58 protein-coding genes and 1 pseudogene (2 of these 59 cut by a window edge) are annotated in these 55790 nt (G+C 66.0%); 23 read left to right on the top strand and 36 right to left on the bottom strand.

Annotated elements, in window-relative coordinates; all coding sequences use genetic code 11:
- The 3 genes in view from EV645_RS19395 to EV645_RS19385 are tightly spaced (at most 42 nt apart) and all read right to left on the bottom strand, a layout consistent with a single transcriptional unit that may run on beyond the window.
- Window positions 1-1311, bottom strand: the 5' portion of a protein-coding gene (locus tag EV645_RS19395; protein WP_130445281.1) for an alpha/beta fold hydrolase. Its footprint begins 48 nt before the window's first position; the window shows 1311 of its 1359 coding nt (coding positions 1-1311); its start codon is at window positions 1309-1311; the stop codon falls past the left edge of the window.
- Window positions 1312-1998: a DUF4389 domain-containing protein gene (locus tag EV645_RS19390; protein ID WP_242000516.1), complete on the bottom strand. Its 687-nt coding sequence runs from the start codon at window positions 1996-1998 to the stop codon at window positions 1312-1314.
- 42 nt (window positions 1999-2040) lie between these two features.
- Complete coding sequence (locus EV645_RS19385) at window positions 2041-2727, bottom strand: DUF4386 domain-containing protein (protein WP_198681708.1); 687 nt, start codon at window positions 2725-2727, stop codon at window positions 2041-2043.
- A gap of 629 nt (window positions 2728-3356) precedes the next feature.
- Here EV645_RS19385 and EV645_RS19380 point away from each other — a divergent pair.
- A complete protein-coding gene (locus EV645_RS19380) occupies window positions 3357-3584 on the top strand; it encodes a DUF302 domain-containing protein (protein ID WP_130445280.1) in 228 nt (75 codons plus the stop codon).
- A gap of 107 nt (window positions 3585-3691) precedes the next feature.
- Here EV645_RS19380 and EV645_RS19375 read toward each other — a convergent pair whose 3' ends face one another.
- From EV645_RS19375 to EV645_RS19350, 6 genes are all read right to left on the bottom strand, one after another.
- Entirely contained in the window at window positions 3692-5038 is a 1347-nt protein-coding gene (locus tag EV645_RS19375) for a phosphomannomutase/phosphoglucomutase (RefSeq protein WP_130445279.1), read from the bottom strand.
- 5 nt (window positions 5039-5043) lie between these two features.
- A complete protein-coding gene (locus EV645_RS19370; protein WP_242000515.1) occupies window positions 5044-6150 on the bottom strand; it encodes a glycoside hydrolase family 130 protein in 1107 nt (368 codons plus the stop codon).
- A 27-nt stretch (window positions 6151-6177) separates the two neighbouring features.
- Complete coding sequence (locus EV645_RS19365) at window positions 6178-7014, bottom strand: carbohydrate ABC transporter permease (protein ID WP_130445278.1); 837 nt, start codon at window positions 7012-7014, stop codon at window positions 6178-6180.
- Window positions 7011-7964: a carbohydrate ABC transporter permease gene (locus EV645_RS19360; RefSeq protein ID WP_242000514.1), complete on the bottom strand. Its 954-nt coding sequence runs from the start codon at window positions 7962-7964 to the stop codon at window positions 7011-7013. The genes EV645_RS19365 and EV645_RS19360 overlap by 4 nt, the downstream gene beginning before the upstream one ends.
- On the bottom strand, window positions 7961-9244 hold the full coding sequence (locus EV645_RS19355; protein WP_130445277.1) for an extracellular solute-binding protein: 1284 nt from the start codon (window positions 9242-9244) through the stop codon (window positions 7961-7963). The genes EV645_RS19360 and EV645_RS19355 overlap by 4 nt, the downstream gene beginning before the upstream one ends.
- A 71-nt stretch (window positions 9245-9315) precedes the next feature.
- The gene (locus EV645_RS19350) at window positions 9316-9876 is read right to left on the bottom strand and encodes a COG4315 family predicted lipoprotein (RefSeq protein ID WP_130445276.1); all 561 of its coding nucleotides are present in this window, start codon (window positions 9874-9876) and stop codon (window positions 9316-9318) included.
- Window positions 9877-10146: 270 nt separating this feature from the next.
- Here EV645_RS19350 and EV645_RS19345 point away from each other — a divergent pair, with 270 nt between their 5' ends.
- The 3 genes from EV645_RS19345 (at window position 10147) to EV645_RS19335 (ending at window position 11221) form a co-directional block, all read left to right on the top strand.
- Window positions 10147-10626 carry an Ohr family peroxiredoxin gene (locus EV645_RS19345; protein WP_130445275.1) on the top strand — a complete coding sequence of 160 codons (480 nt, stop codon included), beginning with the start codon at window positions 10147-10149 and terminating at the stop codon, window positions 10624-10626.
- 148 nt (window positions 10627-10774) lie between these two features.
- Window positions 10775-10963, top strand: coding sequence for a hypothetical protein (locus EV645_RS19340; protein WP_130445274.1), 189 nt, complete (start codon window positions 10775-10777; stop codon window positions 10961-10963).
- A 75-nt stretch (window positions 10964-11038) separates the two neighbouring features.
- Entirely contained in the window at window positions 11039-11221 is a 183-nt protein-coding gene (locus EV645_RS19335) for a hypothetical protein (protein ID WP_130445273.1), read from the top strand.
- 64 nt (window positions 11222-11285) lie between these two features.
- On the opposite strand, the gene EV645_RS19330 is transcribed toward EV645_RS19335, so the two are convergent.
- Complete coding sequence (locus EV645_RS19330) at window positions 11286-11561, bottom strand: hypothetical protein (protein WP_130445272.1); 276 nt, start codon at window positions 11559-11561, stop codon at window positions 11286-11288.
- A 38-nt stretch (window positions 11562-11599) separates the two neighbouring features.
- Window positions 11600-12148, bottom strand: coding sequence for a COG4315 family predicted lipoprotein (locus EV645_RS19325; RefSeq protein ID WP_130445271.1), 549 nt, complete (start codon window positions 12146-12148; stop codon window positions 11600-11602).
- Window positions 12149-12398: 250 nt separating this feature from the next.
- Here EV645_RS19325 and EV645_RS19320 point away from each other — a divergent pair, with 250 nt between their 5' ends.
- Window positions 12399-13250, top strand: a complete 852-nt coding sequence (locus EV645_RS19320; RefSeq protein WP_130445270.1) for an alpha/beta hydrolase — start codon at window positions 12399-12401, stop codon at window positions 13248-13250.
- A 36-nt stretch (window positions 13251-13286) separates the two neighbouring features.
- A complete protein-coding gene (locus EV645_RS19315) occupies window positions 13287-14261 on the top strand; it encodes a ring-cleaving dioxygenase (protein ID WP_130445269.1) in 975 nt (324 codons plus the stop codon).
- 300 nt (window positions 14262-14561) lie between these two features.
- Here EV645_RS19315 and EV645_RS19305 read toward each other — a convergent pair whose 3' ends face one another.
- Both EV645_RS19305 and EV645_RS19300 read right to left on the bottom strand, forming a co-directional pair.
- Entirely contained in the window at window positions 14562-15311 is a 750-nt protein-coding gene (locus EV645_RS19305; protein ID WP_130445268.1) for an SDR family oxidoreductase, read from the bottom strand.
- Window positions 15312-15458: 147 nt separating this feature from the next.
- Window positions 15459-18206 (bottom strand): AAA family ATPase, encoded by a 2748-nt coding sequence (locus tag EV645_RS19300; RefSeq protein ID WP_130445267.1) that lies wholly within the window; start codon window positions 18204-18206, stop codon window positions 15459-15461.
- 197 nt (window positions 18207-18403) lie between these two features.
- On the opposite strand from EV645_RS19300, the gene EV645_RS19295 reads away from it, so the two are divergent.
- Entirely contained in the window at window positions 18404-19705 is a 1302-nt protein-coding gene (locus tag EV645_RS19295) for an NAD(P)/FAD-dependent oxidoreductase (protein ID WP_130445266.1), read from the top strand.
- Window positions 19706-19774: 69 nt separating this feature from the next.
- Here EV645_RS19295 and EV645_RS19290 read toward each other — a convergent pair whose 3' ends face one another.
- Window positions 19775-22720: a helix-turn-helix transcriptional regulator gene (locus EV645_RS19290; protein WP_130445478.1), complete on the bottom strand. Its 2946-nt coding sequence runs from the start codon at window positions 22718-22720 to the stop codon at window positions 19775-19777.
- Window positions 22720-22917, bottom strand: a complete 198-nt coding sequence (locus EV645_RS19285) for a hypothetical protein (protein ID WP_130445265.1) — start codon at window positions 22915-22917, stop codon at window positions 22720-22722. The genes EV645_RS19290 and EV645_RS19285 overlap by 1 nt, the downstream gene beginning before the upstream one ends.
- 727 nt (window positions 22918-23644) lie before the next feature.
- Here EV645_RS19285 and EV645_RS19280 point away from each other — a divergent pair.
- The gene (locus tag EV645_RS19280; protein WP_130445264.1) at window positions 23645-23959 is read left to right on the top strand and encodes a MerR family transcriptional regulator; all 315 of its coding nucleotides are present in this window, start codon (window positions 23645-23647) and stop codon (window positions 23957-23959) included.
- Between the two features lie 287 nt (window positions 23960-24246).
- On the opposite strand, the gene EV645_RS19275 is transcribed toward EV645_RS19280, so the two are convergent.
- On the bottom strand, window positions 24247-25071 hold the full coding sequence (locus EV645_RS19275; protein ID WP_130445263.1) for an alpha/beta fold hydrolase: 825 nt from the start codon (window positions 25069-25071) through the stop codon (window positions 24247-24249).
- A gap of 594 nt (window positions 25072-25665) precedes the next feature.
- On the opposite strand from EV645_RS19275, the pseudogene EV645_RS43295 reads away from it, so the two are divergent.
- Together EV645_RS43295 and EV645_RS42805 are read left to right on the top strand one after the other, a co-directional pair.
- A pseudogene (locus EV645_RS43295) lies at window positions 25666-25767 on the top strand (type IV toxin-antitoxin system AbiEi family antitoxin domain-containing protein); the annotation flags it as partial.
- A 128-nt stretch (window positions 25768-25895) separates the two neighbouring features.
- Window positions 25896-26282, top strand: coding sequence for a hypothetical protein (locus tag EV645_RS42805; protein ID WP_242000531.1), 387 nt, complete (start codon window positions 25896-25898; stop codon window positions 26280-26282).
- A gap of 513 nt (window positions 26283-26795) precedes the next feature.
- On the opposite strand, the gene ygiD is transcribed toward EV645_RS42805, so the two are convergent.
- The 5 genes from ygiD to EV645_RS19245 all read right to left on the bottom strand — a co-directional run bounded on the left by ygiD (window position 26796) and on the right by EV645_RS19245 (window position 30226).
- Window positions 26796-27701, bottom strand: a complete 906-nt coding sequence (gene ygiD, locus EV645_RS19265; RefSeq protein WP_242000513.1) for a 4,5-DOPA-extradiol-dioxygenase — start codon at window positions 27699-27701, stop codon at window positions 26796-26798.
- Between the two features lie 465 nt (window positions 27702-28166).
- Window positions 28167-28868, bottom strand: coding sequence for a restriction endonuclease (locus EV645_RS19260; RefSeq protein ID WP_157997107.1), 702 nt, complete (start codon window positions 28866-28868; stop codon window positions 28167-28169).
- Between the two features lie 94 nt (window positions 28869-28962).
- Window positions 28963-29472, bottom strand: coding sequence for a TraR/DksA family transcriptional regulator (locus tag EV645_RS19255; RefSeq protein WP_242000530.1), 510 nt, complete (start codon window positions 29470-29472; stop codon window positions 28963-28965).
- A 28-nt stretch (window positions 29473-29500) separates the two neighbouring features.
- A complete protein-coding gene (locus EV645_RS19250; protein WP_130445260.1) occupies window positions 29501-29968 on the bottom strand; it encodes a universal stress protein in 468 nt (155 codons plus the stop codon).
- Window positions 29969-30031: 63 nt separating this feature from the next.
- Window positions 30032-30226 (bottom strand): hypothetical protein, encoded by a 195-nt coding sequence (locus EV645_RS19245; protein WP_130445259.1) that lies wholly within the window; start codon window positions 30224-30226, stop codon window positions 30032-30034.
- Window positions 30227-30321: 95 nt separating this feature from the next.
- Between EV645_RS19245 and EV645_RS19240 the strand changes: the two genes are divergently transcribed.
- Complete coding sequence (locus EV645_RS19240) at window positions 30322-30909, top strand: TetR/AcrR family transcriptional regulator (protein ID WP_130445258.1); 588 nt, start codon at window positions 30322-30324, stop codon at window positions 30907-30909.
- A 13-nt stretch (window positions 30910-30922) separates the two neighbouring features.
- Here the strand turns inward: EV645_RS19240 and EV645_RS19235 are convergent, their stop codons facing one another.
- The 4 genes from EV645_RS19235 to EV645_RS19220 form a co-directional block, all read right to left on the bottom strand.
- The gene (locus tag EV645_RS19235; RefSeq protein ID WP_130445257.1) at window positions 30923-31615 is read right to left on the bottom strand and encodes a hypothetical protein; all 693 of its coding nucleotides are present in this window, start codon (window positions 31613-31615) and stop codon (window positions 30923-30925) included.
- 231 nt (window positions 31616-31846) lie between these two features.
- Entirely contained in the window at window positions 31847-32995 is a 1149-nt protein-coding gene (tal, locus tag EV645_RS19230) for a transaldolase (RefSeq protein WP_130445256.1), read from the bottom strand.
- 40 nt (window positions 32996-33035) lie between these two features.
- A complete protein-coding gene (locus tag EV645_RS19225; protein ID WP_130445255.1) occupies window positions 33036-33788 on the bottom strand; it encodes a hypothetical protein in 753 nt (250 codons plus the stop codon).
- Window positions 33789-33980: 192 nt separating this feature from the next.
- Complete coding sequence (locus tag EV645_RS19220) at window positions 33981-35222, bottom strand: PucR family transcriptional regulator (protein WP_130445254.1); 1242 nt, start codon at window positions 35220-35222, stop codon at window positions 33981-33983.
- Between the two features lie 177 nt (window positions 35223-35399).
- On the opposite strand from EV645_RS19220, the gene EV645_RS19215 reads away from it, so the two are divergent.
- From EV645_RS19215 to EV645_RS19200, 4 genes are all read left to right on the top strand, one after another.
- A complete protein-coding gene (locus EV645_RS19215; RefSeq protein ID WP_130445253.1) occupies window positions 35400-36392 on the top strand; it encodes a universal stress protein in 993 nt (330 codons plus the stop codon).
- Entirely contained in the window at window positions 36389-39121 is a 2733-nt protein-coding gene (gene aceE / locus EV645_RS19210) for a pyruvate dehydrogenase (acetyl-transferring), homodimeric type (protein ID WP_130445252.1), read from the top strand. Before EV645_RS19215 ends, aceE begins: the two co-directional genes overlap by 4 nt.
- A 28-nt stretch (window positions 39122-39149) precedes the next feature.
- The gene (locus EV645_RS19205; protein WP_130445251.1) at window positions 39150-40547 is read left to right on the top strand and encodes an NAD-dependent epimerase/dehydratase family protein; all 1398 of its coding nucleotides are present in this window, start codon (window positions 39150-39152) and stop codon (window positions 40545-40547) included.
- A gap of 91 nt (window positions 40548-40638) precedes the next feature.
- Window positions 40639-40797, top strand: coding sequence for a DUF488 family protein, N3 subclade (locus tag EV645_RS19200; protein ID WP_198681705.1), 159 nt, complete (start codon window positions 40639-40641; stop codon window positions 40795-40797).
- 93 nt (window positions 40798-40890) lie between these two features.
- Here EV645_RS19200 and EV645_RS19195 read toward each other — a convergent pair whose 3' ends face one another.
- Both EV645_RS19195 and EV645_RS42800 read right to left on the bottom strand, forming a co-directional pair.
- A complete protein-coding gene (locus tag EV645_RS19195) occupies window positions 40891-41298 on the bottom strand; it encodes a hypothetical protein (protein WP_130445250.1) in 408 nt (135 codons plus the stop codon).
- Entirely contained in the window at window positions 41291-42016 is a 726-nt protein-coding gene (locus EV645_RS42800; RefSeq protein WP_242000512.1) for a DUF2249 domain-containing protein, read from the bottom strand. Before EV645_RS42800 ends, EV645_RS19195 begins: the two co-directional genes overlap by 8 nt.
- 87 nt (window positions 42017-42103) lie before the next feature.
- Between EV645_RS42800 and fdxA the strand changes: the two genes are divergently transcribed.
- From fdxA to EV645_RS19175, 3 genes are all read left to right on the top strand, one after another.
- On the top strand, window positions 42104-42430 hold the full coding sequence (gene fdxA, locus EV645_RS19185) for a ferredoxin (protein WP_130445249.1): 327 nt from the start codon (window positions 42104-42106) through the stop codon (window positions 42428-42430).
- Between the two features lie 5 nt (window positions 42431-42435).
- Complete coding sequence (locus EV645_RS19180) at window positions 42436-43143, top strand: helix-turn-helix transcriptional regulator (protein ID WP_130445248.1); 708 nt, start codon at window positions 42436-42438, stop codon at window positions 43141-43143.
- A 62-nt stretch (window positions 43144-43205) separates the two neighbouring features.
- Complete coding sequence (locus tag EV645_RS19175; protein ID WP_198681704.1) at window positions 43206-43511, top strand: cupin domain-containing protein; 306 nt, start codon at window positions 43206-43208, stop codon at window positions 43509-43511.
- 129 nt (window positions 43512-43640) lie between these two features.
- Here EV645_RS19175 and ctaD read toward each other — a convergent pair whose 3' ends face one another.
- The 4 genes from ctaD to EV645_RS19155 form a co-directional block, all read right to left on the bottom strand.
- Complete coding sequence (gene ctaD / locus EV645_RS19170; RefSeq protein ID WP_242000511.1) at window positions 43641-45305, bottom strand: aa3-type cytochrome oxidase subunit I; 1665 nt, start codon at window positions 45303-45305, stop codon at window positions 43641-43643.
- Between the two features lie 113 nt (window positions 45306-45418).
- Window positions 45419-45898 carry a TraR/DksA family transcriptional regulator gene (locus EV645_RS19165; RefSeq protein ID WP_157997106.1) on the bottom strand — a complete coding sequence of 160 codons (480 nt, stop codon included), beginning with the start codon at window positions 45896-45898 and terminating at the stop codon, window positions 45419-45421.
- Window positions 45899-46141: 243 nt separating this feature from the next.
- A complete protein-coding gene (locus tag EV645_RS19160) occupies window positions 46142-46804 on the bottom strand; it encodes a response regulator (RefSeq protein ID WP_198681703.1) in 663 nt (220 codons plus the stop codon).
- Window positions 46805-46806: 2 nt separating this feature from the next.
- Window positions 46807-47763: a sensor histidine kinase gene (locus tag EV645_RS19155; RefSeq protein WP_130445243.1), complete on the bottom strand. Its 957-nt coding sequence runs from the start codon at window positions 47761-47763 to the stop codon at window positions 46807-46809.
- 380 nt (window positions 47764-48143) lie between these two features.
- Between EV645_RS19155 and EV645_RS19150 the strand changes: the two genes are divergently transcribed.
- From EV645_RS19150 to EV645_RS19140, 3 genes are all read left to right on the top strand, one after another.
- Window positions 48144-48458 carry a TraR/DksA family transcriptional regulator gene (locus EV645_RS19150; RefSeq protein WP_130445242.1) on the top strand — a complete coding sequence of 105 codons (315 nt, stop codon included), beginning with the start codon at window positions 48144-48146 and terminating at the stop codon, window positions 48456-48458.
- Between the two features lie 59 nt (window positions 48459-48517).
- Entirely contained in the window at window positions 48518-48889 is a 372-nt protein-coding gene (locus tag EV645_RS19145) for a TraR/DksA family transcriptional regulator (RefSeq protein ID WP_130445241.1), read from the top strand.
- A gap of 86 nt (window positions 48890-48975) precedes the next feature.
- Window positions 48976-49683: a rod shape-determining protein gene (locus EV645_RS19140; RefSeq protein WP_157997105.1), complete on the top strand. Its 708-nt coding sequence runs from the start codon at window positions 48976-48978 to the stop codon at window positions 49681-49683.
- Between the two features lie 430 nt (window positions 49684-50113).
- Here the strand turns inward: EV645_RS19140 and EV645_RS19135 are convergent, their stop codons facing one another.
- From EV645_RS19135 to EV645_RS19115, 4 genes are all read right to left on the bottom strand, one after another.
- Entirely contained in the window at window positions 50114-51034 is a 921-nt protein-coding gene (locus EV645_RS19135; RefSeq protein WP_242000510.1) for a slipin family protein, read from the bottom strand.
- A gap of 349 nt (window positions 51035-51383) precedes the next feature.
- Window positions 51384-51569, bottom strand: coding sequence for a hypothetical protein (locus EV645_RS19130; RefSeq protein WP_198681702.1), 186 nt, complete (start codon window positions 51567-51569; stop codon window positions 51384-51386).
- 158 nt (window positions 51570-51727) lie between these two features.
- On the bottom strand, window positions 51728-51856 hold the full coding sequence (locus EV645_RS43185) for a hypothetical protein (protein ID WP_277877055.1): 129 nt from the start codon (window positions 51854-51856) through the stop codon (window positions 51728-51730).
- A 588-nt stretch (window positions 51857-52444) separates the two neighbouring features.
- Window positions 52445-52981: a CGNR zinc finger domain-containing protein gene (locus EV645_RS19115; protein ID WP_130445239.1), complete on the bottom strand. Its 537-nt coding sequence runs from the start codon at window positions 52979-52981 to the stop codon at window positions 52445-52447.
- Between the two features lie 134 nt (window positions 52982-53115).
- Between EV645_RS19115 and EV645_RS19110 the strand changes: the two genes are divergently transcribed.
- A complete protein-coding gene (locus EV645_RS19110; RefSeq protein ID WP_130445238.1) occupies window positions 53116-54000 on the top strand; it encodes an alpha/beta fold hydrolase in 885 nt (294 codons plus the stop codon).
- Window positions 54001-54070: 70 nt separating this feature from the next.
- Here the strand turns inward: EV645_RS19110 and EV645_RS19105 are convergent, their stop codons facing one another.
- Window positions 54071-54433: a MerR family transcriptional regulator gene (locus EV645_RS19105; protein WP_130445237.1), complete on the bottom strand. Its 363-nt coding sequence runs from the start codon at window positions 54431-54433 to the stop codon at window positions 54071-54073.
- A gap of 92 nt (window positions 54434-54525) precedes the next feature.
- Between EV645_RS19105 and EV645_RS19100 the strand changes: the two genes are divergently transcribed.
- Window positions 54526-55790: the 5' portion of a pyridoxamine 5'-phosphate oxidase family protein gene (locus tag EV645_RS19100; protein ID WP_130445236.1), read on the top strand. 655 nt of this gene lie beyond the right edge of the window; only the first 1265 of its 1920 coding nucleotides appear in the window; it begins with the start codon at window positions 54526-54528; the stop codon falls past the right edge of the window.

The raw sequence follows: 55790 nt of genomic DNA, 5'->3' as shown, positions 1-55790 counted from the left end.
GATCGCTCGAGTGGTGGCGACCGCATGTTGTTCCTCGCCGACGAGCGCCTCGTGGGTCGCGCCGTCGACGACGCGCTGCGCGCTGTTGGTCGACAACGTGGCCATGTTTTTCTGCTTCGCCTGCCAGGCGGCATCGTTTCCGCTGCCCGCGGTCAGGACGATCAAAGGCTTGCCGGCGAAGTCCTTGAAGGAGGCGGCTTGCTCCATCGACGCGTTCGCCTGCACGTACTCATCGATCGTGCTGCGGAGGTTGCTTGCCGTCGCCCCGGTAGCGCGTACCTCGTCCCGGGACCGTGGCGGCAGACTGCCGAAGGAGATCTGGTTGTAGAGGCGCACCAGGCCGAGTCGGGCCGAGGCCGAAACCAGTGCGGAGACACGGCCGACGGGGTCGTAGGGGCCTGGATCGCCGCGTGATGCTGACGGCGAATTCGCTGCTGTGGAGTCCACCAGGACCATTCCGGCGACCTCGTCCGGGTAGCGGGCGGCGAAGGTACGTACGTACAAGCCGCCGAAGGAATGGCCCGCCAGTACATAGGGGCCGGGCACGTTTCCGCGGTGCAGCAAGGTGTGCAGATCGGTCGCTATCTGCGTACCGTCCTGCGGGGTGTCGGCCGGCTCGCTCCACCCGCGGCCTGCACGGTCGTAGACGCAGACTCGCGTCGTACCTGCAACGGCCGGCGTGATCCAGCCGAGGTTCGAAGACATCTCGCCGCCGCCGGGTTCGAGCACGACAGTGGGACTGCCTGAGCCGGTGCAGTTCAGATGCAGGCTGTGCCCGCCGACATCGATCAGTTGGCCAGGCATCGCGTAGGTCTTGGCGTCCGTGGCTTCCCGCACGGTCTCGTACCCGCCGCCGATCGAGGCAAGAGCCAAGATCCCAATCACTGGGTACAGCAGCCACCGTCCACCTCGGCTGCGAAGGTCTCGATGGACGCAGACGGTCATCCAGATCGCCAACACCAGCAGGACCGGCGGCCACACCCACTTGAGCACGTCGTCCACCGCGGAGCCGAACACCACCAGGAGAAGGCCGCTGATCCCCATGAAAAGCGCAGGAACCACTGCCCAGCGCTGCGGCTGATCAGTAAACCGCTGCGAGAGCCCGGCCAACAGAGCCCAGCCGAGCGCAAATCCACACAGAACTGCGCCGACGATCTCACTGTCTTTTGCCGGGACGAACGGCGCCGCAACGAACAGCAATGCAGCGACCAGTCCGGCGATCAGTGAACCGGTCACGACCAAACCAATCCGTCCTTTCCTCCCCGTGTCAGGGCGGAAGGGACGTTCAGTCGCGGCCGGCGTGATGCTCATTTAGGCGACAGAGTCCGGAGTTGCCGGTGACGGAGGCGGTACGGCGAGGACCGGATCGCTACCGCCTTGGTCGAGGCGGAAGGGCGGGTACACGTCAGTCATCAGGGACACATAGCCCGCGACCCGGAGAGCCCACCGGTTCATTCCCAGAATCAGGTCGTACAGCGGCCGAGGATAGGCGCCGGTGAACGCGAGGATGATGGCGGCGATGATGACCAGGATCCCAACCAGGCCGCCACTGCCGGCGACGTTCCATTGCCAGTTGTCGGACCGGTTAGCAGCCCACGCTCCGCCGCCGACGAAGATGCCGACGATGATGTAGTGCGGGATCGCGAGCAGCCACCATTTGACCAGGACCAGGCCTCGGGACAGGCGCTCGGGGTAGTCGACCGACAGGTGCGCGGGATAGTCCTCGACATCGGCCAGGGTGAAGGGCGGGTACTGGTCGGTGCCGAGTGCGCCGTACGCGTAGTACGTCACTCGCCAGGACCACCGCATCACGCCGACGTTGTAGTTGAAGATGCCGCGCGGATAGCGCCCGGTGAAAAGGATCGCGAAGAACGCGACCACCGAGGCGACCATGAACCCGATCCACAGGAACGCCAGTACGACGTAGTGCGGGATCACGAGGATCCACTTGACCAGCCAGAGCCACCGCGACGATCTCGGATCCGTCGCTGCGTTCACGTGCACGGGGTACACCACAGATGTTGTCACCAGAACCAACTCTCAAAGTGCTTGTAGCGGCGTGTGTCCTTCGAACTCGGGAGACCTGGCCGCTGTGATCGTTGACGGCTTGAAGCCCTTGACGATGAGCCAGACGGCGAAGCTGACCTCCCACGCGAACACCGGGAGCGCCAGAACTGTGTGGACGCTCTGGCCGTAGACGCCGAACAGCATCGCGGTCGCCGACAAGGTGACCAGCGTGCCTCCGCTCATCCCCAGTACGGCGATGGCCCGCGGCACCAACCCTGATCGGTACACCAGGTAGGCCAGCAGAAAGCTGTTGAATCCCAGGACCCAACTCGGTCCGAGCAGGAACGTCCAGTCGTGAATCGCCACCAGAGACCGCTCGATGGCGGCGACCGCGGGATTGCCGCCATCCACGGTACCGGCGAGATCCTGCCTGAGCGTCACGGCAACAAGGACGCTGACAGCGCCGACAACGATGATCGCGGATTCCAGGACTCGGCCACAGACATAGCCGAGCGCGATGCTGTGGTTCTGCCTCTTGACCACGGGATAAAGCGTGACCGCGCTGCCGATGCAAGCGACAACGAGCAGCAACTCGAGAAATCCTCCGAGTAGCACTCTGTTGTCTGCATTGGCACTGGAGATGTAGTTGCCGTCACGCAGAACGGGTTGATAAAGCAGCAGTGCCGGGATCGAGGTGATCTCGGTGGCCAGATAGAACACGCCCGCGACAATCGCGGTACGTCTCAGTGCGCTCGAATACGCCATGCGAGTGCGCCCCCTGCAGCGGCCCCCCGGTCGCCTATAGGTGTCTCCGACGAATACGCCTGAGACCACCACCCGCACACGCCCTATTGCTGGTCACCATCCTCTGCAGCACGGCCCCTGTCAACCGTGGCCGAGGAGCCGGACACCGGTCACTGTCTCGTGACCCGCAAGGCTGCGAATCACCGCGCGTCCGTCCTTCGGCGAGGCCATCAGGAATGCGTAGACAGTGTTGTCCCGGCTGGTGAAGCGGACGTCCGAGCCTGTCCACCCCACCCGGTCTTCGGTGAATCCGTCGATGACGACACTGGACGGGCCTTCGCCGAAGACCCGGAACGGTCGCGTGCCTGGATGCCTTGCAAGCGCCGAACCGCAACGCAAGGACAGGCAGCGAGGGGGTCGAGGTTGATGACGTGGTCGTCCTGGCCACGCCGTACGACGCCGCACTGGGGGTCTTCCTCCAGATGGCGCTTCAGGAGAACCTCCGCAACTCTCAGCCGTACTCCTGATCAGATCATCAGTCAGATGTTTCTCGCGCCGCCTGAGGTGCGAGAAGATCCGAAGGAGTGACGTCAAGGAGGAGCGCGATGATGCCCGATTCAGCCAACTCCGGGAGCGGACCGTTGCCGGGCGGGGTGGTCAGCAAGGTGGCTGCTGGAACTGTGGCGGAGGCGACTACGCGGTTCCGCCGGCTGCTCGCGGCCAAGGGGGTCACGGTATTCGCCGTCATCGACCAGGCGGGCGCGGCTCGCACGGCCGGTCTCGACCTGCTAGCCGCGATCCACCCACTCACCGACGTCCTGACCGCACCGTGACAGACGCCCATCACTCAGCCGACGAGGCCGTGCCTCCCAGTCGGTGTGCCCACATCGGTTCTCGACTACATGACACCGCCACAGGCGCTGGACCGCCTCAGCGGGCTTCACGGGTCAAGCTGGGCCAGGACATCCTGGCGGAGCCGGACCATGCTGTGCTGGTCGGAGGCTTCGACGTTGAGGCGGAGCAATGGTTCAGTGTTGGAAGGTCGCAGATTGAACCATGCTCCATCGGGCAGAGTGATGGTCAGACCATCCAGACGGTCCGCGGTGGCCCCGTCGGACGTGAAGTGCGATTCGACTCGGTCCAGGACGGCGGGGATATCTGCGATCGTGCGGTTGACCTCGCCGCTGGCCACGTATCTCGAGAATTGGGCTGCCAGCGCTGACAATGGCCGGCCTGTCTGCCCAAGAGCGGCCAGCACGTGCAGCGCGGCCAGCATGCCGGTGTCAGCACGCCAGAACTGACGGAAGTAGTAGTGGCCGGAGTGTTCCCCGCCGAACACTGCGTCGTAGTCGGCCATGACCTGTTTGATGAACGAGTGTCCGACGCGGGTGCGGATGGGTTTGCCGCCGTGCTCGGTGACCTGCTCGGCGACAGCTTTGCTGGTGACGACGTTGTAGACGATCGCCGAGCCGGGATGCCGGGTCAGTTCACGGGTGGCAATCAGGCTGATGATGTTGTTCGGGGATACGGCATCGCCGTTCTCATCGACGAAGAAGCAGCGATCGGCGTCGCCGTCGAAGGCGAGGCCGATGTCTGCTTGGTGCAGGCGGACCGCAGCGCGCAGGTCGACCAGGTTGGCCGGGTCCAGCGGGTTGGCCGCGTGGTTGGGAAAGGTGCCGTCGAGCTCGAAGTACAGCGGCACGATCTCGAAGGAGGCGTAGTCGAGCACGACGGGCGCGGTACGTCCGGCCATGCCGTTGCCGGCGTCGACCACGATCTTCAACCGCCGGCCGCCGGCGAGGTCGACCAGTCCGTGGAGGTACTCGGAGTACGAGGGCAGCAGATCCTCGGACTGCAAGGTTCCGGCCGGACCGTCGTAGTTCGGCAGCCCGGTCTCCAGCAGGGTCCTGATTTCGGCGAGGCCGGTGTCCTGCCCGACCGGTGCGGCTCCGGCGCGGCAGAGTTTGATGCCGTTGTAAGCAGGCGGATTGTGGCTGGCAGTGATCATCGCGCCAGGCACATTGCGGATGCCCGAGGCGAAGTAGAGCAGGTCGGTGGAGGTTAGTCCGATCGCGAGCACATCGGTCCCGCGGCTGTTAACCCCGGCGGCGAATCCAGCGGCCAGCTCAGGCGACGATATGCGCATGTCGTGTCCGACTGCGACCAGTTCCGTACCGATCTGGTGCGCGAAGGCGGCGCCGATCTGGAAGGCCAGTTCGGCGTCCAGTTGGTCCGGGACGGTGCCGCGGATGTCATAGGCCTTGATCAGGGCATCGAGGTCTCGCATCACTCCTACTTTCTTGGCTCGTCGGTGATGTACTGCACGCCCCGAGATTCGGTGTCGCGCGACCGCTCCAGGCGCGCGACGCCGACCTTGGCGTCGGCCATTCCGTAGAAGACGTAGTGGACGCCGTCGACTTGCTCGATGGCTGTCGGGAAGACCACGTTGTCGACGGTTCCGATCCGTTCGTCTTCGGTCTCCGGAGCGAGGATCGGTTGGGAGGTACGCGCCAGTACCCGGGTGACGTCCGCGGGATCGAGCAGCATCGCTCCGGCCGCGTAGGTGACCTTCTGGGTCGTCGGATCGAAGCCCTCGGGTTGTTCGCCGGTAACGCCGTGGTGGATGACGAGCCATCCTTCGGGCACCCGCAGCGGCGCCGGCCCGGCTCCGATCTTCAACTCCTCGAACGGGTACTCCGGCATCGCGACCAGCCGGTGATGCCGCAGGTGGACGAGGTTCCGCAGGTCGGCCTCGACGGCTGCCACGGGCACGAACGAGACCCAGATCCCCGGCCGGTCGTCCTTCACTCCGGCCGGCAGGTGCACACCCTCGCCGTCGCGGAACCAGCCAAGGTCCCACATCGGCCGGTGCAACATCGCGTACGCCGGTTCGCCCTCCGGGCCGGGAACGGGTTGGGGGAAGAACACCGTGTCCTTGTTCGGGAAGAGGTTCAGGTCGGTGTCAAGGTCAGCCTGGTACTCGAAGTGCAATGGGCCGAGTCGTGTCCAGTTCCGCAGGTCCACCGACACAGCGAGCGCAGGTCTCGGCCCGAGCGGACCATAGGCAACGTACGTCATCACGTGTTTGCCGAGCGAGGGGATCCAGGTCACGCGCGGATCCTCGACACCCGCGTTGTTCAGGCCGCGCTCCCAGCCCTCGTCCGGCGCGAGTACTGTCCCTTCGCGCAGTACCCCGGTCGGTACGCCGTCGGTCAGCTCGATCTTCGCCAGCCCGACGCGCGATACGTTGCCGGCAGCAACTAGTCGCGGGAGCAGGTACAGGGTTTCGGCCGGCGTGTGGCCGGTGGCGGGGTTCAGCACCCCGCCGACCTCTAGTTCGTTGCCGGGCTCCGGCGTCATCAGGACGCCGACGCGGGTCAGGGTGTAGGGAACGGTCACAGTGAAGGCCTTTCGAAGCGAGGCGGCTCATCCCTTGATCCCGGAGTCGAGGCTCGTGGAGATGAAGCGGCGCTGGAAGATGATGAACAGCGTCACCGCGGGAACGGCCAGCACGCAGGCGCCGGCCAGTAGGGCGCCGAATGGGTTGGCCGCGCGCGCAGACACGGTGGTGAGGTAGTTCGACAGCGACACCGCCAACGGTTGGAGGTTCTGTTGCTTGGTGATCAGGAACGGCCAGAGGAACTCGTTCCAGGGACCGATGAAGGTCAGCAGTACGCCGGTGAGAAGTGCGGGTCTCACCAGCGGCACGGCTATCCGCCACAGAATGTTCAGCTCCGTCGCACCGTCGACCCTGGCAGCGTCGAACAGCTCCTGCGGCAACTGCAGGAAGTACTGGCGGAAGACGAACACCGCGATCGAGTTGATCGCGAACGGCGCGATCATGCCGAGATAGGAGTCCGCGAGCCCGTAACTGCGCACGATCATCACGTACAGCGGGATGGTCAGCAGCTGGAACGGGATCACCTGGATCAGCAGCATCAGCCCGAACACGGCACTCCGGCCGCGGAACTGCAGCCGGGCCAGTGCGTAGCCCGCCAGCACACCGAAGAGCAGTGTGCCGAGGATGACCCCGCCGGTGAAGATGCCCGAGTTCAGCAATGATCTGCCGAGGTTGATTGCCGCGTCGATCTCGAGGTAATTGTGGCCGGTCAGGTTGCCCGGGGAGGGGAAGGCGCCCTTGACGGACGGGTCCGGCTCGGTCTGGAGGCTGCCGATCAGCATGTAGTAAAAGGGGAACAGGAAGACGAAGGCTCCGGCCAGCAAGGCGATGAAGCGCCCCTGATTCGGTAGCAGTTTTCTCATTGCTCCTCCTTGCCGACGAAGCGGCGTTCGACCACGGCCAGGAGCAGAACGCCGATCACCAGCAGGACGCCGATGGCCGAGCCGACGTCGGGTTTGCCCTGCTCGATGCCGCGCTGGTACATGATCAGCACCGGCGAGGCCGACGCTCCATCGGGGCCGCCGCCGCCGGTCAGCAGGTAGGGCTCGGTGAACAGGTTCGCGCCGGTCACGGTGGCTACCAGTACGACCAGCGTTGTGGCCGGCCGTACCCCGGGCACGGTGACGTTCAAGAACGAATTCAGCCGTCCGGCGCCGTCGACGGCCGCCGCCTCGTAGAGGTCCTTCGACACGTTCTGCAGCGCCGCCAGGTACAGCAGGATGAAGAAGCCGAGCTGCTTCCAGGTCACGTAGAGCGCGACTGTCGGCATCGCCAACTTCGAGTTCACCAACCAAGACGGGTCGGGCGCGAGCGGTCCGAGGACGGAGTTGACCAGCCCGTTGGAATTGAACAGGAACAGCCAGACCCCGACCACGGCGACACTCGCTGCCACGTAGGGTACGTAGTAGCTGACCCGGAAGAACGTCCGCCATCGGATGGCGGCGTTCAGGGCATTCGCCAGTCCGAGCGACAGAACCACGGTCAGCGGCACGTTGATGAGCAGGAAGATGCCCACGTTCACGAACGACCGCTGGACGGCGGGGTCCGTCAGCACCGTCACGTAGTTGGCGAACCCGACGAACGGCCGGTCGACAGTCGCGCCCGGCGCCGTGAAGAAGTAGTCGTGGAAGGACATGTAGACGGCGAATCCGAGCGGGTAGGCGAAGATGGCGGCGAGGAACACGACGTACGGCGTGACGAAGGCGGTGCCGATCGGTTGCTTGCCGAGCACGGCGCTCAGCGCTCCTGGCCCACGAGCCGTCAGCCGGGCATTCCTGGCCGGCTTCGGCACCGTGGGCGGCCGGCGGTTCATGACTGGGAAGCGAGTTGATCGACCTTCTGGACGGCCCCGTCGAGGGCCGCGCCGGGATCCTCCCGGCCGAAGATCACGGACTTGGAGTAGGCGTCGCGGAATGTCTGCCAGATGGTGATCGAGTTCGGCACGTTCGGCACCTCGACCGTGCGCGCCGCCTGGTCCGCGAACACCTTGTAGTCGGGGTTCTTGCTGAAGTAGTCCGCATACACGGACGCGACGTCCTTCCGCAGCGGCATCTGGCCGGTCGTCTGCAGGAACTTGCCATCCTGCGCCTGGCTGGTCGCGAACTTCATCACGTCCCACGCCGTCCCGCGGTTCTTGCACGCGGAGTACATCGCAACGTTCTTCGCATCGCTGAAGGTGTGGATCTCGTTCGCCGGCTTGCCCGACGACGTCGGCACCGGTACGACGCCCCAGTCGACCCTGCCCTTGTACACCGCAATGGCCCACGGACCGACGATCGCCATCGCCGCCGTCCCGTCGGCGAACGCATCGCCGGTGTACCTCTCCTGACCGGCCAGCCGCTCGGCGTACATGCTCCGCCAGAAGGTCGCGACTCGCTTACCCTCATCGGAGGCGAACGTCGACTTGCCGTCCTCGACCAGTTGCTTGCCGCCGCTCTCGGCCGCGTACAGCGGGTAGAAGTCGAACCAGGACTGATAGAACTCGTTGCTCGGCGCCGGGTAGATAGCGACCTTCGCGGCGTTCGCGGCGACCACCTTGCGCGACGTGGCGAGGAACTCGTCGTACGTCGTCAGGGGTGGCTTCACGGTGTCGATACCGGCCTTCGCGAACTCCTTCTTGTTGTAGAAGATCATCACCGGGTTCGACTTCCAGGGCAGCTGGTAGTACTTCCCGTCGGCCGACTTGTACTGCTTGGCGATGGCCCCCGAGCGGTCCTCGACGTACGACGTACCGTCGCTGAACGAGTCGAGCGGCACCAGACCGCCCTGCTTCTGGAACTGCGAGACCGAGGCCGGCGAGGTGTTGAAGATCAGGCACGGCGCGTTCCCCGCGGTGATCGCGGCACCGATGACCTCCTCGGAGCTCTTCCCGGTCGGGATCTCCTGCGCGGTGATCTTCTGGTCCGCGTGCTGAGCGTTCCAGGCCGCGACCATCTGCTTGCCCCAGGCCACCTCTTCAGCATTGTTGGACAGCCAGACCGCGATCTCGCCACGCGTTTCGGTCGTTGCTCCCACACTGCCGCCGTCCCCGCAAGCGGCGGACACCCCTGTGATGGCGACAGCCAGTGCGGCAGTGGTGAGCGCGCCTTTCATGTGCGATCCAGGTGGACAACGTGCTGGAGTGGACGTGCTGTGGTAGTCATGACAAGGCCTTTCAGTCCGTCTCAGTACCCGGGTAGGGCGGGATTCTGTGCTGCCGTGCCGACCGGGCTCGGATTCGCCAGGGGCGCGCCGGCCGGAGACACGACAGTCCACACACCGCCGTTGAGATTGATGCCCTGACCGTTGGTCTGGCCCGGCGTGGCGTCGCCGACGAAGGTGTAGAGGGGGTGACCCGCGACGGTCAACTGATGGTGGCCGTCGTCGCGGGTGGTCGTACCGACGATGCCGGTAACGCCGGGCAGGGCCGCCGGCAGCGAGTCCGGAGCCGGAACGTACGGCCAGTTGGCCACGCAGGCATCGGTGCAGGTCGACTTGTTGTTCAGGTCGTTGGCGAACTGGTACAGCGTGCGGCCCTGGCCATCAACCAGGATGGTGCCCAGACCGGTGGCCTGCGCGCTGACCGCGACGCCGGTCGCCGACGGCAGCGGCATGGATCCCGCGGAGTCGCCGGGAGCGCTGCCGCAGGCGGCCGCGGTCAGTGTGAAGGCGGCCGCCGCGAAGGAAGTGGCTGCGATCTTCCTGCGCCGGCGGTCATTGGTCTGGGACTTCCGATCGGTGATCATGCATCGCTCCTGCGCTTGAGCTGTTGCGCTGACCGATCCACAATCGCCCGCAATCGCCCGCAATCGCCCCCGGTAGTCCCCGGGTTGGATCCCGGGTGTGCCCGACCACACCCCGGCAGTTGGCGAACCCCTGGTCGATCCTCTGCTCGCTCGTTGCTACCGGGAGCTCCACCCCGGGCATCGCCCCGGGGACTCACCGGGGCGACGGGCCGCTCGATCGGCAACGGTTGCTGCACGAGTCATCGCCTGTACGCAGAGGAAGGTCATGAAATGTCAGTCACACCGTTGAGAAAGATCCTCTACACCGCCGAGGCAGTCACCGAAGGCGGTCGGTCCGGGCACGGTCGCACCTCTGACGGCCGGCTGGATGTCGAGCTTTCGGTGCCCGAGGACATCGGAGGCAAGGGCGGCCCAGGCACGAATCCCGAGCAGTTGTTCGCGATCGCCTACGCGGCCTGCTTCCAATCGACCATGCTGGCGGTCGCACAGGGACGCAAGCTCGATGCCGGCGACTCCCGATTCACGTCCCGGGTCGGCCTGGGCCCGACTGGACATGGCGGCTTCGGCCTTCGGGTCGCCCTCGATCTGCACGCACCGCATCTTGCGGCCCCGGCGGCCGCACACCTGATGGCCGCGGCGGACCAGCGATGCCCCTATTCCAATGCCACCCGTGGCAACATTCAGGTCATCCTCACCGTCGACGGGACGCCGATCGAGGAGATCGTCGAGAACGACCAGGGCGTTGCCTGACTGTGATGCCCAGGCAGGTGTGCGATCGCGTACGGCCCCCGTCGCGGAAGCCCGGTGACCGTGCCTCCCGGATGCGCTGCATCACCCGCGCTCCTGCCTTCCTCAACAAGTAGCGCCCACCCCGAACCCTTGTGAAAGCGAGGCAATCATGGCGATCTACACCAAACCTGAGGCCCTCGGAATCATTCGCCGTGCATTCGGACCCGACGTTGCCGAGGCATTGGCCGGCGGCTTGCCCGATCGGATCGACCTGGACGATCCCGCGGATGCCGCGCTGCTGTTCCGGCTGGGTCTGAGCAGGGACCGCCTCCTCAATGCGCTCGGTGCCGAGTCGTGAGGGGGCAGTGTGGCCTGGGCGGTGTCCCTCCTCGGACACTCGACGCGGACAGCCCCGTCATCCTGGGAGTCGACAGTGGGGCGACGATTCATCCAGCAGGGGGTAGAACACGATCATGAGGACCGAGACGTCGCCGGAGTAACCCGCCTCAGCTACTACTCCCCCGAAACCATCATCGACCGCCACCACCTCGACCCCGCCACCACTGGCGGCCTATCGGCCATCAACACCCTCACCGACGCCGTCACCAACCCCTGAGAAGAGCCCGCCCGAACCACCCCACTCCCCGCGAGTCGACTGAGCTCTGAGGTAGTCCCGGGCTTCAAAGCTGGTCAGGCGTGCGATCCACGGTGAGGATGCTGGTGGTGCGCAACTGGGCTCCACCCAGCAGAGAGCAATGAGCGCAGAGATACAGGTCGCAGTGCCGGCGGGTGAACTCGCTGATCGGCGGGAACACCCATTTGACCTGAGCCCGCGCACTCGGACCGCAGCGAGCGCAGGTTTCGCCGGCATCGAACCTGCTGTCCTCTGCGTTCAACGGAATTGTCCGCCGGTCTGAAATGAGCACGGTTCTCGGGATCTGTGCTTCGGTGGTCATGGCAAGGACTTTCTGTTCGTGGTAAGCGGTGGAGGTCCTCAGTAGCCGGAGGCGAGGGGTTTCTGTGTCGAAGGACCAGGCGGGTTTGGGGCCGTGACAGGTGCGCCGCCCGGGGACACGACGGTCCATACGCCGCCGTTGAGGTTGACGCCCTGACCATTGGTCTGACCGGGCGTCGAGTCGCCGACGAAGGTGTACAGGGGGTGACCCGCGACGGTGAGCTGGCGAGCGCCACCATCGCGCGTGGTCGCGCCGAGCTTGCCGGTCACGCCGGGCAGCGACGTCGGCAGAGAGGCGGGCGCGGGTACGTACGGCCAGTTGGCCGCGCACGCTGCGGCGCACGTCGACTTGCCATCCTTGTCGTTGGCGAACTCGTACATCGTGCGCCCTTCGCCGTTCACGAGAATGGTGCCCAGTGCGCCGGCTTGCGCCCTCGCCGTGTCTCCGGTGGCCGGCGGCGACGCCGATCCGGTCGAGCTGGTTGCGTCACTGCCACAGCCGGCCGCAGCCAAGGTGAGGGTGACGGCCACGAGGCACATCCCAGCGACCTGGAGGTGGGTCGTATCTGACTTCCGGTTGGTGCTCATTGTTCGATTGCTCCTTGGCGTGCTGGCTCGTTGTGTTTCCTGACGGATCCACAGTCGCGCCGATGGCGTGCATTCGACCCCGGCGGCCCCCGGGTTCGATCCCGGGTCCCCTGACCAGGGCACCTGCACGCGACGCCCTCATCGGGCCGACTGGGGAAGCACCCCGGGGCCTCACGGGGTCGATGAAGGGGCCTGCAGTGCGACAGTGACCTTGTCCGCAGAGCAATCACCCATCTCGGGAGGCTCCGACATGTCATGGCGAGCGGGACTCGGGACGACCGACGACGAGCACGACATCGTGGTCGAACGTGACCTCGTATACGCAACCGTCGATGGTGCCGAGCTGCGCCTCGACATCTACCGTTCCGCCGGACCGGACGCGCCGGTCGTCGTGTACGCACACGGCGGCGGATGGATCCGCGGCAACAAAGTTGAGGACGGCGCCAAGCGCCTCGGCCCCCTCACGGCGTACGGCGTGACCGTTGTCTCGGTCGACTACCGGCTGGCACCGCACGCTGTGTTTCCCCAGCAGCTACACGATCTCAAGGGAGCTGTGCGATGGCTGCGCGCCCACGAGTCCCGCCTCGGGCTCCCCACTCGGCGACTCGGCATCTGGGGCAGTTCGGCGGGAGCGTACCTGGGCTCCCTGCTGGCTTTGTCCGAAGGCGACACGGCGCTGGAGGGTGCGGTCGGCGGCAACCTCGACCAGTCCAGTGCTGTGCAGGCAGTAGTCCACTGGTTCGGCCCGGCAGATCTCGAGTCGTCGGCGGCGCGCAGCGAGCTCGAGGCAAGACTTGTGCCGTTCCGGTTCGAGGCGGAGCTGCTGGGCATTTCTGATCCGGCAGAGCTGGCCGAGCGGGCCCGCGGATTCAGTCTGCTTTCGCGGGTATCGCCGCAGGCACCACCGTTTCTGATCGCCCACGGTGATCGCGACCGGATAGTTCTCTCCTCGGAGGGTCTCTCCCTCCACCAGGCACTCGCTCATGCCGGCGCACGAAGCCGGTTCGAGCTCCTGGCCAACGCAGGGCACGAGGACGCGGAGTTCGACAGCGCGCCCACACTGGCCAGCACGGCGGCTTGGCTGCGGACGATGCTGATGTGACACCCCCCGACCGGCACGGAAAGAAAGGACAGCGAGATGGCTCACACGGTCGCACCACACGGGCTTCATCACGTCACTGCGATTGCGGAGGATCCGCAACGCAACGTCGACTTCTACACGACAGTGCTGGGGCTGCGCCTGGTCAAGCGGACGGTCAACTTCGACGCTCCGGACACTTACCACCTGTACTACGGTGATGAATCGGGCCGGCCGTCCACTCTCCTGACGTTCTTTCCCTGGCCAGGAGTCCACGCAGGCAGACAAGGAGTCGGCATGACCACGGCCACCGCCTTCAGCGTCCCGCCGGAGTCGCTCGGCTGGTGGCAGACACGCCTCAAGGCACTCGGTGTCGACGCGGACGATCCCGTTGCGCGCTCCGACGAAGAGGTACTGCGGTTGCGGGATCCCGACGGATTGGTGATCGAGTTGGTCGCCTCCGGCGATGATTCCCGCTCGGGGTGGGACGGCGCTGCCGCAGTGCCGTCCGACAACGCGATCCGGGGCCTGTTCTCGGTGACGATGACGGAGCTGTTGCTCGAGCCCACCGCCGAGATGCTCGGCGGCATGCTCGGGATGCAGTACGGCCACAACACCTCCGACCGGACCCGGTTCGTGATGTCGCGAGAAGAATCCGGAACCGCGGTGGATGTCCTTCCCAGCAAGGCCTCCCGGGGACTGCAGGCGGCCGGGACAGTCCACCACATCGCCTTCAGGGCCCCTGACGGAGAGACCCAGGCCAGGTGGCGCCTCGAGCTGATCGAGGCGGGTATCCAGGTCACCGAAATCCTCGATCGGCAGTACTTCACCTCGATCTACTTCCGCGAACCCGGCGGCGTCCTGCTGGAGATCGCGACCGACCAGCCCGGATTCACCGTGGACGAACCGCTGCTGGAGCTCGGCCAGCATCTCAAACTTCCGCCGTGGCTGGAGCCGAACCGCGAGCAGATCCAGGCTTCCCTGCCGACGCTGCGAGTACCACTGCCGCCGCAACCGGAAGACGTCCACCGATGAACGCCGAGCTTCAGCGCGCGCAGGTCTGGCTACCGGACTCAGGCGCTCCACCTCTTCTGCTGTTGCACGGCACCGGTGGCTGGCGCCCGACGCGCTCGCCGCGATGGCGCCGTTTCAGAGCCTCGAAGCCCCTCGCCTGCAGGCTCACTGCACGCGAGGGGCGAGCAGATCGGCGAGGCCGATTCGCTGGTAGAACTCTTCCCGGACCTGGTCGCCCAGCTCGTTCCGCTCGAGGCGCCGGTCACGATGATGTGCTTGGACATGGCTGATCTCCTGGTGGTGATTGGGAAGGCCGGAGCCTCACACGACGCCGCCGTTGACGTAAACGACCTGCCCGTTGACCCATCGGGCGGGTCCGGCGATGAAGGAGACGGCCTCGGCGATGTCGCTCGGTACGCCGAGCCGCTGCAGCGGAGCGAGGTTTGCCAATGTGTCGATGGTGGCCTGGTCCTTGCCGTCGAGGAACAGTGCGGTCGCCGTCGGGCCGGGCGCTACGGCGTTCACCGTGACATCGCGGCCGCGGAGTTCCTTGGCCAGGATCAGGGTCATCGCGTCCACAGCGCCCTTGGTGGCCGCGTAGCCGGTGTAGCCCTCGAAAGCGAGCTTGACGACCGAAGACGAGAAGTTGACGATCGCCCCGCCCCGCCGGATGCGGCGGGCGGCCTGCTGGTTGACGAGGAACGTGCCGCGAATGTTGATGCGATGCATCCGGTCCAGGTCCTCGAGATTGAACTCGGTCAGCCGCGACAGCAGCATGATGCCGGCGGTGTGCACCACCACGTCGACACCGCCGTACAACTGCTCCGCGGTGTCGAACAGCTCAGCGACCTGCAGCTCGTCGGCGACGTCGGCTCCGTAGCTGCTTGCGGTCCCGCCGGCGTCCGAGATCGACTTGACGATCTCGTCGGCCGTGACCTGATTGCCCGCGTAGTGCACCAGCACGCTCATCCCGTCGGCGGCCAACCGGTGTGAGACCTCGCGGCCGATGCCGCCCGACCCGCCGGTGACGACCGCGACCCGGGGAAGATTGCTGGGGTCTGGATTGGCCATGTCGATTCTCCTCCGCTCAGGATGCCGCGGTATTCCGCGGCCGTTCGCATGGCATCACCATGGCGCCACGTCAGTGCCCCTGGCCCCCGTGGACACCCTGGGTTTCCACCCGGGGTTCGGCAGCGGGCCTGACTGCCCAGGACCTCGTTACCGGAGGCCCCCGGACCAGCGGCTGAGCTCGTGGCGGGACCTGATGCCGAGCTTGGCGAAGACGTTTCCCAGGTGGTACTCGACAGTGCGCGGACTCAAGAAGAGCCGGGTGCTGATCTCGGGATTGGAAAGCCCGTCGCGAGCCAACCGAGTGACCTGAGTCTCCCGCTCCGTGAGCTGACTGCTGGTGGACACCGTCCGCTTACGCGCCTTCTCCCCCGTGGACACCAGTTCATGGCGCGCCCGCTCGGCGAACGCCTCTGCGCCCATCGAGCTGAACATCTCGTGCGCCATGCGCAGCTGGTCTCGCGCGTCCACGCGGCGACCCCGTCGGCGCAGCCACTCCCCGTACAGCAACGTGGCCCGCGCCAGCTCTCCACGCACCCGCGTACGTCGCAGCCGCGCGATCGCCTCCTGATACAGCTTCTCGGCGCCTTCGCCCTCGGTCAGCAGAGCGCGGCACCGCGCCTCCAACCCCAGCGCCCACTCGGTGCGACTGGCCCCCGTCATCGTGGCGATCCAGTCGAAGGCCTCGGCGGCGGTCTCATGCCTGCCGCTGCGCACGGCTGCCTCGATCAGCTCGGTCACGGCCCAGTTCGCCACTCCGGGGTACCGAAGACCGGGGTACTCCTGGTGACGGAGTGCCTCCTCGGCGGCGGTCGCCGCCTCGGGGTAGTTGCCGAGCCCGTTGCACAGGACCGCGTTCGTCCAGTGCGCGACGGCTATCCCGATGCCTTCGCCTCGGCGAGTCACTTCTCTGATCGTGGTCTCGATCAGGGCCGACGCCTCGTCCTGCCGTCCGGACAACGCGGCCAGGGCCATGGCGCTGTACGGCGCCAGGCTGCTGCCCGTGGCCTCGGTCACCGCATGTCCCTCGTCGACCAGTGACGTCGCCGCGGCCAGGTCGCCAGCGAAGAGCAGCATGTACGCGCGCGTGCTGAGGGCCAGGGGGAGCTCACTCAACGCGCCGCCCGCACGCGCGAGCTCGACGTACCGAGCCGAGAGCGTGTGCCACGCCTCGTCGTCCCACAGATGCAACGCGGCCTCGGTCCCCAGCCACAGCCATCGCAGTTCCTCGTCGGGAGACATATCGGTGCCGAAAACAGCCAGAGCCTGCCGCAGCATCGGCGCTGCGGCCGCATATCCGTCGTTGAAGTTGGCTGCCAGGCCGTCCAGCAGGAGGTCGGGGGCCCGCAAGCGGTGCAGCGGTTGCGGCGCCGTACCGGCAGCGCGGGCCACATCCATGGTGCCGCCTCCTGGACTGGCCAGCGCGCCCACGAACATCGCGGCGGTCAGCCCGTCCAAGTACGTCGCCCGGCACAGCTCGATGTCGATCGGCTCGAGGCGTTTGGCAGCCTTCAACAGCAGCGGGGGCGCGTCCTTTCCCCGACTCGTGACGAACGCGAGCTGGGCCCGCATGAGGTCGACGCGCGCCTGCTCGAGTTCACTCAACGGGCCGGATTCGGCCATGGCGAGCAGGTCGACTGCCGCCTGGAACGCGCCCGCCTGGAGCTTGGCCTGTGCAGCGTCCAGCGCCCGGGCAGAACGGTGCGCAGGGTCGACCGTCAGCCGCGCGGCGCGCTCGAGGAACGCGGCGGCCGCCGCAAGCCCACCCCGCGCGCCGGCCCGGCCGGCCGACCGCTCCAACTCGGCGGCCACGTTTTCGTCCGGGCCGCTCGCGGCGTGGGCCAAGTGCCACACCCGGCGATCGGCGTCGCCGGCCGGGTCCGTGACTTCGGCCAGCGCACGATGTGTCTTCCGGCGTTCCTCCGGGGTCGCCTCTGCGTAGATGGCCGAGCGCACCAGCGGATGGCGGAACGTGATCCGCTCCCCCGTTCGCAGCAGGCCTGCGAACTCGGGCAGGTCCATCGTGTCGGCGGCGATACCGAGCCGCTGAGCTGCCCGGAGTACCAGCGCAGGTTGCCCCATCGGCTCGATGGCGGCGACGAGGAGCAACCGGCGCAGATCAGGCGACAGCGGCGTGAGTCGGCGCCGGAAGCTGTCTTCGATCCGTCCCGTCAGGCTCTTGGCGTCCAGCAAGCCGAAACCACCAGCCAGTTGGGCGTAGCTCACCTCCTGTGGCAGCTCGATCAAAGCAAGCGGGTTTCCGCGCGTCTCGGCGACGATCCGGTCGCGAACCTGCTCGTCCAATGATCCGGGAATCACCACCGCGAGCAGCTCTCGCGCATCGTCTGGAAGCAGCCCGTCCAGCACCAACTGCGGCAGCCCGGCGAACACCTGCTCATCCACCGGGTCACGCGACGCGAACACCAGCCCGACCGACTCGGCCACCAAGCGACGACCCACGAACGTAAGAGACTCAGCCGAGATCCTGTCCAGCCACTGCGCGTCATCGACCACACAGATCAACGGACGCTCCGCCGCCGCGGCAGCCAGCAGACTCAACACGGCCAAACCCACCAGAAAGCGGTCCGGCGCGGGGCCTGTCCGGAGACCGAACGCCGTGCCAAGCGCGTCGTGTTGTGGCACCGGAATCCGATCGAGGCGATCCAGCAAAGGCGCGCACAGCTGATGCAGTCCGGCGAACGCCAGCTCAGACTCGGCCTGCACCCCGGCCACCCGCACCACCCGGCACCCCGATGCCTCGGCCACCAGATACTCCAGCAACGCCGACTTGCCGATCCCGACATCTCCCCGGATCAGCACCGACCGGCTGGTGCCGTTTCGCACGGTGTCCAGCAGTTCGTCGAGGTGACGGCACTCGGTGCGCCGATCAACCAACATCTTTGAAACGTAGCCCTCTTCGATTCCGCGGCCAAGAGCGCCTGACCCGACAGCCCCGGTGAATCGGCCCCGTGCCTCCCGGATGCGATGCACCGCTGCCGGCCTGCAGGCTGATCCGGAGGCGGAAGACTCCGCCGTACCGTTCGAGAGGAGGACGGGGAACCGGGTTCCTCCCGTTCCGGCGCCCCTGACCATCAATGAGCGTTCCACGCGTAGTGATCGTGGGTGCCGGGTTCGCGGGGTACCACGCCGCCAGAGGTCTGCAGAAGCACGCTCCCGACGCCGAGATCGTGCTGATCAATCCGACCGACTACTTTCTCTATGTTCCGTTGCTGCCCGAGGTGGCGGCAGGGATCCTCGAACCGCGCCGTATCTGCGTGTCCCTGCCCGACCGGCTGCCGAAGGTGAAACTGCTGCTGGGGACCGCCACGCACATCGACATCGACGGTCACCGGGTCGAATGGGCCGACCCCGAGGGGCGGCTCAGCGTAACGGACTTCGATCGTCTCGTACTCGCCGCGGGCAGCGTGAACAAGCTGCTCCCGATCCCGGGGGTGGCCGAGTACGCCCACGGGTTCCGTAGCATCTCCGAGGCGTTGTTCCTGCGCGATCACATCACCCGCCAACTGGAGCTCGCGGCCGTCACCAACGACCGCGACGAGCGTGACGCAAGGTGCACGTTCGTCGTGATCGGCGCCGGCTATACCGGCACCGAGGTCGTCGCGCAGGGCCAACTGTTGACCACACGCCTGGTTCGTCAGCTTCCTGCCCTGCGCAACCAGCCGGTGCGCTGGCTGGTTGCCGACCTCGCCGATCGGCTCCTTCCGGGACTCAGCCCGCGCATGTCGAAGACCGCCGAGCGGGTCCTGCGCAAGCGTGGTGTCGAAGTACGTCTCGGGCAATCCGTCGGCTACGCAGGGCCCGAATGCTTGCAGATGACCACTGGTGAACAGATCACGACCCGATCTCTGATCTGGTGCGTCGGCGTACGCCCGGACCCACTCGTCGACGCGCTGTCATTGCCCACCGATCATGGCCGGCTCCAGGTCCACGAGACACTCCTGGTGCGCGGCCGCGCGCACGTCTTCGCCGTCGGGGACTGCGCGGCGGTGCCCGATGTCACGCGTCCGGGGTCGATCACGGGTATGACCGCGCAGCACGCCCAGCGGCAGGGCAAACTGGTGGCCCGCAACGTCGCGGCCTCGCTGCGAGGGGAGGACCTGCAGACCTACAAGCATCACGACCTCGGCTTCCTGGTTGATCTCGGTGGCCGCCAGGCGGCCGCGAACCCGCTGCACATCCCGCTCTCCGGCCTGGCCGCCAAGACAGTCACCCGCGGGTACCACCTCTACTCCCTGCCGGGCAACCGCACTCGTACCTCAACAGATTGGGCTGTCAATACGATCATGCCGCCGCGAGCAGTACAGCTCGGCCTGATCGACGCACGTCGAGTGCGGCTCGACTGCACCAGCCCGTCCATCATGAGCCAGGAGGTCTGACGTGCCGGGGCCGATCGAAAGTACGACGCGCCGGCCGCACCCGCGCTGACACGAGGATCTCGTCGATCGCTATCGGACGCCGCTGGGTAGACGGTCGAGCTCGTGGCGGGAAGTGATGCCGAGCTTTGCGAAGACGTTGCCCAGGTGGTACTCGACGGTGCGGGGGCTCAGGAACAGGCGGGCGCCGATTTCAGGATTGGACAGCCCGTCGCGGGCCAGGCGGGCGACCTGTGCTTCGCGCGCGGTCAGCTGGCCGGCGGCAGGGAGGACGCGCCTGCGCAACTTCTCGCCGACGGCGGTGAGCTCATGACGGGCGCGCTCGGCGAAAGCCTCGGCTCCCATCTCGGTGAACATCTCGTGCGCCGCCCGCAACTGTTCACGCGCGTCCTGGCGGCGGCCCCGGCGGCGCAGCCACTCGCCGTACAGGAGGCCGGCCCGGGCCAGCTCGGCACGCACCCGCGTGTGGCCGAGCCGCTCGATCGCCTCGCGGTAGAACGGTTCCGCGCTGTCGTCATCACTGATCAACGCACGGGACCGAGCTTCCAGTCCGTGTGCCCACTCCGTGCCACTTGCACTCGTCATCTGCGAGAGGCGTGCGAACGCGTCGGCAGCTACTTTGTCGTGGCCGGTGCGGACCGCTGCCTCGATCAACTCGGTCAGTCCCCAGTTGGACGCGGCCAGTTCCTGTGGCGACTCGCTGGCAAGCCGGGCTTCGGCCATCGCGCCTTCGAACTGCCTCAAGCCGTTGAGGAGCAGGGCGCGGGCTGCCTGCGCCACCGTCTGGCCGATTCCTTCACCGCGAGCAGCCGCCTCGGCAGCCCAGGCCCCGATCAGCGCGAGTGCCTCTTCGCGGCCCTGCCAGGCCGCCAGCCAGAGCGCGCCGTAGGGCATCGAGCCGGCTCCGATCGTCTCGGTCACGACACTCGCTTCGTCTGTCAGCGCCACCGCTGTCCCGGAGTGACCTGCGAACAGCTCGAGAACGATGCGCGAGTTGAGCGCGAGGACGAGCTCACCAAGCGCTCCGGCCCCCCTGGCCAGCCGGACATGGCGACCGCCGAGGACGTCCCAACTCTCGTCGTCCCACAGGTCCGCCGCGATCGCATCGGCGAGCCAGGACCATCGCAGCCCGTCCTCCAGCGTGAGGTCGCTACTACGGAATGCACGCAGCGCTCGCTTCGACAGCGGGACTGCGGCGGTGTAACCGTCGCTGAAGCGGGTGACGAGCGCATCAAAGAGCAGGTCACCATGGTCCGGCTCGCGTGAACGCGGGGTCCGCCGCGCGGCCTGGGCCACCTCGGCTACGCCGACACCCGTGCGAACGGCAAGGCGCCCGGCGAACATCGCGGCGGAGAGCGCGTCCAGGTAGGTGTCCCGAGCCAGCTTGGTGTCCAGCGATTCCAGCCGGTGTGCGGCACTCAGGAGGAGTCCGGGAGCCTCATGGCCACGGCTCGAGGCGAAGACGGCTTCTGCTCGCAGCAGGTCGATGTGTGCGCGCTGGAGGTCGTCGGGGTCTCCCTCCTCGGCGATCGAGAGCATCGTGTGCGTCGAGTCCGGTGCGCCGATCTGGAGTTCGAATCGCGCGGCGGCGAGGGCGCGCCATACCTGCTGTGTGCGGCCCGGGGTCAGTTGTGTCGCTCGTTCGAGAAAGGCAGCGGCTGCAGCCAGACCCCCGCGGGCCTGTGCCCGTTCGGCGGAGTGTTCGAGTTCGGCGGCCAGGCCTTCGTCGGGTTCCTGCGTTGCATGCGCAAGATGCCAGATCCGACGGTCAGCGTCGCGCACCGGATCGGTGGCTTCGGCCAACGCACGGTGTGCCTCCCTGCGCTGTTCCGGCGGGGCCGCTCGGTAGACAGCCGACCGCGCGAGTGGATGGCAGAAGATCACCCGCGTGCCCCACTCGAGCAGCCCATCGAATCCGGTCAGGTCATGCCCGTCCACCTTGACACCGAGCCAGGATGCCGCGCGATAGAGCAGCGCCGGCTCGCCGGTAGGGTCGACGGCCGCCAGCAGCAGCAACCGGCGGGTATCGGACGGCAGTACGTCGAGTCGGCGCTGGAAGCTCGACTCGATCCGGTCCGACAGGTCCTGCGGTTCCGGCAGGCGAAATCCACCCGCTAGCTCGGCGTAGGTCAGTCCTCGGGGCAGCTCCAGCAGTGCGAGTGGATTCCCGCGTGTCTCGGCGACGATGCGGTCCCGCACCCCCTCATCCAGCGGTCCGGGAATCGCCGCCGCCAGGAGGTCCTTGGCATCCTCCGGCAGCAGACCGGGCAGGACCAGTTGCGGCAGCCCCGCGAACGACTGCACGTCGGCAGAGTCCCGCAGCGCGAACACCAGCAGAACAGACTCCGCCATCAACCTGCGACCCACGAACGCAAGACTCTCGCTCGACGTGCGATCCAGCCATTGTGCGTCGTCGACCGCGCAGACGAGCGGGCGCTCGGCCGCCGCAGCGGCCATCAAGCTCAAGAGGGCCAGGCCGACCAGGAAGCGATCGGGCGCCGGCCCGGACCCCAGGCCGAAGGCAGTGCGGAGGGCATCACGCTGCGGCGCCGGGATCCGGTCCAGCCGGTCCAGTAGCGGCGAACACAGTTGATGCAACCCGGCATAGGCCAGCTCCACCTCAGCCTGTACCCCGGCCACCCGCACCACCGAGCAGCCGGAAGCCTCGGCCTCCAGATACGTGAGCAACGCCGACTTGCCGATCCCCGCCTCACCGGAAATCACCAAGGCCCGGCTATCACCGTGACGGACGGCATCGACCAGCCGCTGTAGCTGCCGGCATTCAGACTGACGCCCCCGCAAGATGGGCACGGCCTCAGTCTTGCCGGGAACAACGCAGCGGGCAATCAGATCCCGGGAGGAAAACCACGAATCACTCCCGGGACACAGGACGCCTAACCACTCGGCGAGAGGCACCAAGCACGGCGCTCGACAACGCCCGTAGGAAAGATCCTCGACACCGTCTCCAAGCTCCGCGTCACCGACATCCGCCACGGCCTGGACTGGGTCGGTCTGCATCACACCGGCACCGTCTCACCGGAGATCCGTCCCCTGTGGCGGACGAAGGCGGCCCGGCTCGCCGGCACATTCGCAGCCAGCAGGCCGTGCCGACGATGACGCTGCAGTAGTACACGCAGTAGGCCGATGAGTACTGATACCGCCAGGTGTTCGCGAACGACCTCGCAGATCAGTCGCACGACCTCCGAAGCGCTCACCAGCCGGCTGCGTCAGTCGGGGGTCGCCGGATCCTGCGCCGTACCCGAGGTCATTCGAAGCTCATCCAGGACACGCCCGATATCTGTGGTGGCGGGATTAGACATCGTCATGCGGGTTGTGTAGTGTTCTTCGTGTCGACAGAGAAGAACAGCGAAGCTGACGTGGACAGCTACCGTTCTGTCCAAGAGTGTGGTTGTGAAGTGAAGTAGGTACGACGGCGGACTCCGCCGGGCCGATCTGTGAAAGGGCTCGGGTCTCCCGCCAGGATCCGGTCAGAGTCACTGGAGCCAGTGGTCGGAAAGGGTTCCGGGCTTGACGGATGGAAGTAGCAGTTGCAGTGCGCAGTTGCAGTCAGCGGTTGAAGTCGCAGTTTCGTAGTCGCAGTAGGTAGTGCGCAGTTCCGTAGTTGCAGTTCGTAGCTGAGGTAGCAGTAGGTAGTTGTTGTTCGAGAGAGAAGGGAAGGGATTACACCGTCGGATCGCCCGCCAGTGCCAGTACTTCGCCGGGCGGGTGCCGTAGCTCCATCAGATGGGAAGGTGGTCTTCGGTTACGCATTCAGCGATCCCCGCAGTGGCAGCCTTCACGTGGCGCGCTGCGGACATGCAAGACCGGCCTCACGGCCGGTAGATGGTGACAATCCAACAACCCCTGGGCCCCGGTGCTTTCCGCACCGGGGCCCATCGGCATGGAGGTTCGATGACCCCAGACCTGCACACGGAGACCCCGATGAGTTCAACCCCGGCCGGACCGGCCAACTTCGACGATGACGACTACCCCGCTTACACGATGGGCCGGGCCGCGGAAATGCTCGGCACGACGCCAGGGTTCCTGCGGAGCCTGGACGAAGCGAAACTGATCAACCCACAACGCTCCGATGGCGGACACCGCCGCTACTCCCGCTACCAGCTCCGCATCGCCGCCCGCGCCCGAGAACTCGTCGACCAAGGCACCGCCCTCGAGGCCGCCTGCCGGATCATCATCTTGGAAGACCAACTCGCCGAAGCCCTCCGCATCAACGAGCAGAAGCGGGAACAGGGCTAGCGACCGACGACAGCCACGCACCTGCCGACCGACCTCGGCCACGCCCCCCGACGGCGAGGACGTGACGCTCAGCCGTGGCGGCGGCCAGCAGGCCCAACACCGCCAGACCCACCAAGAACCTGTCCGGCGCAGGGCCTGCCTCCAAGCCGAGGGCCGTGCCGAGCGACTCTCGCTGTGGCGCGGAGAGGCGATCGAGCTCGTCCAGCAGCGGCCAAGACAGCTGGTGTAGGCCAGCGAACGGTCCAGCGGGGCGGAGAGGCTCGGACCTGAGGTGCAGGGTCGGACTTCTAAGACTGCAGGAACTCCAGCAGGTCGGCGTTGATGACGTCGGCCTGAGTGGTCGGCATGCCGTGCGGGTAGTCCTTGTAGGTCTTGAGGACCCCGTTCTTCAGCAACTCGGCCGACTTCGGCCCGGCCGCGACGTACGGAACGATCTGGTCGTCCTCGCTGTGCATCACCAGGACCGGGATGGTGATCTGCTGCAGATCCGCGGTGAAGTCGGTCTGGGAGAACGCGACGATGCCGTCGTAGTGGGCCTTCGCGCCGCCCATCATGCCCTGGCGCCACCAGTTCGCGATGATCGCCTCGGAGGACTCCACACCGGGCCGGTTGAAGCCGTAGAACGGCCCCTCCGGGAGCGCGCGGTAGAACTGCGAGCGGTTCGCGGCCAGCTGCGCCATCAGGTCGTCGAAGACCTCCTTCGGCAGACCCTCCGGGTTGGCATCGGTCTTCAGCATCAGCGGCGGTACGGCGCTGATGAGAGCGGCCTTGGCGGCCCGGTCCTCGCCGTGCCGGCCCAGGTAGTGCGCGACCTCGCCGCCACCGGTCGAGTGACCGACGTGAATGGCGTCGTGCAGGTCGAGGTGGTCGACAACGGCTTTGAGGTCGTCGGCGTAGTGGTCCATGTCGTGTCCGTCACCGGTCTGCGTGGACCGCCCGTGTCCGCGGCGGTCGTGCGCGATGACGCGGTACCCCTTCGACAGGAAGAACAGCAGCTGGTTGTCCCAGTCGTCAGCTGACAGCGGCCACCCGTGACTGAAGACGATCGGTTGTCCCTCGCCCCAGTCCTTGTAGAAGATCTCGGTGCCGTCGCTGGTCGTGATTGTTCCCACGGTGATGCCCCCTCGATGCATGTCATCCAGGCATAACTCGATAGGACCTGGGCAAGCACAGAATGCCCAAGGCCTTGGGTCCAGAGCCGATCGCCGTCAGCACGAAACCCTTTGCCAGCAAGAGGTTTTGGCTTTCTCGCCCACCCCGACGGACGCCACGTTACGCGCGACAGACAATCTGTGGAACCCGTCAGTTCAGTAGTCGTCAGCCCGCCCGTCGCACCTCACGTCGTCGAAACTGAGTTCACCATTCCGGGGCGGTGCCGGCGTATGCAGGTCCGCTGGCGTGTTTGGTGGCATCGGTCCTCACATCTGCCTCGCAGCATGGGCGCGAGGCCGTTCGTTCGCTGACAACAACTGTTCATTCGCGAGCGGCGTCAAGCCGATCGCAGTCTGAACAGGCATTTCGCAGCTTGGGCCACTGTCAGCAGCGCCCAAAGCGATCTGCTCCGGAGGCGCTCTCACCCTCACCGGGGTCGGAGTCGCCCTGAAGACGTGATTGACCACGCGGGCCTCGGCCGATCTCGAAGCGAGGGCTCGAGGCAGTGTGTATCAAATCGCACCCTCAAACCATCACGGGGTATGAGGTGATGCATGGCACCCGTGGATCAGCCTCGTGCACGCCAACGGCTGGCGATGCTGCCGCCCACTTTCACCACAGCGCAGGCGCTCCGGGCTGGCGTCCCGTCACGGGATCTGGCGACGTTGGTTAGCGAAGGCGCTGCGCTTGAACTCTCACGCGGTGTCTACCGGCGGTCAGACGCCCCCGAGACTGCACACCTTGACCTGCTGGCGGTACACACCCGAGCTTCCCACACAGTCGTGTGCGGCGAGTCCGTCCTCGCGCTTCACGATCTGATCGACGACATACCGGGGCTGCTGTACACATCGCCGTACCGCGCGGAACTCGCCGTCCGGCGATCTCCTACCCGCCCATCGTCGTCGCGCAGTACGCGGCCAAGACCTTCGATCTCAACATCGAGCAGTACGAGGCGGCACCAGGCGAGTTCGTACCGGTCTACGACGCAGCCCGCAGCGTGGTCGATGCCATGCGCCACCGCAACCGCATCGGTCAGACACTGGCCCTGGCGGCGCTCGGCCGATACCTGCGAACCAGTGGGCCCGACGGGGCCGGGAATCTGCAAGGCATCGCACGCGAACTGCACGCGCTGTCCGTCATCCGGCCGGCCGTCGAAGCGGTGCTCGCCTGATGGTCAATCCAGCCCGCGACACACTGCCGGTCGCGTCTACCTACGGCCGAGCTGTACGAGCCCCTGTCGTACGGCGGCTGACGGCGACTTTGCTCAATCTCTGAGCACACGCAACTCGGCAACATGACGGGTTGCGAGGAGTCCATCGACCGTCTTGTAGCCCGGCCGAGTCATATCGATCACGCCTGCGTCAGGCAGGCCAGAGTCGATGATGACGCAGTCGCCGCAGTCGCCGCAGTCGGGGGCCAACTTGACGCCTGCGAACAGATCTGAGCCGTCGCTATCAGCACTGGCCTCGCGGATTCCCTGAATAATCTGCTCGACAGCTGCCGATTTGGTCTGCTGCTTGCCGGTGTTGCTTGTGATGCCGGCGGGCGAAATGCACGTGCTTCACGATCTTCGGCGACCCGTCCACTGCCCGATGGTCATCCAAGCCTTTCGATACGTGGGCTGTAGCATAATTGGCGAGAACCTCGTCGTGCAGGCCGGCCACGGCTCGGATCACACCATGATTCAGAGGTTGCTCTCGATCGTCGGAACGTCGTCTGGCAGTGCGGCAGCAGGCCCCGCTGCTGAGCCGACGGTCGTGTCACAATCGAGCCCGAGAGTGTAGGCGGCCATCGAGATCGAGCCGGCGGCATGTCCGTCGACAAGGAGATCGAACGGCTCATCGTCGGCGAGCCCGGCCGCGTAGAGCAGAGGCAGGAAGTGGTCTGGCGTCGGAACCGCCTGGGCGAAGTCAGGATGAGCATCCAGAGCCGCGACCTCCGAGGGGGAGCCCTCGAGCAGCTCGCGCGCGGCTTCGTCGAAACGCAACGCCCAGTCGTATCCCGAGTCCGGCTTGCGATAATCGACGGCGCGCAGATTGTGGACGATGTTGCCACTGCCGACGATGAGAACGCCCTCGTCACGCAGCGGGCTCAGCTTACGGCCGAGTTCGAGGTGATGGTCGAAGTCCTTGAACGCGTTGAGAGACAGCTGGACGACCGGGATCGAGGCGTCCGGGAAGGCGTGGAGCAGTACCGACCATGTGCCGTGGTCGATTCCCCAGCTGTCGATGTCCTGTCCGACCCAGCGGGGCTTGCAGACGTCCGCCACGAGTTCCGCGACCTCTGGCGCCCCAGGCGCCGGGTACTGCACATCGAACAACTCCTGCGGGAATCCGTAGAAGTCGTGGATGGTCCGGGGCCGGGGCATCGCGGTCACTGCCGTCGCATTGGTGTACCAGTGCGCGGAGATGACCAGGATCGCGCGGGGCCGCGGCACCGATGCGCCGAAGATCCGCCAGGCCTCGGTATAGCGGTTCGTCTGGAGCGCGTTCATCGGGTTGCCGTGGCCGAGGAACGCAACGGGCATGCGGGTCTTGTCCACGGTCATCTCCCGATTCGAGTCCAGCCCGACATTACGCCGCGTGGCCATACGTCCGCACCACACAGCAGAGCGTCGAGCGACCGGCGTGTCAGGGCGGCAACTGCGCTACCCAGGTCAGTGCCGGCCACGACCACTCGTTGGCTATGGCCGACGTGTGTTCGGCATGTCAGTATGCAGACGAGATGAGCAGTTCGCCACCACCGCAGGTACCCGCAGACCTCGACACCGGCGCCCCAAGGCCCTCGGAAAGCCCGGCGCCGGAGCCGCGGGACCCCGCGGCCTCGGACATCGTCGAAATTTGGGGACTCGACTCCTTCCCAGCCAGTGATCCTCCGGCGAACTGGTGAGTCTTCGAGAGTGAGCGGCGCGCGAGATCGTCGATGGCTGCCTCCAGTCACGAGAACCAGGCGTCGACCACAGAAACCCTCGCGGTTGTTTACCAGCCACCCGAGCGTCGCCGGACTCACCCCCGGCCGTGTAGGCCCCCAGGACAAGCGTTCAGGGCGAGACGGTTCAAGCCCGGCTGATCCGGTCGACATCGATTGACAGCATGCTTGCGGCTCTCCGATTCGACAGGATGATGGCCTCGAGACTCTCCAGCAATGCCGAGTCGACCGAGCCGTTCGACGAGGCAAGGAGGTACTGCAGACTCTTTGAGTTTTCGGAAAGGATATCGATCACCTGCTGTGCGACGACCGCCCAGTGTCCGCCTTCCTGCCGAGCTCGCGCCGCGAATTCGAGGATCCGACGCATGACGGCCGGTTCGCGGTCGACCATGCTCTGCACCGAACCCTGGACGGATCGATGGAGTTCAAAGATCTCCGGCCTTGCAGCCTCATCCACCCCGGCCGTAGCCGCCAGCGACTTCGCCGGGCCGTTGACCGCAGCAACGTTTCCGGCCAGATCGTACGAGAACAGGGCAACTCCGGCAGAGTCCGCGAAGTCACTAGCGGCCGCTGTATAAGGGCTGAGGGAGTAGAAGATCGCCCACTGCCGGTCGTAAGCTGCACCGCGCAACTGCTGAACCGCCGGCGCTCCCACCGGTGCCTGCGCGTAGTACTTGACCTGGGCAACTGCCTGAGCGGAACGAACGTCGATACCACCGTCGTTGCCTGCTCCGGTGACAGCCGCGTCGGCGAAGCCGAGGCTCTTCATATGCCAGGCTGCCAGACGTTCTGCCTCTTCCCACGTGTCGACGACGACTCGAGCCTGCATCGCAACCTGCAGCCGAAGCTGCCAGAATTGCCAGCCGACGGGCGGCGGACCCCAGGTGGGATCCGGTTGCCAAGTCTCTCCCGGAGCCCAACCGTCAGGCGCCGGCGGCCAGTTCGGTGGCGCTACCCAGGTCCATTTCTGTGGCTCTTCCACGCGACCCCTCCCCAGACAACTCCTGGTCGCCCATGATGGCACCCACCGCCGACAGCGGCTCACCAGAGACGAGGACAACCTCTCGGACTGCGACCTCCTCGGCATGGTGGCACTGGGCGCAGTAGCGAAGATGCGGCATGATTCGAAGACGTTGCAGACCGATCGGCGCTTCGCAGATCTCGCAATGGCCGTACACGCCGGTTTCGATCCGATTCAAGGCGGCGTCGATGTCAGTCAGTACCTTCATCGCAGCAGCGGTGAGCTGGGCCTGAACCTCGATCCGCGCACTTGTGCACTCCGTTTGTGCCTGCCTGGGCCATGCGGAGAGCTCACGCAATTGGTTCCGGCGGAAGATGCGGTGCTCGCGCAGCCTCAGTTTGAGTCGGGGCAAGTTCGTCTGCGGACAACATCTGTCTGTCCCGGACAGCCCTCTGACCGGCCGCCACAGCACCTCCAACCTCGATCACGGAAGCCATCGATCAGCCCTCCGCCTGGCTGCGGTTTCCGTCCGTCGCTCTGGCGACCGGCGGAATGATCACGATGGGAACGGTGGCCTCGTGAGCGATCTGCTGACTGACCGACCCGAGCAGCAGCCCGGCGAAGCCGCCTCGTCCGCGCGAACCGACCACGAGGAGCGAGCTCTCCTGTGCCGCTTCGATCAGAGCTGGTGCGGCGGAGCCTTGCACAACGACTTGTTGAACCTGACCCACGATTTCAGTGACGTTTGCCGCGGCCACACTGTCGGTCAGCGTCCGCCATGCTGCCTCCTCCAACGCGGCGGTATCGGCCAGCACCGGCGCATACGGGGACATCAGGACAGCAGCTGGTTGCTGCCAGGTGTGTACGACGAGCAGGTCGGCGCCACGCAGTTTGGCCTCAGCTGCCGCCCATTCCAGGGCTTGCTGTGCAGACTCGCTGCCGTCGACACCGACGACGATCTTCTCCATCTCTGTCTCTCCTCTGGTGATGTACGCGCGCATCGAGCGCGTCCTGGGATACGGCGTAGGTCGTCAGCGACGACCCGCGCTCATGGCGGGCTCAGGCTCCGGCGCGTCGCCGGCAGTGCCCGCCGAACCGGAGTCAGTCGCCGGCTTGGGCAAGGCCGCCTGCTTGATCCGGTGGGCGCGCACAGCGAGTCGGACGGTGATGATCACCACCGCCACCCCAAGCAGCATCAGGAGAATCGCCTCAATTCCACCTGTCACGGTTACCACTCCTCTTCGGGTAGTCGCTCCAACATTCATCGCTACACTGACTGTAGCGTAATTGACTGCAGATCTATTCCCGGCAGACTGGACTCATGCCCCACACCACAAACGGACGAGGCCGCCCCCGGCTCGAATCGACCGATGAGCGCATCTTCGAGGCGGCTCACGAGTTGCTTCGCCAGAAAGGCCCGGCCGCGGTGAACATCGACTCGGTCGCACATCGATCCGGCGTTGCGCGTACGACGATCTACCGGCGTTATCGCAGCCGGCGCGAGCTCCTGACCGCGCTCATGGAGCGGCTTGTCGAACCTGCTCCGCCGGCCCCTGACCTCCCGGTCCGAGAGAAGCTGCGCTGGGTTCTCGACCGGATCTGCGACATCTTGCAAAATCGGCTCGGCCCGGGTGCGACGGCGGCCGTCATCACCGGCAGTGATCCTGAATTCACCACCGCCGTACGCGCGCGACTTGCCACTCGTCTGAGTTCGCTCATCGATCTGATGAATGCCGACATCGAATCGGGCCGGCTCTCCCCCGACATCGATCCCGACACCGTTCTCGGAATCCTCGTCGGCGCGTACCTCGCAGAGGTCCTCAGATTCGGGAGTCCGCGTGAAGGGTGGACCGACCGCGCCATCGACTTCCTGACGCCTGCGGTGACGTCGCACCTGTCGCGCAGCTGACGGGACGAGCGGCTCATTTGCCTGTCCCGTGGATCAGCCTGTCCCAATCGATCGGAGAACGGCCCGCGCCGCTGTCGCCGAGAACGAACGGGCGGGGGTCTCCCGCGGCTCTCGCGCCGGAGGCCAGCCAGACCGCGATGCCGCGACGATTTCGGCGCTCGAGCTCGTCGAGGCAGGCCTGTCGCTGTGCGACGATCCGCAAGCGCTGCGCCAGTGAGGTGGACCGTTGCAGCGCAGAGAAACTGGCCCGCCATGCCAGGCACAAATCGTGGTCGCTCAGCTGGGAAGCGTCGGTCCGGACAGGTGCTGGTGGCTCCGCTTCGGCGTTTGCGCCCGGCTCCAGGACAGACTCCGACAAGGTTCCGGTGCGGTCTGCGGCAACACCCTGGCCGTGCGGTATTTGCAGGTAATCGTGTTGCCTGAGCCAGCGGACGCCGAACCGGATGACTCGAGGCGATCCGCCGACCGCAAAGGTCACGAGAACCACCGCTGTCGGGGCGCCCAGAAGGGTCCCCAAGCCGATCAATGCCACGCAGCCACCGCCGCTGAGAGCCGAACTCGCTGCCACCGCTCGTCGCTGGCAGCGCGGGAGTCGTGGGTTGTCACCTTCGGGCGTCAGGACGAGCCAGCTGAGAAAACCGCCGGCGACGGCCGCCATCACCAGCGCCGCGATCACCGCACCGAGCGACAACGTGAACGCAGCCATCGCGCCTACCGCACCGAGCAGCCCGCACAACAGCAGCCAGACGACGCGATACACCCTCCCCACAGGTTGCACGACGCACCTCCTAGCAGTACTCCGTCATACCGTTGGTCACGTCCAACCTTGCCGCGCTGCGGCGATGACGAGTAGGGCCGCGATCGGCGAACCTTCCGATGCCCTGCTTCCGGCGTCCGGCAACAGCGCGCCCGATGCGGACGACCGCGACCGGCCCACCTATCTGTCGGCTCGACGTCGGCGCGGAGCAGTTCGACGCTGGGCAGTTCGACGCTGGGCAGCCTTCATCTCCGTGAGTTTCGCGAGAACGTCCTGGTAAGCCTTTTCGAAGCTGGCGATGCCGTTCTCTTCGAGGGTTCGTCCCACGGCCGTCATGTCGATACCGACCACGGCCAGGCGTTCCATGATTTCGGCTGCCTGCGATAGACCGTGGTCGACGGTGCGCGCCGTTCTGCCGTGGTCCTCGAAGGCGGCAATGGTTGCCTCGGGCAAAGTCGTGACAGTGTCGGGGCCGATGAGCTCCTCGACATAGCGGGTGTCGCGGTCGCCGGGATTCTTGGTGGACGTCGAGGCCCACAGCGGACGCTGGATATCAGCTCCCAGGTCGGCGAGGTGGTGCCAGCGTCGGCTCGAGAACTGTTCGGTGAACGACCGGTAGGCCAGCTTGGCCTGAGCGACGGCGGCCTGACCGCGCAGGGCCAGCGCCTCGTCGGTGCCGAGCGCCTCGAGTCGATGGTCGACCTCGGTATCAACCCGGCTCACGAAGAAGGATGCGACGCTGCTGACAGTCGAGGGATCACCGCCGTTCGCAGTGAACTTCTCCAGGCCGGACAGGTACGCCTCGATGATCTCGGCGTAGCGGGACAGGGAGAACAGCAGCGTCACGTTGACACTGCTCCCTTCGCCGGTCAGCGTTTCGACGGCGGTCACACCTTCGGCCGTCGCCGGGATCTTCACCAGCAGATTGGGTTGGGCGAGACGACGCCGCAACCATCGCGCTGCGTCGATCGTGCCGGCCGCGTCGTGAGCCAACTCCGGAGACACTTCCACCGACACGAACCCGTCAACGCAGTCTCCGGCGTCGAAGACCGGGCGCAGTACGGTGAGCGCCTGGCCGACGTCGGACATGAGCAACTCCCAGTACGCCTTGTCCACCGATGTGCCGACCGACATCAGCGCCGAGAACTGCTCGTCGTAGTCGTCGGATCCAAGGATGCTCCTGGCGAAGATCGTCGGATTCGCTGTGACGCCGCGGATCCCGTTGCCGACCAATCGCGTCAGAGTTCCGTCACGCAGGTAGGCCCGGGTGAGATTGTCGAGCCAGGGGCTCTGCCCGAAGTAGGCATAGAGATGTTCCAGTTTGGTCATCGCGCTCTCGGTTCCCCGGTATCCGCCGGAGTCGTGGTTGTCACTGCTCCATGTCGTGGAGCAGGTCGTCCCAATCAATGCGGGCGCGACTTGCAGCGCCGTCTCCCAGGACGAATCTGCTCGGGTCTCCAGCGGCCCTCGGCCCTGACGCCAGCCACGCCGCCATGCCGTGCACGCTTCGGAGTTCGATCTCGTCGAGATATGCCCGGCGCTCGTCGACGATCCGCATCCGTTGAGTGGGCGAGCCGGCCTTCTGCAGAGCCGAGAAGCTGGCCCGCCAGGCCGTGCAGAGCTCTTCGTCGCTCAGTACGGCGGGCGCGACCGGAGGCTTGGTGTCGAGATCTGGTTCGGGTCTGATGATCGTCGCCGTTGCCAGCGGTGCCGAGCCGGTATCACGGTTCGGTCGGGCTGGTTTGGGAGCCGGGACTGTGAGGTGGCCGCGGTCTCTGAGCCACCGCACGCAGTAGCGGATCACGAAGGGCGAACCGCCCACGGCGACTGCCAGCAGTAGCACCGCCGTCGGCGCGCCGAGCAAGGTGCCGAGGCCGATGAACGAGACCGTGGCGACCGCCGTGAGCGCCGTGGTGCGGGCAACGATCCACCGTCGCTCCCACGAGTCCCGGGCCGGTCCGTCCGGATTCGCCAGCGCGACCAAGGCCACCACTGCACCCGTGATGCCCGCGAGGACGACCAGCATGATGACGTTCGAGAGCGACCAGGTGAATGCCATGGCCGTCCCCACAACACCCAGCACACCGCACAGGACCAGCCAGCAGATCCGGTAGGCCTTCATGGTGTCTTCCGCGTCGATGCAGCGGGGCGGACGACGACTAATCGGTTCATGACAACCTCCTCGTTCGTACAGCCACAACTCTGCCTCCGCGGGCGCACGAACGGTACGGCGCTGACCGGCGAACTGAGGCGGCCCTGATCGCCGGAGTCCGGCAATGATCAGATCTCTCGCCAGGGCACCGTGCTCGGGTGGCTAGGACTGGGTGTCCGCACCGTGATGGAAGTCATGTGCGGGCCAATCGAGAAGTTGAGCGCCAAGGACGGCGATGTGCAGGATGAATCTCTGGTCAGGATTGCCCGGATCGTGGCCGGTCAGCTCCTTCACCTTGGCCAGCCGGTAGGTGACGGTGCGCACCGAGACGTTCAGGCGGCGTGCCGCGTCGGTCGCAACTTCGCCGGTCGCGAAGTACGCCTCGAGCGTCTGCAGCAACGGCTCAGGGCCACCGCGCGCCTGGGTCAATGGTGTGAGGACGGCCTGGATGAGGTCGACGATCGCGGCCTGATCGCGAACCAGAACTCGGTACACGAGCATGTCTCGTGCATTGACGACCGGGGCGTCGAGCCGCAACCTGTCGGCGAGCGCCAGAGCCTCTCGTGCCTCCTCGTAGGAGCGCGCAATGCCGTACGAGCCGGGGTACGGCCGGCCCGTTGCGACGCGCCATTCGCGACCCGAGCGGTGCCGGATCAGCGCGTCGTGGATCAGGGTTCCGACCTCCTGGACGATTGTGCGTGGTGCCGTGCTGGGGGCCGTCGCCGGGATCAGCACCACCAGCATTCCTTCTTTGGTCGCCACGAGTACTTCGCGGTCTCCGAACCGGTCGAGGATGAAGAGCTCCAGCATGCTTGCGCTCGTATCGCCCTCGGTGAGACGGTCGGCGGGCCGCGCAAGGACCACCTGGTGTGGCCGGCCGAGGTCGATACCGAAAGGTTCGGCGCGCTCCACGATTCGGGCCACGTCAGGGTCGCCACGGAGCAAATCGTCGACCAACTCGCGGCGTAGCGACTCTTCCTGCCTGACCAGCTGCTGTGTCGCTACCTGGTAGCTGTCCACCAGGACCGCGATCGCCTCGCCGACCGCGCGGAGCACCGCCTGCGCCGACGCACGGACGGTGTCGCGGTCACGGTACGGCACGACATCAGGCAGGTCCCGCCACATCCGCCACGCTGCGGACAGGTACAGGTCGGCGACCCGTCCGGCGGGGATTCCCTGTTCGGCTGCACGACGCCCAAGTTCACGGACGATCGCCAGCTCATGTTCACGTGGCCGTCTGCCGGAGATGGCAGCGTCGGCGAGCAGGGTGAGGTATTCGACCAGGAGCTCCAGCGGTGCTTCGGAGTCGCCTGCGGCCGCCTGCGCGATCGCCGTCAACCAGGCTTCATCCGCGCTGTTGGCGGTGGTGGAACCCGGCCACTGCAGCCCCCCGGACTCGCTCATGCCACTCCCCCGACGCTCGATGAACACAGGTCCTGGGCCATGTCCCAGTAGAGCATCGTTGCCGGACGTCGGCCATAAGCGCGGTCAAAGGTTCGCCGATGACCGCACTACCCGCCTCGCCGCCGCAAGGGCACAGTCGGCGTCACAGGGACCCCAGAGCTGAAGCGGAGAGGCGATATGGCAACGAAGACGGCCGCTGTGAGAGATCGGCGTCGGCGGGCCGTTCTCGTCGGCGTGGACGGCTCGGTATCCGCGGAGGGTGCGCTGGCCTGGGCTGCTGCAGAAGCAGCGTCGAGACGCTGTCCCCTGCGCATCGTGCACGCCTTCAGCTGGCCGATGACCGGCAACCCCTTCGACATGAGCTTCGTCGCCGACCCGAGCCTCGGCCTGCAATCGGCTGCCGAATGGATCCTCAGGGACGCGGAGGCACGGGCGCGCGAAGTGGCCCCTGACATCAAGATCACCGGGAACATGTTCGTCGGGCCGGCGGCGATGACCCTCCTGAACGAGGCGCGGGATGCCGACCTGGTGGTCCTGGGCAGCCGGGGCGTCGGTGGCTTCCGTGGTCTGCTGGTGGGATCTGTGAGTGCTTCCGTGGCCGCACATGCGCCATGTGCGGTGGTCGTCGTTCATCCTCACGAAGACGGTTCAGCGTTCCCCACCTCACCCGCCGGGCGGATCATCGTTGGAGTGGACGGGTCGGAGGTCTCGGCCGCGGCGATCCGGTTCGCTTTCCAGCAGGCTGATCGCCGCCGCGTCGGAATCACCGCTGTGCACGCGGCGATGCCGACCCGATCGCACCACTTGCTCCACGTTCCGGCCGACATCGTCGACCAGATCGACCGGCAACTGTTCGCCGCTGCGATTGAGAGCGAGCGCATGCTCCTTCCGGGCAGCGACGTACGCATGAAGCTCGTACGCGACCATCCGGCGCAGGCACTGATCGAGGAGTCGGTCGGCGCGGAACTGGTCGTCGTCGGGTCGCACGGTCGCGGGGGATTTGCGGGCATGTTGCTGGGATCGGTCAGTCAGGCCGTGCTGCAGCACGTTGCCTGCCCTGTCGCTGTCGTTCGCCCGCACCAGACTCCGTCCGTACAACGCCTACCGGCAGGGCCGCGCCGTCCTGCGATCAGACCGGACGAGCTCTCGGACCTGAAGGAGCTGTCATGACCCCGACCCCGCAGGGATTGCCAGAGAGCCTGGGATTGCACAGTCAGCTACTCGACCTCGATCCGTCAGAGACCCAGGAATGGCTGGAATCTCTGGATCAGGTAGTCGACCATGCCGGTCAGAACCGGGCGCGGTACCTGCTGCTCAGCATCCTGCAGCGGGCGCGCGACCGGCGCGTCGGTGTCGCCAATCTGCGCAGCACCGACTATCTCAACACGATCGCACCCGATGCCGAGCCAGATTTCCCCGGCGACGAGCACCTCGAACAGCGGATCCGGGCCTACAACCGCTGGAACGCCGCGGTTATGGTGCACCGGGCCCAGCGACCCGGTGTCGGCGTGGGCGGGCACATCTCGACCTACGCCTCGGCCGCAGCACTGTTCGAGGTCGGCTTCAACCACTTCTTCCGCGGCCACGATGCAGCTGGCGGCGGCGACCAGATCTATTTCCAAGGACACGCCTCGCCAGGCATCTACGCACGGGCGTTCCTTGAAGGCCGACTGACCAGCGACCAACTCGATGGCTTCAGGCAGGAGTTCTCTCACTCCGGCGCGGGCGGCGGGTTGCCGTCGTACCCACACCCGCGGCTGATGCCGAAGTTCTGGGAGTTCCCCACGGTCTCCATGGGGCTCGGCCCGATCAACGCGATCTACCAGGCCCGATTCAACCGCTACCTGCACAACCGTGGTCTCAAAGACACCAGCCGGCAGCGGGTGTGGGCCTTCCTCGGTGATGGCGAGATGGACGAGCCCGAGTCCCTCGGCGCGATCGGTGTCGCCGCCCGCGAAGAACTCGACAACCTGACCTTCGTCGTCAACTGCAACCTGCAGCGTCTCGACGGCCCGGTGCGCGGTAACGGCAAGATCATCCAAGAGCTGGAGTCGTACTTCAGCGGCGCAGGCTGGAACGTCATCAAGGTGATCTGGGGCCGCGAATGGGACTCGCTGCTGGCGGCAGATACCGACGGTGCGCTGCTCAACCTGATGAACACGACGCCTGACGGTGACTTCCAGACCTACAAGGCCGAATCCGGCGCGTTCGTCCGCGAGCAGTTCTTCGGCCGCGACCCTCGCACCGTCGCCATGGTCGAGCACCTGTCCGACAACGAGATCTGGAATCTCAAACGCGGTGGACACGACTATCGCAAGCTGTACGCCGCCTACCGGTCCGCGACCGAACACACTGGTCAACCGACCGTGATCCTGGCCAAGACCATCAAAGGATGGACCCTGGGCTCCCGCTTCGAGGGCCGCAACTCGACCCACCAGATGAAGAAGCTGACCCTCGACGATCTCAGAGCCTTCCGGGACCGGTTGTTCCTGGAGATCCCGGACGCGTCCCTTGACGCGGTGAAACCGCCGTACTTCCGGCCCTCCGAGGGCTCCCCCGAACTGGAGTATCTCCAGGATCGGCGCCGCGCACTGGGTGGTTACCTGCCCGACCGCAGGGTCGACTGCCGCCCGCTCGAGCTACCGCCCGCGGCGGCCTACAGGATCGCCAGGCGTGGCTCGGGCCGGCAGGAGATCGCTACCACGATGGCGTTCGTCCGGCTGCTCAAGGAACTGATGAAAGACCCGGAGATCGGACATCGGTTCGTTCCGATCATCCCCGACGAGGCCCGTACCTTCGGCCTGGATTCGCTGTTCCCGTCCAAGAAGATCTACTCGCCGCACGGGCAGAACTACCTGTCCGTGGACCGCGACCAGATGTTGAGCTACCAAGAGGACATCCACGGAGTACTCCTGCACGAGGGCATCACCGAGGCCGGCTCTGCCGCATCCTGGACCGCGGCCGGCACGTCGTACGCGACGCACGGCGAGCCGATGATCCCGCTCTACATCTTCTACTCGATGTTCGGGTTCCAGCGCACCGGCGATCAACTGTGGGCGGCTGCGGACCAGATGACCAGAGGATTCCTGCTCGGTGCCACTGCCGGCCGGACCACATTGAACGGCGAGGGTCTGCAGCACCAGGACGGTCATTCGTTGCTGCTGGCATCTACCAATCCCGCATGCATCGCGTACGACGCCGCCTACTCGTTCGAGCTGGCCCACATCACCGCCGACGCCCTCCGCCGGATGTACGGGGAACCGCGAGCCGGCGAAGACCAGAACGTGTTCTACTACCTCACGCTCTACAACGAGCCGACCCCACAGCCGCCCGAGCCGCCGGACGTCGACATCCCCGGCATCCTCGCCGGAATGCACCGTTACTCCCCCGCGCCCGCCCGCGAAGGACCGACGGTACAGATCCTTGCGGCCGGCATCGCCATGCCCTGGGCCCTGGAAGCGCAGCGCCTCCTGCACACCGACTGGGGAATCCTCGCCGACGTATGGTCGGTGACGTCCTGGACGCAGCTACGACGCGACGCGCTCGCCACCGACGACTGGAACCTGGCACACCCCGACCAACCTCCCCGGATCCCCTACGTCACCAGGCGCCTGAGCAAGTCGTCCGGTCCGGTGATCGCCGTGTCGGACTGGATGCGCGCCGTACCCGACCAGATCGCCCCATGGGTCCCCGGCATCTGGGCCTCGCTGGGAACGGACGGCTTCGGCCACTCCGACACCCGCTCCGCACTGCGCCGTCACTTCGGAGTCGACGCACAATCCATCGTCGTACGAGCCCTGCAGCAGCTCGCCGGCAGCGGTGAGCTCGACTCGTCCGTCGTGGACGAGGCGCAACGGACCTATCACCTCGATACCCACCGACACGACCCGCAGCAATAGCTGCCGGTTCAAGTCTCCAGGAGGAATCATGCGTGTCTTCGTAGCCGCACTGGAGACGCTGGGCGCCGACGTGGTTCACGCCGACGCGCTCGACCACGCCGCGATGCGCCGCGCAGTACGAGTTGCTGCGCCCGACGTCGTGGTCCATCTGCTGACCGCGATCCCGGACCGGATCAATCCGAGGCGGATGTCCCACGACTTCGCCCAGACCAACAGGTTGCGTACCGAAGGCACCGTCAATCTGGTGGATGCGGCGGCCGAGGCCGGAGCCAAACGGGTGATCACCCAGGGCTTGGCAACCGTCTACGAACCGAACGGAGCCGACCCGGCCACCGAGGACGTGCCGTTCTGGCAGCATCCTCCGAAGGAGTTCCGGCCGGTGCTCGACGCGCTCCGGCAACTCGAGAAGCTGACCGCCGAGGCGGACGGACTCGTCCTGCGCTTCGGCCGGCTGTACGGTCCCGGCACGAGCCATGCATCCGATGGATCGTTCGTGCGCCAGGTACGGGCGCGCAGGGTGCCGATCGTCGGGCGTGGTACCGGAACGTTCTCGTTCCCTCACACCGATGATGCTGCGAGCGCCATCGCCGCTGCCCTGGCAACCCCCGTGAACGGCGCGTTGAACGTGGTCGACGACGAGCCGGCACAGGTCCGCGAGTGGCTTCCGGTATTGGCCGACCTGCTGGGTGCACCGCCACCACGCCGGATTCCGCGTCCACTGGCCCGGCTGGCCATCGGCGGCTGGGGAACCACATTCATGACCGAGCAGCGCGGCGCGGACAACGCCAGGGCGAAACGGGACCTGGGCTGGACGCCGACGTACCCGTCGTGGCGGCAAGCTTCGCGACTGAACTTGCCCACGCCAACAATACGTAGCGGGCTGCCGGTGGTCGGCAACGCCGTACCTCGAAGTCGGCCGACCGGAGCCGATGCCCGCCGGTCGTCATCGGAGAAGCATGGAAGGGAAACAACACTCAGGAAAGGGGTGGAAGTCATGACGACCGAGGTGCCGAGCAACCGCGCAGGACGCCGGGAAGCACTGTCCGACCCGGGATACCAGGCCTTTCTGGTCCTGCGAACGGTCTTCACGATCGCGCCGATCGTATTCGGCCTGGACAAGTTCGCGAACCTACTCACCGACTGGCCCGCGTACCTGGCCCCGTGGATCAACAACATCGTCCCCGGCAGCGGCCAGGACGCCATGTACGTCATCGGCCTTGTCGAGATCGTCGCCGGCATTGCCGTCGCACTAATCCCCCGCTACGGAGCACTGCTGGTCGTCGCATGGCTCGCCGGCATCATCATCAACCTGCTCACACTCTCAGGCTTCTACGACGTCGCCCTCCGCGACCTCGGCCTCCTCGTCGCTGCCCTCGCCCTGGCCCGCCTCGCCACCAAGTACCCACCAGCGCGCCACACCTCCTGAATCGTGCGCCGCCGACCTGAAGCGCGTCATCGGCGAACAACTGGCGCAGCACCACCACGAGGCCACCGATGAGTGACGGAGGCAACGAAGTATGACGCCCCGAAACGTCCAGGTTCGAAGGATCTACGACGATCCGGCGGCAGACGACGGCCTCCGGATCCTGGTCGATCGGGTGTGGCCGCGCGGTCTCCGCAAGGAAGCGGCCAGACACGCTGACCCTGATGACCGCGACAAAAGACGTCGAACATAGTCAGGCGGCGGTGCTGGCTCGGGCATTGCCGGAGCCACGTTGACCGACTGCCGACCCGAGCGCGGGTCGACCGTGCCCGACGGCGGCTGTCGACTACCCGCCGGGCCGCGACCGGACCTGCAGGCCTTGACGGCGCCGATGGACGGTCAGGTAGGACAGACCGCTGTCGCCGGCCGTGAGGTTGCGGCTCGAGCCACGGGGCAGCCAGACAATGTTGCCGTCAGCAATAACCTGCTCGCCGTCGGGAGTGCCGACGATGCCGCCACCCGCGACGACGACGAGCATCACATCGAGGTCCGGCTCCAGGTGGGACCCCACGTGACGACCGGCAGGTAGATGGACGAAGTTCGCATCGAGTTGGCGACCCGGCTCGGCGAGCGTCCATCGGGCACCCGACGGCACGAGCGCATCGCCGACGAGTTCGTGCACGTCGGCGAGGACCCGCACCGTCGGCTGCTCGACCTGAGGGCCGGGCTGAGGAACCTGCGGGTCCTCAGGCATTGTCGGCGACCCGGCCGATCCGTACTCGCCACTCCTCGGGGCCGGCCTGCAGATACTCCCAGGTGAAGGCGCCGGAGTGAATGGCTTCGAACTCCCGGCGCAGCGGCTTGGGATCATGGTTGTTGACCAGGACGAAGGCTTCCCCCGGCGCGAGCCGGGCATAGTGGGCCAAGACGCGTGGATGACGCCCGCCGCGAGCAATCCGCCGTACGTCGATGACCGTCGGCAGCTCGGCCTGCTCTCCTGCAAGGTAGGCCCGCAGATCCGCCGCCAGCAACGACGGCTCCACGCCAAGCAGGCCGGCGAGGGCAGGGAGCAGCACCGTTTCCTCGAGTTGCAGGTGAAGGTCCACCATTGCTGCAATCGTCACCGCCAGCCCGGCCGCATCGACCGCGTCGGCTGCTGCCAGTACATCGATCTTCGCGTCGATCGCTGCAGCTCCGACCCGCAGGGCATCGACCAGGAGCCGGGTCTCCTCCTCACCCGACGCGGGCGCATACAGACTCCGCTCCGCGGTTGCCAGGTAGCGACGCACCTCTTGAAGGCAGACGTCCACCACCGCCACGGACGGCGGCTCGGCAGCGTCCGGAAGCGGCTGTGAGGTTGTCAGCTCGGCGAGTCCGGAGCGAAGCCGCTCGTGGGCCTGCCGAACCGCATCGCGAGCGATCACATCCGGATCGGTTTCGGTCGCCTGGATGAAGATCTCCGAAGCGGGCACGCTGCCACTCTCCTCAGGGTCAATGTTTCCTATTATTATTACATGTGATATTTGTAGTAATTACAAGTGCCTGATGAGGGAGTCACCGTGACCTACGTGATCGCGTTGCCATGTGTCGACCTGAAGGACCTCGCCTGCGTCGAGGAGTGTCCGGTCGACTGCATCTACGAAGGTGGGCGGTCCCTGTACATCCACCCCGAGGAGTGCATCGACTGTGGCGCGTGTGAACCCGTGTGCCCGGTCGAGGCCATCTTCTACGAGGACGATCTGCCTGAGCAGTGGAAGGACTACCAGACCGCGAACGCCGGGTTCTTCGACGATCTTGGCTCCCCCGGCGGAGCATTCAAGGTAGGCGCCGTCGCACACGACCATCCCCTCATTGCGGGGCTGCCGCCGCAGCAGCAGGCAAGCTGAGCGGTATGAACAGGCCTGATCAAACCGCCGACGACCAGCCCCGCCGACAGGCAGTGCTCGAAGCCCTCCGGGGCTCGGATGCTCCGCTGGGCATCACCGAGCTCGCCGAACAGCTCGGAATCCACCCCAACACGGTCCGCTTCCACCTCGATGCGCTCGTGGCACAGGGGCTGGTCGACCGTCGGCTCGAGGCGCCGACAGGGCGGGGCCGGCCTCGCACCGTGCACACTCCACACCCCGGTATGGATCGAGGCGGACAGCGTCAGTACCAGTTGCTGGCCAAGATCCTGCTCGCCCAGCTGTCCACGAGCCCCGATGCGGGTTCGGCGGCCGAGGCAGCGGGCCGCAGCTGGGGCGGCTATCTGGTCGAGCACATCCCTCCGTCTCGTGAGCCCGACGCCCTCGAGGCCACTCGGCGGTTGAACGCGCTGATGACCGACCTGGGTTTCGCCCCGGAGCCCGACGGCAGCGCGGCCGAGCGCATCAGACTGCGGCGCTGCCCCTTCCTGGAGCTCGCGGAGGAGTACTCGTCGACCCTGTGTCCCCTGCATCTCGGTCTGATGCGGGGCGCGCTCAACGAGATCCGCGCACCGATCACGGCGACCCGCCTAGAGCCGTTCGCCGAGCCCGATGCCTGCATCGTCCACCTTGCCTCCACCCACAAATCCGGCGCGGACACTCGTGACCGTCGACGCCACAACAGGAGCACCTGATGCACCTCACCAGGATCGGCACCACCCCCAGGCGCCGAGCCCCGCTCCCTGGAGGCCCGTCGATGGAGGTTCTGGTCGCCGCTGAGATGTCGGACAAGATCGCGATGGTCCAGGTCTGGATCCCACCCGGCGGCGGCCTGCCCGAGCACGATCATGGGCCGTCCGAGATCGTCCTGGTTCACATCTCCGGCTCGATCGATCTGCGCCAAGGCGATCAGCAGCACAGCCTCGCACCCGGAGCCGTCGCGCATATCGCCACCGGGGAACGCGTCAGTCTGACCAATCCGGGTACGGAAACTGCCGTGATGATGATCGTTGCCTCGCCCCCTGAATTCGTCGCCCGAATCGCTTCCTGGCCTGCAGCCTAGACACCATCAACACCGGGTAGGAGCACCTTTGAACGCCGCACCAGCAGCCGTAGTTGGCGGCGCTCGGGATCTGCCTCCTCGTGGCGAACTGACCCGGGCGCGAGCCAGCTGGTTGTTCATGACCAGGCGTTAGTCTCGTTCGTCCTCGGCGTCCAGAAGGTTGTTGCCTGACGCCCCGACATTGGCTACTTCAGGGTGGTGTCGGTCGAAGGCGGGGCTCTCGGACCTGATCCTGGGGAGCTCCTCGAAGTTGTGCCGCGGCGGCGGCGAGCTGGTCGCCCACTCCAGCGAGCGACCCCATCCCCACGGATCATCCACCTCGACGCGCGGATGCCGGCGCGACTTGTACACGTTGTAGAGGAACGGCAGAGTCGAGGCTCCAAGAATGAAGGCGCCGACGCTGGAGACCTGGTTCAGCGTGGTGAAGCCCTCGTTCGTCCCGTAGTCGGCGTACCGGCGCGGCATTCCCTCCACGCCCAGCCAATGCTGCACCAGGAACGTTGTGTGGAAGCCGACGAACAGCATCCAGAAGTGCAGCTTGCCGAGCCGCTCGTCGAGCATCCGCCCCGTCATCTTCGGCCACCAGAAATAGAATCCGGCGAACATCGCGAAGACGACGGTGCCGAAGACCACGTAGTGGAAGTGCGCCACTACGAAGTAGGTGTCAGTGACCTGGTAGTCGAGGACGGGCGAGGCCAGGATGACCCCGGTCAGACCTCCGAACAAGAACGTCGTCATGAATCCGAGCGACCACAGCATCGGCGTCTCGAACGACACTGACCCGCCCCAGATCGTGCCGATCCAGTTGAAGAACTTCACCCCGGTCGGCACCGCGATCAGGAATGACATGAACGAGAAGAACGGCAGACTGACCGCGCCGGTAGCGAACATGTGGTGCGCCCACACGGTTGCCGACAAGGCGGCGATCGCCATGGTGGCGCCGACCAGACCGATGTACCCGAAGACCGGCTTGCGGCTGAACACCGGCAGGATCTCGGTCACAATGCCGAAGAACGGGAGCGCGATGATGTAGACCTCTGGATGTCCGAAGAACCAGAACAGGTGTTGCCACAGCAACGGCCCACCGTTCGCGGCATCGAACACGTGGGCACCGAGGGCTCGGTCCGCCTCCAGCATCAGCAGCGCACCGGCCAGGATCGGGAACGCTATCAGCACCAGCAAGGACGTGATGAAGACGTTCCAGGTGAATATGGGCATCCGGAACATCGTCATACCGGGAGCGCGCAAGGTGATGACAGTCGTGATGAAGTTGACCGCACCGAGGATCGTGCCCATGCCGGCCATCCAAAGACCCATGACCCACAGGTCGCCGCCGATACCCGGCGAGCGCACGGAGCTCGACAACGGCGCATAGCCGGTCCAGCCGAAGCTCGCAGCGCCACCCGGGGTGAAGAAACCACTGAATGCGATGAGTCCGCCGAACAGGAACAGCCAGTAGCTGAACATGTTCAGCCGTGGGAACGCGACATCCGGGGCGCCGATCTGGATCGGCATGATCACGTTGGCGAACCCGACGAACAGCGGCGTCGCGAACAGCAGCAGCATGATCGTGCCGTGCATCGTGAAGAGCTGGTTGTAGGTCTCCTCGTTGACGATCTGCAGGCCCGGCTTGGCCAGCTCGGCGCGGATGAAGAGCGCCATCACGCCGCCGATCAGGAAGAACGCGAACGACGTGATCAGGTACATGTGCCCGATCATTTTGTGGTCGGTCGTGGTCAGGACGCGCGCCAGCCTACGGCCCAGTGGGCGGCGCGGACGCACGCCGGGCCCCACAGATCCGATCCTGGCCGTCACCGACCAATTCCGGTTCTGGTGACTGCCGACATGTGTCACTTGATCACGAATTGGGTCGCCGTCCGCGGCCTGTGTGGTCCCCATGGACCGAGTCACCAGTTCGCCGGCGGGTCGCTGGCCGGGAACGAATCCTCGCCCCACACATCGACAATTTCACGCGCCGGTGGTGGCGGCGCGGCGGGAATGGTGCCTGTACGCCACGGGTGTAGCTGCGGGTTGGCCAGCTCCTTCGAGACCTCGCACCGCAGACAGAGACTAGCCGTCGGAACGGCCTGGAGCCGGTCCTCGGAGATGTCGCGACCGCAGCGTTGGCAGATGCCGAAGCGATCGATCGCGAGCCGGAACTGAGCAGCATCGACATCCGCCAGGGCAGACCTGGCAGCGCGCATCCGTGCCGTCGTCGCATCGCTGCGGGCATCGTCGGTTGCCGCTAGCGCGTCGTACGCAAGGACGGTCAGCTGATCGAGACGAAACCGCCGCTCTTGCTCTAGCTCCCGGCGAAACCAGTGCAGGTCGAGGGTCCGCCCGGCGCTCGGAGCGTCGGGTGCTGCGACCTGATCCAGGTCAGTCATCGAAACCTCCTCATCACGACAGATCCCGGACCCTCCAGATCCGCGCGGGTCCGCATCCGCACGATCCCAACGATCACATTCGAACGACGAGCCCAGTAGGTCCGCCATCGGCTAAGGGCGCAGGCCCTCATTGCCGGATATCGGCAACTCCGGCCGGCTAGTCCGAGATCTCGTCAGCGCGTCAGCATCGGATGCTGAGCAGACACCTCGGCCTTGCTTGCGTTGCCGAGACAGCATCCTCGATCAGGCTTCGATCAGGCCGACCCGGATCGCGTAGCGGGTGAGCTCCAGGCGGTCGCGTAGGCCGAGCTTCTGGAGCATGTTGGCCCGGTGCCGCTCGACCGTCTTGATGCTGATGAACAAGGTCTCGGCGATCTCCTTGGAGGAGTGCCCTTCGGCGACGAGCTTGAGAACCTCTTCCTCGCGTGCAGTCAGGATCTGCTCCGGGATGCCTTGGCCCAGCTTGACTCGATTCAGGTAGTTGCGGATCAGTGCGTTCACCGCTCCCGGGTAGAGGAACGGCTCCCCGCGCATCGCCGCACGGCACGCCTCCACCAGGTCGCGGTCGGCCACCGATTTCAGCACGTACCCGGCCGCTCCGGCCTTCAGGGCTTGGAAGAAGTACTGCTCGTTGTCGTACATCGTCAGCATGAGGATCCGCAGATCGGGATGTCGCGACGAGAGCTCGCGCGCAGCCTGCAGGCCGGTCATCCGCGGCATGGCAATGTCGAGAATGGCCAAGTCGATCTCGACGGACCGGGCGAGGTCGACGGCCTCCTTGCCGTCGCCAGCCTCAGCGACAACGGTCAGCCCCGGTTCGCTGTCCAGGATCAGCCGAATGCCGCGGCGTACCAGTGCGTGGTCGTCGGCGAGCAGGATGCGGATCGCTTCGGGTGTGACCCCCATGGTCATGCTCCGTTCCGCTGGAGAGGCACCAACAGGTTCACCTCCGCACCACCTGCCGGTGCTGCACCGAGATCGATGGTGGCGCCAACAAGCAGTGCGCGCTCTCGCATGCCACGGATTCCGGCCCCCTCCTGAGAGACTCCGAGGCCGCGGCCGTCATCACGGATCCGGAGGGCAACGACTCCCTCGTCGTGGCGCAGGATGATCTCGACGCGCGTGGCGTCGGCGTGGCGTGCCACGTTGGTCAGTGCCTCCTGGGCGACCCGGTAGATCACCAGCTCGGTCTGCTCGTCCAATGCTGGTAGCCCAGGCTGAAAACTGTGGTGTATGGCCAGACCCGTGTGGATGGACATCTCCGTAGCCAGCGCGGTCAATGCGCTGACCAGACCGAGGTCGTCGAGCACACCCGGTCGCAGTCTGCGCGCCATCCGGCGCACTTCGTCCAGGCTCTCCCGGGTGGTCTCCTGAGCGTGGCGCAGGTCCGCGCGCAGGTCGGGATCGTCCGCCCGCTCGGCCCCACGGATGAGTTCCAGCAACACGGCCGTCAGACTCTGGCCGACCTCGTCATGAAGCTCCTGCGCGATCCGTCGACGCTCCGCTTCCTGCGCGGACAGCGCACGGGTGCTACTCGCGGCACGCTCTGCCTCCAGACGTGCCAGCATGTCGTTGAAGGCACGGATCAGGTGCGAGACACCACCCTGCCCAGCGATCGGTAGGCGTTGCCCTGGCCGCAACAGATCGACGGTCGCCATCCGGCGGCTCAGCCGTTCCAATGGAGCCAGCCCCACCTGCAACAGTACGGCGTTGGCCACCAACATCACCACCAATCCGCCCAGCAGTACCACGGCTTCGGTGAACACCACCGGGACGGACACGGTCACTGGTGCCCAGAGCAACAGTGCCGTCGCCGCAACAAGGACCACCGCGTTCAGGGCGAAGATGCGCCAGAACAATGGCACCGAACGCACTCCTTCCTTCACCGACGCTGACCCCCGGCTTCTCCAGGAGCAGCCCACCGCCGCGCACACCCGATCTGGGCCGTCATCTTCACCAGCGCAAGAAGTGCGCGATCAATCCTCAAGGGTTGCACACGATCGAGCCTGCCTGTGTCGCCGCGACGAGTCGATCAGGGCGGCCACCCACGTGGCGATGGCAGCATGCGGGTCGTCACGCACAGCAAATGGGTGTCAGGCCCGATTGTCCGCCACCGCGGCATCGCGGATGGTTGTGGCACAACAGATCAATTCTCAAGCCGGGCGCCCAGGCCGCCGGCGTTCGCACTGGATGAACAGCGTACGCCGCGGTCTCGTTGCCGTCCCCTTGAAAGGACCCGATTCAGATGACCACCAACGCGAGCCATGCCACGCGCCTCACCAAACACGAAGCACGGCGGCGGCTCCAACATGAGCGCGGCTCCCGCCTCTCCCAGCTCAGGGCGATCGACGAGTCCGCGCCGCATGCAGACAAGGATCTGCAGGACGCTCAGACCGCCGCGATCAAGCGAGTGCTCGGCGAGATCGAGGCTGCCGAAGAGCGGCTGGACAGCGGCTCCTACGGGATGTGCGTCAGTTGCCGAACCGCCATCCCGGGCGAACGTCTGGAAATCCTGCCGTACGTGCGTTTCTGCGTCGCGTGCCAGCAACGCGTCGGTTGAGCCCAGCCGATCTGCACCATCCAGGCAGTTCGGCGTCGCCTCTCATCGAGGAGTTCCTCGTGTCCCATCAGCTCTCTCCAGTCGACAATTGCCGACCAGGTCCCTCGGACCTCGCGGTTCTTCGGGCGAAACTGCACGAGGATCGGCAGTTTCGCCTCCAGCAACTCGCAGACATCGCCCGGATCACCTCCGCTGTCGTCAAAACGACCTCCGCTTCGGACATCGCGGCGCACAACGAGGTTCGTGACAAACTCGAAGTCGCCGGGCGGACCGCGCTGGCGGAAACCGAAGCTGCGCTGGCCCGAATGGACGTAAAGCGCTATGGCAGATGCGGTCGGTGTGGCGGTGCCATCAGCCTCCAGCGCCTCTTTGCGCATCCCCAGGCGCGTTACTGCGCACGGTGTCAGCTGATCCTCGAGATGCAGCGATGAGAGGACTCCGCAGAGCCGAAGGCGTCCGTGCAGGCAGCCGGCCGTGGAGCCGACTCAGCACAGCACTGGCTCTCGATGTAGGGAGCATGCGCACGCGCGCGTGGGTTCCTGACCGCGGCCTGATCGTTGATGCACCCACGACGACGCAATCGCACGCTGGCGTCAGTGGTCCTGTGACACGAGGCAAGATCACTGACGTGGCGGGCGCATCCCGGATGCTCCAGCAACTTCTGATCGGGAGGTTCGGTCGATTTCCGCAGCTCGAGTACGTCGTCGCAACCACTCCGGTCCTCTACCGAGAGTCCGATCGAATCGACCTCCGTGCGGCGGTCGAGTTCCTCCAGCCGTGCGCTGTCATCACCATCGACGGCGTCAAGGCAGCTGCGATCGGAGCCAAGATCGACCTGATCAGACCGCTGCTCGTCATCGATCTTGGCGCGCGCCTGTCCGAGATCGCCCTGCTGGCGAACGGATCCGTGATCGACGCGCGCCGCGTCTCCTACGGCACAGCAGACCTCGGGCAGTCGGGTACCGTCGACAGTCTCGTTGAACACGTTCGTGGAATGGTGACCGGACTGCTCCGTCAGGACTGCGGCCCTCTGGTCGTGGACGCGCTCGACCGGGGACCACTAGTGGTTGGTGGTGGCGCCGCGCGTCCCGCCATTACGTACCAGCTTTCCAAGCAGCTGTCGTGCATCGCACAACCTGCACCTGCGGCGTACACGGTCGCCCTGCGCGGAGCGAGTGCCGTCGCCGATGCAGTCCGCCGTCACCCGGGTCTTCCCTTATCGTGACGAGCGCGCAGCTGAACGGGTGCCCTGGTCAGCTGGGATCAGGGCACCCGTCCCGCGTGGGTCTTTGGAGGGGGAACGCACCCACGCGCTGGGAGGGCCGATGGAACGCTACGCCCCACGCCTGTGCCGTGTCTCGGGTCAGCCGTTTGAAAGGCCGGTGCCGGGCCGCCGAGGACGAATTGGCTCCGGTCGCCGGCCGCTCGGGCACACGACGCGAGCCAGGCTACATCTCCGCACGGATGACGACGCCCCAGTCGAGATATGCGCGACATCTTCGACGATGCGCGAGCATTTCGCTGACGAGCTCGCCCTCTGCAAAGCCAGGAGAGGCTGGTGCACGAGATCAGACACGGGGTGTCGGCGCCGGGCCGGCACAACCTGTGGGTAGTCCGCCCCACTGCGGTTGTGCCGGCCCGGCAGTCCTTGGAACCTAGCCGTGGTGGCGCCCTTGTGCGCTGATCGCCAGGGCCGCTGCACCGTTCTCGGTGACCCCGTCGGTCGACTCCGAAACGGGCGAGCCACTCGTCTTCGCTTTCTCAGGAGGAGTTGATCGTTCCAGAAAACGGAGCAACTCGACGGGGAATGGGAGGACCAGCGTCGAGTTCTTCTCCGCGGCGACCTCGACGACCGTCTGTAGCAGCCTCAACTGCAGCGCAGCCGGATGCTCTGCCATCACTTCGGCTGCCTGAGCGAGCTTCTCCGATGCCTGAAGCTCGCCGTCCGCAATGATCACGCGAGCGCGCCGCTCCCGCTCGGCCTCGGCCTGGCGCGACATCGATCGCTTCATCGTCTCCGGCAACGCCACATCCTTGATCTCAACCCGTTCGATGTGGACGCCCCAGTCCAGCGCAGGGCTGTCGATCATCAACTCCATCCCCTGGTTGAGGCGCTCCCGGTTCGATAACAAATCGTCGAGTTCGCTCTTCCCGATGATCGACCGCAGAGACGTCTGCGCAACCTGACCGACGGCCGACATGTAGTCCTGGACCTCGACGCCCGCCCGAACCGGATCGACCACGCTGAAGTACACGACAGCATCGACGCGGACCGTCACGTTGTCACGAGTAATGCCGTCCTGAGCGGGGACCGGCATCGTGATGATCTGCATGTTCACCTTCTGCAGCCGATCGGCGATCGGCACCAGAAGCACCAGGCCGGGCTGACGGATGTGCGGCAGTACCCGACCGAACCGATACACCACTCCTCGCTCGAACTGCCTGACCACACGTACGCATGCCGCCACCCCGACGATACCGACGGCGAGTGCCACGAGCAGCACGTCAAGAATGATCATTTCTGCTCCGTTGGAAAGGGCTCCACAGTTGCCGTCACCAACGGCCTGTGGACACAACGAGCTTGCGTATGCTGCCCCTGTTGACGCATCGAACCTCCTCGGCGGACGATCGCTCAGGTGCGGGATTCCCGCGGCGTGCAGCGGCTCTGCACACAACCAACCATGGCGTCGAAGTCCCCAAGACGGTATGACTCTTGTCGGCGAATGTCCGAACGGCACATTGCCGGATGCCGGCAATCTCGGCCAACTGGCTCGCGTTGCCGAACACTTCTCGGACCTGATCACCGTTGCCATCGACAACCGTCTCGTGCAGCATGACGAGATCCGGCCGCAATGCCCGACGGCAGTCCCGCAGCACCGCGGAGCGAGGGTTTCCGACAGTAATGCTCTCAGCGATCGTTCGACATCAGGCGATGCGGCTTGCGTGGTACGCGGCCAGCACGGACGGGATTCCGTCGGTCATCATCGTGCGACGCACCCTTGCCAGCAGTTTGGACATCACGAATCCGCCGATGCCGGTGAAGCCCACCTCGCAGTCGAGGCCCCAGCCGATGGTTGGCTTACCGACGAAGCGGAACTTGGTTCCTGGCACCGCGGCGAAACCTTCAGGACGGCCGCCCTGGCCCGTCGTCGTCCACTGTGCGCCGGCAGAGAGAATCCAGGACCTAATCGAACGCGAGCAACGGAACGTTGTACAGGTCGGTGGACGCGGGCGCGAGAAGGCCGATGTGAGCCGTCGCTGAGTGGGGCCTAGAGGCCAACCGATACGTGGATGTGGGGCAGGACGGTTCCGAACTCCTCGTCGTACGCGAGCGAACCGCCACCGATCGCCTCCACGTTCTCCAGATGTACGGCGCTCGCACCCGCCGGCCTTGCCACTCGATGACACCGCCGGCGTATGTGAAGCTGGGGCCATCCGGCTGTGTGATGGCGATCGGTTTGAGGGTGGCTCGTTCGGTCCGCGGACGCGCAGGTCGAGATAGTTGCCGGACTCCGGGGGAACTCCCATCGGCAGTCCCTCGACCACGCGCAGGACCTCACTCTTGTCGACGGCAACGTGAGCAACGAGGCCGGCACGAGATTCGCCCATAACACCTCACCGTCGTTCTCGCACTAGAACGCGACCGCACGGTAGACGCGCGGCCAGCCTCTCCGGGTCCTTCTTCACAATCTCGGCCGCCCGCGTGAAGTCCTCGTCGAGCAAGGGGCCCCAGCCTTGAGTTGCCGACAAGGCACGCAAGTACGCCGATCTGCTGCCGCGACTGTGGGACGAGACGGATCGCGCATGGTCGGAAGCGGCAGTCGAGGACGCTCTCGCGTGCCTGGGCCGTCGTCGCCGCGCCCACGATGATCGACACGCAGTGCTCGTACACGGCGACGTACACGACCTCAACGTGCTTCAGGCAGCGGACGGCACGTTCAAGCTCATCGATCCGGGTGGCCTGCGCGCTGGGCGAGCGCCGGCCACTAGCGGCGCTGCTTCGCTTTCTCGTCGGTCACGTGCCGACGGTAGTGACGCGCGGACTTGGTCCGGGCGCCACACGTCTCCATCGAGTGCCAGCGTCTGCTGCCATTTCGCGAGGTGTCGTAGAAGTACAGGACACAGTCCGGATGGGCGCACTGTCGGATCCGGTCCGGATGCGTCGCGACAAGTTCGGTGAATGCCCGAGCCGCGCGCCAGGCCGCGCCCCACCCCGAGTCCACGGTGGGCGTCGTCGCGGGTCGCCCGCCCGCCACTCTGATGCTCTCGTACCCATGCGACAGAACATCGTTCATGCGGGCATCCGCTTCGGGGCCGGCAGCCTCCAGGAGCGATCGGATCGCGGTTCTCGAAGTCCGGAGAGCGTCGGCGTCCTCCTCGGCCGGGTCGAATCCGTACTCGCGAAACCAGAGCTCGGGCGCACCATCGGCGGCGAGGAAGTCGACCTTGTCGCCGTGGTCGATCCATTCGGTGTTCACGAGGTCGAGCGAGATCGTCTCTCCGACCAGCAGTCGTTCCAGCACGCCTGAATCCTACCACCAAACTGAAGTTGACAGGTTAGACACGGTCTGCCTATGGTTCCAACCGTTCACAAGCATTTAGACGGTAAGAATGCTGTGGACCCACGTCCATCACCCCTGCCACCAGGAGAATCACCGTGACAACGTCATCGCTCGTTCCTGTCGTCGAGTACAAGGTCGAGGACTTCGACGGCTTCGAGATCTTCTACCGCGAGGCCGGCCCGCAGGACGCGCCTGTCGTGCTACTGCTGCACGGCTTCCCCACCTCGTCGCACATGTTCCGCAACCTCATCCCGCACCTCGCCGATCGCTTCCGCGTGATCGCGCCGGATCTGCCCGGCTACGGCCAGAGCTCGGCCCCGGATCACACCGAGTTCGCGTACACCTTCGACAACGCGGCCGCCCACGTACAGAAGCTCCTCGACCGTCTGGGCATCACCCGCTACGCAGTCAACGTGTTCGACTACGGCGCGCCGACCGCCTGGCGCCTCGCGCTCGCACACCCCGACGCTGTCACTGCGCTGATCGTGCAGAACGGGAACGCGTACGACGAGGGACTGGACAACGAGTTCTGGGCGCCGATCAAGCGCTACTGGGCCGACCAGACCGACGAGAACCGCGAAGCCCTGCGGGGTCTGCTCGTCGCCGAGACGACGAGGTTCCAGTACACCGACGGCATGGCGAACCTCTCGCGCATCTCGCCGGACAACTGGATCACCGACCAGGCGCTGATGGACCGTCCCGGCAACGACGAGATCCAGCTCGACTACTTCCTCGACTACGGCACCAACCCGGGTCTCTACCCGGCGGTGCAGGAATGGCTGCGCGCGAAGCAGCCGCCGACGCTCATCGTCTGGGGCTCGAACGACGTCATCTTCCCCGAAGCCGGCGCCCACCCGTACAAGCGCGACCTGACGGACATCGAGTTCCACGTGTTCGACAGCGGGCACTTCCTGCTCGAGGACCGTGCCGACGAGGTGTTCCCGCTCATCCACGACTTCCTCGAGCGCAAGATCAGCTGAGGTCAGACACGAGACGGCTGCATCCCGGGTACCGCGCGTCGGCCCGGGGTGCAGCCCGAAGACAGCTCGATCAGGCGACGCGTGACACGGCGACGGCGTTCAGATAGTTGTCGAGGGCCCACAGATTCTGCGACAACAGGGTGACGCGCTCCTGGAGGCGATCCCGTTCGGCGGCGATCCTGCGGACGAAATCCGGAGCGTCGTACTTCGAGCACGCGGCCTCGGCCAGGCACGGCAGCACCGCCCGGATGATCTCGGTCGTCAGGCCGGCCCCGAGGAGCCCTCGAATCTGCTCGACCTGGGAGACCATCGCCTCGTCGTAGACGCGATACCCGTTCTCCTCGCGCCGCGGAGACAGCAGACCCTGCTCCTCGTAGTACCGAAGGAGTCGCGTGGAGACCCCGACGCGATCGGAAAGCTCTTTGATTCTCATCGGACTCCATTCTAACCAGTGATGCTAATATAGCTGGTTAGAGCGCGGCACGCATCATCAAACAGCCGGAATGATCCCCAGAAGGACAGCTCATGCAGACACAGCACCCGCGAGGTCACTGGCACCCCGGCGAGGCGGCGATGCACCGCCTTCTCGGCGTACCCACGCATGACAATCCGACGATCCCGGGCCTGCCCGACGCCTACGGACTCTGGATGGCGCAAAGCCCGCTTCTCGCGCTGGGAACCGTCGATCGGATCGGCCGGATCTGGACGACGGTGCTCGGCGGAAAGGCAGGAGTCGTCAGACCCATTGCCGCCGGAGTGCTGGGATTGAGCACCCCCGCGCACCTCGAACCCCGAGGTGAAGGAGATGGTTCCGGCTGGGCGGGGTTCGATCCCGTGCTGGAGGCCCTGTTCTCGAGCACCGAGGACGGGAGAGTCGTCGAGCACGCCGGAGGAAAGCTGGTTGCCGGCCTCGCGATGAACCTGGAGGAGAGGACGCGGGTCAAGCTCGCGGGCCGGATGCTCCGCGGAGTCGTCCTGGCGGACGAGGCGGAGACGATCGAGACCGATCCGGAGGATCCGTCCCGGGTGGACGTGCAGATGGCGGTGGCCATCGAGGAGACGCTCGGCAACTGCCCGAAGTACCTGAACAGGAAGGCCGTCTGGCCCCACGAGGCATCGCCTCGCCTGGTCAGCGATTTGCTTCCCCTGACTCATAAGGCCGTGGAGCTCATCGGCAGGTCGGACATCTTCTTCCTCTCGAGTCGGCACGGCACGGAGAGCATGGACACGAACAACCGCGGCGGTACGCCGGGGTTCGTGCGGGTCTTCAGCAATTCCGCCGATGAGGGGGTGAGCCTGGTCTATCCGGAGTACTCGGGAAACCGGCTGTTCCAGACGCTGGGAAACCTGCAGACCGATCCGGCGGTCGGAATCACCTTCCCCGACTTCGAGACCGGGGACGTTCTGTACCTCACCGGGCGAGCCGAGATTCTGATCGGCGCCGAAGCGACTGCCGTGCTGCCGCACAGTCGGGTCGCGGTGAAGGTCACGGTAGATGCGGCTCGCTTCGTGAGCGACGGGCTGCCGTTCCGCGGGCGTCTGCTGGACCCCTCTCCGTACAACCCGCCGGTGCGCCGGTTGGCGAGAGAGATTCGCGGAGCTGACGATCTCATCGAGCGCGTGGATGGACGGTCCGGGGGCATCGCGATCGCGACCTTGATCCGCTCGTCCCGGATCACTCCGACTGTGTCTCGCTACACCTTCCGGTTGTCTCCCGATCCTTCGTCCCCGCAGGCGAAAGCGGAGTTTTCGCGTCTCGCTCCGTGGCGGCCGGGGCAGCATGTCACGCT

The sequence above is a fragment of the Kribbella rubisoli genome (genome assembly GCF_004217145.1).
In the GTDB taxonomy this organism is placed as follows: Bacteria; Actinomycetota; Actinomycetes; order Propionibacteriales; family Kribbellaceae; genus Kribbella; species Kribbella rubisoli.
Note: the sequence above shows the minus strand (reverse complement) of the source record. Positions and strands in the feature narration are given on the sequence as shown.

What these genes read in the sequence shown, in the direction of transcription:
- EV645_RS19380 (WP_130445280.1), top strand. Translation starts at nt 3,357, where the DNA reads ATGATGCCCGATTCAGCCAACTCCGGGAGCGGACCGTTGCCGGGCGGG.
- EV645_RS19375 (WP_130445279.1), bottom strand. Translation starts at nt 5,038, where the DNA reads ATGCGAGACCTCGATGCCCTGATCAAGGCCTATGACATCCGCGGCACC.
- EV645_RS19365 (WP_130445278.1), bottom strand. Translation starts at nt 7,014, where the DNA reads ATGAGAAAACTGCTACCGAATCAGGGGCGCTTCATCGCCTTGCTGGCC.
- EV645_RS19360 (WP_242000514.1), bottom strand. Translation starts at nt 7,964, where the DNA reads ATGAACCGCCGGCCGCCCACGGTGCCGAAGCCGGCCAGGAATGCCCGG.
- EV645_RS19355 (WP_130445277.1), bottom strand. Translation starts at nt 9,244, where the DNA reads ATGAAAGGCGCGCTCACCACTGCCGCACTGGCTGTCGCCATCACAGGG.
- EV645_RS19350 (WP_130445276.1), bottom strand. Translation starts at nt 9,876, where the DNA reads ATGATCACCGATCGGAAGTCCCAGACCAATGACCGCCGGCGCAGGAAG.
- EV645_RS19345 (WP_130445275.1), top strand. Translation starts at nt 10,147, where the DNA reads ATGTCAGTCACACCGTTGAGAAAGATCCTCTACACCGCCGAGGCAGTC.
- EV645_RS19340 (WP_130445274.1), top strand. Translation starts at nt 10,775, where the DNA reads ATGGCGATCTACACCAAACCTGAGGCCCTCGGAATCATTCGCCGTGCA.
- EV645_RS19330 (WP_130445272.1), bottom strand. Translation starts at nt 11,561, where the DNA reads ATGACCACCGAAGCACAGATCCCGAGAACCGTGCTCATTTCAGACCGG.
- EV645_RS19325 (WP_130445271.1), bottom strand. Translation starts at nt 12,148, where the DNA reads ATGAGCACCAACCGGAAGTCAGATACGACCCACCTCCAGGTCGCTGGG.
- EV645_RS19320 (WP_130445270.1), top strand. Translation starts at nt 12,399, where the DNA reads ATGTCATGGCGAGCGGGACTCGGGACGACCGACGACGAGCACGACATC.
- EV645_RS19315 (WP_130445269.1), top strand. Translation starts at nt 13,287, where the DNA reads ATGGCTCACACGGTCGCACCACACGGGCTTCATCACGTCACTGCGATT.
- EV645_RS19305 (WP_130445268.1), bottom strand. Translation starts at nt 15,311, where the DNA reads ATGGCCAATCCAGACCCCAGCAATCTTCCCCGGGTCGCGGTCGTCACC.
- EV645_RS19300 (WP_130445267.1), bottom strand. Translation starts at nt 18,206, where the DNA reads ATGTTGGTTGATCGGCGCACCGAGTGCCGTCACCTCGACGAACTGCTG.
- EV645_RS19295 (WP_130445266.1), top strand. Translation starts at nt 18,404, where the DNA reads ATGAGCGTTCCACGCGTAGTGATCGTGGGTGCCGGGTTCGCGGGGTAC.
- EV645_RS19290 (WP_130445478.1), bottom strand. Translation starts at nt 22,720, where the DNA reads ATGCAGACCGACCCAGTCCAGGCCGTGGCGGATGTCGGTGACGCGGAG.
- EV645_RS19280 (WP_130445264.1), top strand. Translation starts at nt 23,645, where the DNA reads ATGAGTTCAACCCCGGCCGGACCGGCCAACTTCGACGATGACGACTAC.
- ygiD (WP_242000513.1), bottom strand. Translation starts at nt 27,701, where the DNA reads ATGGCCACGCGGCGTAATGTCGGGCTGGACTCGAATCGGGAGATGACC.
- EV645_RS19260 (WP_157997107.1), bottom strand. Translation starts at nt 28,868, where the DNA reads ATGCAGGCTCGAGTCGTCGTCGACACGTGGGAAGAGGCAGAACGTCTG.
- EV645_RS19250 (WP_130445260.1), bottom strand. Translation starts at nt 29,968, where the DNA reads ATGGAGAAGATCGTCGTCGGTGTCGACGGCAGCGAGTCTGCACAGCAA.
- EV645_RS19240 (WP_130445258.1), top strand. Translation starts at nt 30,322, where the DNA reads ATGCCCCACACCACAAACGGACGAGGCCGCCCCCGGCTCGAATCGACC.
- EV645_RS19235 (WP_130445257.1), bottom strand. Translation starts at nt 31,615, where the DNA reads ATGGCTGCGTTCACGTTGTCGCTCGGTGCGGTGATCGCGGCGCTGGTG.
- tal (WP_130445256.1), bottom strand. Translation starts at nt 32,995, where the DNA reads ATGACCAAACTGGAACATCTCTATGCCTACTTCGGGCAGAGCCCCTGG.
- EV645_RS19225 (WP_130445255.1), bottom strand. Translation starts at nt 33,788, where the DNA reads ATGAAGGCCTACCGGATCTGCTGGCTGGTCCTGTGCGGTGTGCTGGGT.
- EV645_RS19220 (WP_130445254.1), bottom strand. Translation starts at nt 35,222, where the DNA reads ATGAGCGAGTCCGGGGGGCTGCAGTGGCCGGGTTCCACCACCGCCAAC.
- EV645_RS19215 (WP_130445253.1), top strand. Translation starts at nt 35,400, where the DNA reads ATGGCAACGAAGACGGCCGCTGTGAGAGATCGGCGTCGGCGGGCCGTT.
- aceE (WP_130445252.1), top strand. Translation starts at nt 36,389, where the DNA reads ATGACCCCGACCCCGCAGGGATTGCCAGAGAGCCTGGGATTGCACAGT.
- EV645_RS19205 (WP_130445251.1), top strand. Translation starts at nt 39,150, where the DNA reads ATGCGTGTCTTCGTAGCCGCACTGGAGACGCTGGGCGCCGACGTGGTT.
- EV645_RS19200 (WP_198681705.1), top strand. Translation starts at nt 40,639, where the DNA reads ATGACGCCCCGAAACGTCCAGGTTCGAAGGATCTACGACGATCCGGCG.
- EV645_RS19195 (WP_130445250.1), bottom strand. Translation starts at nt 41,298, where the DNA reads ATGCCTGAGGACCCGCAGGTTCCTCAGCCCGGCCCTCAGGTCGAGCAG.
- EV645_RS19180 (WP_130445248.1), top strand. Translation starts at nt 42,436, where the DNA reads ATGAACAGGCCTGATCAAACCGCCGACGACCAGCCCCGCCGACAGGCA.
- EV645_RS19175 (WP_198681704.1), top strand. Translation starts at nt 43,206, where the DNA reads ATGGAGGTTCTGGTCGCCGCTGAGATGTCGGACAAGATCGCGATGGTC.
- EV645_RS19165 (WP_157997106.1), bottom strand. Translation starts at nt 45,898, where the DNA reads ATGACTGACCTGGATCAGGTCGCAGCACCCGACGCTCCGAGCGCCGGG.
- EV645_RS19160 (WP_198681703.1), bottom strand. Translation starts at nt 46,804, where the DNA reads ATGGGGGTCACACCCGAAGCGATCCGCATCCTGCTCGCCGACGACCAC.
- EV645_RS19150 (WP_130445242.1), top strand. Translation starts at nt 48,144, where the DNA reads ATGACCACCAACGCGAGCCATGCCACGCGCCTCACCAAACACGAAGCA.
- EV645_RS19140 (WP_157997105.1), top strand. Translation starts at nt 48,976, where the DNA reads ATGCGCACGCGCGCGTGGGTTCCTGACCGCGGCCTGATCGTTGATGCA.
- EV645_RS19105 (WP_130445237.1), bottom strand. Translation starts at nt 54,433, where the DNA reads ATGAGAATCAAAGAGCTTTCCGATCGCGTCGGGGTCTCCACGCGACTC.